The sequence below is a fragment of the Streptomyces sp. P9(2023) genome (assembly GCF_032436795.1).
GTDB lineage: Bacteria > Actinomycetota > Actinomycetes > Streptomycetales > Streptomycetaceae > Streptomyces.
In genome coordinates this window covers 1-57257 of sequence record NZ_JAUPWM010000030.1, presented here as the reverse complement: position 1 = coordinate 57257, position 57257 = coordinate 1, and the positions used below count along the sequence as shown (strand labels likewise).

The 57257-nt window shown below is 71.5% G+C and carries 50 protein-coding genes and 1 tRNA gene (1 of these 51 running past the window's edge); 27 read left to right on the top strand and 24 right to left on the bottom strand.

What is annotated here, in order from left to right:
• The 9 genes from Q5762_RS28255 to Q5762_RS28215 form a co-directional block, all read left to right on the top strand.
• Positions 1–1077, top strand: the 3' portion of a protein-coding gene (locus Q5762_RS28255) for a protein kinase domain-containing protein (RefSeq protein WP_315895077.1). 645 nt of this gene lie to the left of the window's left edge; 1077 of the gene's 1722 nt are visible here — the last part of the coding sequence; its start codon lies off the left edge, out of view; the stop codon is at positions 1075–1077.
• Positions 1078–1171: 94 nt separating this feature from the next.
• Positions 1172–2980 carry an ABC-F family ATP-binding cassette domain-containing protein gene (locus Q5762_RS28250; RefSeq protein ID WP_315895076.1) on the top strand — a complete coding sequence of 603 codons (1809 nt, stop codon included), beginning with the start codon at positions 1172–1174 and terminating at the stop codon, positions 2978–2980.
• A gap of 135 nt (positions 2981–3115) precedes the next feature.
• Entirely contained in the window at positions 3116–4906 is a 1791-nt protein-coding gene (locus Q5762_RS28245) for a PQQ-binding-like beta-propeller repeat protein (RefSeq protein WP_315895075.1), read from the top strand.
• Positions 4907–5062: 156 nt separating this feature from the next.
• Positions 5063–6880: a PQQ-binding-like beta-propeller repeat protein gene (locus tag Q5762_RS28240; protein WP_315895074.1), complete on the top strand. Its 1818-nt coding sequence runs from the start codon at positions 5063–5065 to the stop codon at positions 6878–6880.
• A 185-nt stretch (positions 6881–7065) separates the two neighbouring features.
• The gene (locus Q5762_RS28235; protein ID WP_315895073.1) at positions 7066–7755 is read left to right on the top strand and encodes a LuxR C-terminal-related transcriptional regulator; all 690 of its coding nucleotides are present in this window, start codon (positions 7066–7068) and stop codon (positions 7753–7755) included.
• 138 nt (positions 7756–7893) lie between these two features.
• The gene (galT, locus tag Q5762_RS28230) at positions 7894–8937 is read left to right on the top strand and encodes a galactose-1-phosphate uridylyltransferase (protein ID WP_315895072.1); all 1044 of its coding nucleotides are present in this window, start codon (positions 7894–7896) and stop codon (positions 8935–8937) included.
• On the top strand, positions 8934–9899 hold the full coding sequence (gene galE / locus Q5762_RS28225; RefSeq protein WP_315895071.1) for a UDP-glucose 4-epimerase GalE: 966 nt from the start codon (positions 8934–8936) through the stop codon (positions 9897–9899). Before galT ends, galE begins: the two co-directional genes overlap by 4 nt.
• On the top strand, positions 9896–11047 hold the full coding sequence (gene galK, locus Q5762_RS28220) for a galactokinase (protein WP_315895070.1): 1152 nt from the start codon (positions 9896–9898) through the stop codon (positions 11045–11047). The genes galE and galK overlap by 4 nt, the downstream gene beginning before the upstream one ends.
• Positions 11048–11388: 341 nt before the next feature.
• Positions 11389–12162 carry a response regulator transcription factor gene (locus Q5762_RS28215; protein ID WP_315895069.1) on the top strand — a complete coding sequence of 258 codons (774 nt, stop codon included), beginning with the start codon at positions 11389–11391 and terminating at the stop codon, positions 12160–12162.
• Here Q5762_RS28215 and Q5762_RS28210 read toward each other — a convergent pair.
• Positions 12121–12618, bottom strand: coding sequence for a MarR family transcriptional regulator (locus tag Q5762_RS28210; RefSeq protein WP_315895068.1), 498 nt, complete (start codon positions 12616–12618; stop codon positions 12121–12123). The genes Q5762_RS28215 and Q5762_RS28210 overlap by 42 nt on opposite strands.
• A gap of 131 nt (positions 12619–12749) precedes the next feature.
• Here Q5762_RS28210 and Q5762_RS28205 point away from each other — a divergent pair, with 131 nt between their 5' ends.
• The gene (locus Q5762_RS28205; RefSeq protein WP_315895067.1) at positions 12750–13592 is read left to right on the top strand and encodes a trans-aconitate 2-methyltransferase; all 843 of its coding nucleotides are present in this window, start codon (positions 12750–12752) and stop codon (positions 13590–13592) included.
• Positions 13593–13752: 160 nt separating this feature from the next.
• Here the strand turns inward: Q5762_RS28205 and Q5762_RS28200 are convergent, their stop codons facing one another.
• The 3 genes from Q5762_RS28200 to Q5762_RS28190 form a co-directional block, all read right to left on the bottom strand.
• A complete protein-coding gene (locus Q5762_RS28200) occupies positions 13753–15390 on the bottom strand; it encodes a VCBS repeat-containing protein (protein ID WP_315895066.1) in 1638 nt (545 codons plus the stop codon).
• 321 nt (positions 15391–15711) lie between these two features.
• Positions 15712–16407: a TetR/AcrR family transcriptional regulator gene (locus Q5762_RS28195; RefSeq protein ID WP_315895065.1), complete on the bottom strand. Its 696-nt coding sequence runs from the start codon at positions 16405–16407 to the stop codon at positions 15712–15714.
• On the bottom strand, positions 16404–17381 hold the full coding sequence (locus Q5762_RS28190; RefSeq protein ID WP_315895064.1) for a fatty acid desaturase: 978 nt from the start codon (positions 17379–17381) through the stop codon (positions 16404–16406). The genes Q5762_RS28195 and Q5762_RS28190 overlap by 4 nt, the downstream gene beginning before the upstream one ends.
• Before the next feature lie 225 nt (positions 17382–17606).
• On the opposite strand from Q5762_RS28190, the gene ppc reads away from it, so the two are divergent.
• On the top strand, positions 17607–20336 hold the full coding sequence (gene ppc / locus Q5762_RS28185; RefSeq protein WP_315895063.1) for a phosphoenolpyruvate carboxylase: 2730 nt from the start codon (positions 17607–17609) through the stop codon (positions 20334–20336).
• Positions 20337–20423: 87 nt separating this feature from the next.
• Here ppc and Q5762_RS28180 read toward each other — a convergent pair whose 3' ends face one another.
• The 8 genes from Q5762_RS28180 to Q5762_RS28145 all read right to left on the bottom strand — a co-directional run bounded on the left by Q5762_RS28180 (position 20424) and on the right by Q5762_RS28145 (position 26913).
• Positions 20424–21155 (bottom strand): LPXTG cell wall anchor domain-containing protein, encoded by a 732-nt coding sequence (locus Q5762_RS28180; RefSeq protein WP_315895062.1) that lies wholly within the window; start codon positions 21153–21155, stop codon positions 20424–20426.
• 96 nt (positions 21156–21251) lie between these two features.
• Complete coding sequence (locus Q5762_RS28175; protein ID WP_315895061.1) at positions 21252–21695, bottom strand: hypothetical protein; 444 nt, start codon at positions 21693–21695, stop codon at positions 21252–21254.
• 51 nt (positions 21696–21746) lie between these two features.
• Positions 21747–22343: an aminoacyl-tRNA hydrolase gene (pth, locus tag Q5762_RS28170; protein ID WP_315895060.1), complete on the bottom strand. Its 597-nt coding sequence runs from the start codon at positions 22341–22343 to the stop codon at positions 21747–21749.
• Positions 22344–22469: 126 nt separating this feature from the next.
• Positions 22470–23066 (bottom strand): 50S ribosomal protein L25/general stress protein Ctc, encoded by a 597-nt coding sequence (locus Q5762_RS28165; RefSeq protein WP_315895059.1) that lies wholly within the window; start codon positions 23064–23066, stop codon positions 22470–22472.
• Between the two features lie 241 nt (positions 23067–23307).
• A complete protein-coding gene (locus tag Q5762_RS28160) occupies positions 23308–24282 on the bottom strand; it encodes a ribose-phosphate diphosphokinase (protein WP_315895058.1) in 975 nt (324 codons plus the stop codon).
• Positions 24283–24403: 121 nt separating this feature from the next.
• Positions 24404–25849, bottom strand: a complete 1446-nt coding sequence (gene glmU, locus Q5762_RS28155; RefSeq protein WP_315895057.1) for a bifunctional UDP-N-acetylglucosamine diphosphorylase/glucosamine-1-phosphate N-acetyltransferase GlmU — start codon at positions 25847–25849, stop codon at positions 24404–24406.
• A gap of 109 nt (positions 25850–25958) precedes the next feature.
• Positions 25959–26029 (bottom strand) — tRNA-Gln (locus Q5762_RS28150).
• Positions 26030–26040: 11 nt separating this feature from the next.
• Positions 26041–26913, bottom strand: a complete 873-nt coding sequence (locus tag Q5762_RS28145) for a helix-turn-helix domain-containing protein (protein ID WP_315895056.1) — start codon at positions 26911–26913, stop codon at positions 26041–26043.
• Positions 26914–27067: 154 nt separating this feature from the next.
• Here Q5762_RS28145 and Q5762_RS28140 point away from each other — a divergent pair, with 154 nt between their 5' ends.
• Positions 27068–28402, top strand: a complete 1335-nt coding sequence (locus tag Q5762_RS28140) for a histidine kinase (RefSeq protein WP_315895055.1) — start codon at positions 27068–27070, stop codon at positions 28400–28402.
• Between the two features lie 258 nt (positions 28403–28660).
• Here the strand turns inward: Q5762_RS28140 and Q5762_RS28135 are convergent, their stop codons facing one another.
• Together Q5762_RS28135 and Q5762_RS28130 are read right to left on the bottom strand one after the other, a co-directional pair.
• Positions 28661–29152 carry an SUKH-3 domain-containing protein gene (locus Q5762_RS28135; RefSeq protein ID WP_315895054.1) on the bottom strand — a complete coding sequence of 164 codons (492 nt, stop codon included), beginning with the start codon at positions 29150–29152 and terminating at the stop codon, positions 28661–28663.
• A gap of 10 nt (positions 29153–29162) precedes the next feature.
• The gene (locus Q5762_RS28130; RefSeq protein ID WP_315895053.1) at positions 29163–29675 is read right to left on the bottom strand and encodes a YwqJ-related putative deaminase; all 513 of its coding nucleotides are present in this window, start codon (positions 29673–29675) and stop codon (positions 29163–29165) included.
• 253 nt (positions 29676–29928) lie between these two features.
• Here Q5762_RS28130 and Q5762_RS28125 point away from each other — a divergent pair, with 253 nt between their 5' ends.
• The 3 genes from Q5762_RS28125 to Q5762_RS28115 all read left to right on the top strand — a co-directional run bounded on the left by Q5762_RS28125 (position 29929) and on the right by Q5762_RS28115 (position 34739).
• Entirely contained in the window at positions 29929–30927 is a 999-nt protein-coding gene (locus tag Q5762_RS28125; RefSeq protein ID WP_315895052.1) for an SMI1/KNR4 family protein, read from the top strand.
• Positions 30928–30934: 7 nt separating this feature from the next.
• Complete coding sequence (locus tag Q5762_RS28120) at positions 30935–33565, top strand: SUKH-4 family immunity protein (RefSeq protein ID WP_315895051.1); 2631 nt, start codon at positions 30935–30937, stop codon at positions 33563–33565.
• 106 nt (positions 33566–33671) lie between these two features.
• Positions 33672–34739: a cellulose-binding protein gene (locus tag Q5762_RS28115; RefSeq protein ID WP_315895050.1), complete on the top strand. Its 1068-nt coding sequence runs from the start codon at positions 33672–33674 to the stop codon at positions 34737–34739.
• Here Q5762_RS28115 and Q5762_RS28110 read toward each other — a convergent pair.
• A complete protein-coding gene (locus Q5762_RS28110) occupies positions 34727–36319 on the bottom strand; it encodes an MDR family MFS transporter (RefSeq protein WP_399495279.1) in 1593 nt (530 codons plus the stop codon). The genes Q5762_RS28115 and Q5762_RS28110 overlap by 13 nt on opposite strands.
• Positions 36320–36453: 134 nt before the next feature.
• Between Q5762_RS28110 and Q5762_RS28105 the strand changes: the two genes are divergently transcribed.
• Together Q5762_RS28105 and mfd are read left to right on the top strand one after the other, a co-directional pair.
• Positions 36454–36849 carry a peptidase inhibitor family I36 protein gene (locus Q5762_RS28105; RefSeq protein WP_315895048.1) on the top strand — a complete coding sequence of 132 codons (396 nt, stop codon included), beginning with the start codon at positions 36454–36456 and terminating at the stop codon, positions 36847–36849.
• A 238-nt stretch (positions 36850–37087) separates the two neighbouring features.
• Positions 37088–40621, top strand: a complete 3534-nt coding sequence (mfd, locus tag Q5762_RS28100; protein ID WP_315895047.1) for a transcription-repair coupling factor — start codon at positions 37088–37090, stop codon at positions 40619–40621.
• 51 nt (positions 40622–40672) lie between these two features.
• Here mfd and Q5762_RS28095 read toward each other — a convergent pair whose 3' ends face one another.
• Both Q5762_RS28095 and Q5762_RS28090 read right to left on the bottom strand, forming a co-directional pair.
• The gene (locus tag Q5762_RS28095; RefSeq protein ID WP_315895046.1) at positions 40673–41956 is read right to left on the bottom strand and encodes an SGNH/GDSL hydrolase family protein; all 1284 of its coding nucleotides are present in this window, start codon (positions 41954–41956) and stop codon (positions 40673–40675) included.
• Positions 41957–42010: 54 nt separating this feature from the next.
• Positions 42011–42601 carry a TetR/AcrR family transcriptional regulator gene (locus tag Q5762_RS28090; protein WP_315895045.1) on the bottom strand — a complete coding sequence of 197 codons (591 nt, stop codon included), beginning with the start codon at positions 42599–42601 and terminating at the stop codon, positions 42011–42013.
• A 98-nt stretch (positions 42602–42699) separates the two neighbouring features.
• Here Q5762_RS28090 and Q5762_RS28085 point away from each other — a divergent pair, with 98 nt between their 5' ends.
• Complete coding sequence (locus Q5762_RS28085) at positions 42700–43689, top strand: SCO6745 family protein (protein WP_315895044.1); 990 nt, start codon at positions 42700–42702, stop codon at positions 43687–43689.
• A gap of 93 nt (positions 43690–43782) precedes the next feature.
• On the opposite strand, the gene Q5762_RS28080 is transcribed toward Q5762_RS28085, so the two are convergent.
• The gene (locus Q5762_RS28080) at positions 43783–43986 is read right to left on the bottom strand and encodes an antitoxin (protein ID WP_315895043.1); all 204 of its coding nucleotides are present in this window, start codon (positions 43984–43986) and stop codon (positions 43783–43785) included.
• A 173-nt stretch (positions 43987–44159) separates the two neighbouring features.
• Here Q5762_RS28080 and Q5762_RS28075 point away from each other — a divergent pair, with 173 nt between their 5' ends.
• Entirely contained in the window at positions 44160–44879 is a 720-nt protein-coding gene (locus tag Q5762_RS28075) for an HNH endonuclease family protein (protein WP_315895100.1), read from the top strand.
• Positions 44880–45409: 530 nt separating this feature from the next.
• Here the strand turns inward: Q5762_RS28075 and Q5762_RS28070 are convergent.
• The 3 genes from Q5762_RS28070 to Q5762_RS28060 form a co-directional block, all read right to left on the bottom strand.
• Complete coding sequence (locus Q5762_RS28070; RefSeq protein ID WP_315895042.1) at positions 45410–46522, bottom strand: beta-ketoacyl synthase N-terminal-like domain-containing protein; 1113 nt, start codon at positions 46520–46522, stop codon at positions 45410–45412.
• Entirely contained in the window at positions 46515–47159 is a 645-nt protein-coding gene (locus Q5762_RS28065) for a hypothetical protein (protein ID WP_315895041.1), read from the bottom strand. Before Q5762_RS28065 ends, Q5762_RS28070 begins: the two co-directional genes overlap by 8 nt.
• A gap of 103 nt (positions 47160–47262) precedes the next feature.
• Entirely contained in the window at positions 47263–47466 is a 204-nt protein-coding gene (locus Q5762_RS28060; protein WP_315895040.1) for a DUF5708 family protein, read from the bottom strand.
• A 237-nt stretch (positions 47467–47703) separates the two neighbouring features.
• Between Q5762_RS28060 and fabG the strand changes: the two genes are divergently transcribed.
• The 4 genes from fabG (at position 47704) to Q5762_RS28040 (ending at position 51346) form a co-directional block, all read left to right on the top strand.
• Positions 47704–48408, top strand: coding sequence for a 3-oxoacyl-ACP reductase FabG (gene fabG / locus Q5762_RS28055; protein ID WP_315895039.1), 705 nt, complete (start codon positions 47704–47706; stop codon positions 48406–48408).
• A 142-nt stretch (positions 48409–48550) separates the two neighbouring features.
• The gene (locus Q5762_RS28050) at positions 48551–50386 is read left to right on the top strand and encodes an FAD/NAD(P)-binding protein (RefSeq protein ID WP_315895099.1); all 1836 of its coding nucleotides are present in this window, start codon (positions 48551–48553) and stop codon (positions 50384–50386) included.
• A gap of 247 nt (positions 50387–50633) precedes the next feature.
• Positions 50634–50945: a hypothetical protein gene (locus Q5762_RS28045; protein ID WP_315895038.1), complete on the top strand. Its 312-nt coding sequence runs from the start codon at positions 50634–50636 to the stop codon at positions 50943–50945.
• The gene (locus Q5762_RS28040) at positions 50942–51346 is read left to right on the top strand and encodes a 4'-phosphopantetheinyl transferase superfamily protein (protein ID WP_315895037.1); all 405 of its coding nucleotides are present in this window, start codon (positions 50942–50944) and stop codon (positions 51344–51346) included. The genes Q5762_RS28045 and Q5762_RS28040 overlap by 4 nt, the downstream gene beginning before the upstream one ends.
• Here the strand turns inward: Q5762_RS28040 and Q5762_RS28035 are convergent.
• Positions 51336–52610, bottom strand: coding sequence for a helix-turn-helix domain-containing protein (locus Q5762_RS28035; protein WP_315895036.1), 1275 nt, complete (start codon positions 52608–52610; stop codon positions 51336–51338). The genes Q5762_RS28040 and Q5762_RS28035 overlap by 11 nt on opposite strands.
• Before the next feature lie 175 nt (positions 52611–52785).
• Here Q5762_RS28035 and Q5762_RS28030 point away from each other — a divergent pair, with 175 nt between their 5' ends.
• The 4 genes from Q5762_RS28030 (at position 52786) to Q5762_RS28015 (ending at position 56192) form a co-directional block, all read left to right on the top strand.
• Entirely contained in the window at positions 52786–53412 is a 627-nt protein-coding gene (locus Q5762_RS28030) for an MFS transporter (protein ID WP_315895035.1), read from the top strand.
• Between the two features lie 193 nt (positions 53413–53605).
• The gene (locus tag Q5762_RS28025) at positions 53606–54163 is read left to right on the top strand and encodes a hypothetical protein (protein ID WP_315895034.1); all 558 of its coding nucleotides are present in this window, start codon (positions 53606–53608) and stop codon (positions 54161–54163) included.
• On the top strand, positions 54160–55668 hold the full coding sequence (locus tag Q5762_RS28020; protein WP_315895033.1) for a protein kinase domain-containing protein: 1509 nt from the start codon (positions 54160–54162) through the stop codon (positions 55666–55668). Before Q5762_RS28025 ends, Q5762_RS28020 begins: the two co-directional genes overlap by 4 nt.
• Before the next feature lie 122 nt (positions 55669–55790).
• Entirely contained in the window at positions 55791–56192 is a 402-nt protein-coding gene (locus tag Q5762_RS28015) for a hypothetical protein (protein WP_315895032.1), read from the top strand.
• Positions 56193–56275: 83 nt separating this feature from the next.
• On the opposite strand, the gene leuE is transcribed toward Q5762_RS28015, so the two are convergent.
• Both leuE and Q5762_RS28005 read right to left on the bottom strand, forming a co-directional pair.
• Positions 56276–56926, bottom strand: a complete 651-nt coding sequence (leuE, locus tag Q5762_RS28010) for a leucine efflux protein LeuE (RefSeq protein WP_315895031.1) — start codon at positions 56924–56926, stop codon at positions 56276–56278.
• Between the two features lie 16 nt (positions 56927–56942).
• Positions 56943–57185, bottom strand: coding sequence for a hypothetical protein (locus tag Q5762_RS28005; RefSeq protein ID WP_315895030.1), 243 nt, complete (start codon positions 57183–57185; stop codon positions 56943–56945).
• Positions 57186–57257: the final 72 nt, after the last annotated feature.

Here is a 57257-nt window from a genome sequence, read left to right as displayed (position 1 = left end):
TCGCTCGGCATGACGCTGTACGCGGCCGTGGAGGGCACGGCGCCCTTCCGCCGTACGTCGGCGTGGTCCACGCTGGCGGCGATCGTCACCGAGGCGCTGCCCGAGGCCCAGCGTTCGGGACCGCTCGCCCCGGTGCTGCGGGCGCTCATGGCCAAGGACCCGCGTCAGCGCCCGGACGCCGCCCAGGCCCGCGCGATGCTGGAGGCGGTCGCCGCGGGCACGTCCCCGACCCCGACGCCGCCGCCCGTGCAGGCTCCGGCCCCCGCCCCCGTACCGGCCCCCGGTCCCGTCACCCCGCCCCTCGGTGCCTTCGGTCCTGCTGTGGCGCCGCCCCAGCAGCCCGTCCCGCAGCCGGGCATTCAGCCCGTCCCGCAGCCGGGCATGCAGCCGGGCATACCCGCCGGTCGCGGGAGTCGCTCCGAGACCCGTACCGCGATCGTCCGCGCGCGTCGGCGCCGGAGCCGTACCGTCGTCGCGGCGGCGGTCGCCACCGTCCTGGTCGGCGGCGGTGTCGCCTACGCGCTGATGAACAAGGACGGCGAGCCGGGCGGCACCCCGCAGGCCGCGCCCCCCACGACGAGCGCCCCGGCCGACGGAGACATGTCCGGCGCGGGCGGGCTCACCGACGACCCGACCGCCCCGGGGGACCTGACGTCCATGGCTCCCGACGGGACGCCGACCGGCACCCCCACGAAGCCGAGCACCAAGACCCCCACCACGTCACCCGCCGACGACAAGCCGACCACCACCCCCTCGGCCCCGCCCAGGACCGCCACACCCAGCACCACGGTCAAGGAGCCCACCCCCCTCTCCACGGCGTGCACCGGCTGGGCCCACTCGAACCGCAGCGACGGCTACGGGAACCTGTCCCAGAACTCGCACCTGTACACCGGGCCGTACTCGGATTGCGGCTGGGTGACCCCGGTCAAGGACGGCGTGAAGGTCTACTACCACTGCTACGTCACCAACGCCCACGGCAACAAGTGGATCTACGCCCGTATCGAGGGGACGGAGACCGAGGGCTGGGTGTTCGCCGACAAGACCACCGGGGGGAGCGGCTCACTCGCCCGCTGCTAGGGGCTGGGCGCGGGCCGGGATCGCCGCCCGCCGCCCCACCGGCCCGGCCCCCGTACCCTTGGACCTCGATCCATCCCCCGGTACAGGAGTCAAAGTGGCCGTCAACCTGGTCAATGTCGAGGCTGTCAGCAAGGTGTACGGCACACGTGCACTGCTCGACGGTGTCTCGCTCGGCGTCTCCGAGGGCGACCGGATCGGCGTCGTGGGCCGCAACGGCGACGGCAAGACCACCCTCATCCGCATGCTCGCCAAGCTGGAGGACGCCGACACCGGTCGCGTCACGCACAGCGGCGGGCTGCGGCTCGGGGTACTCACCCAGCACGACTCGCTCGACCCGGCCGCCACCATCCGGCACGAGGTCATCGGCGTCATGGCCGACCACGAGTGGGCCGGCAGCGCCAAGATCCGCGATGTGCTCACCGGGCTCTTCGGCGGGCTCGGCCTGCCCGGCTTCGAGCAGGGCCTCGACACCGTCATCGGCCCGCTCTCCGGTGGCGAGCGCCGGCGGATCGCGCTCGCCAAGCTCCTCATCGAGGACCAGGACCTGCTCGTCCTCGACGAGCCCACCAACCACCTCGACGTCGAGGGCATCGCCTGGCTCGCCAAGCACCTCCAGGAGCGCCGCTCCGCGCTCGTCTGCGTCACCCACGACCGCTGGTTCCTCGACCAGGTCTGCACCCGCATGTGGGACGTGCAGCGCGGTGACGTCCACGAGTACGAGGGCGGCTACTCGGACTACGTCTTCGCCCGCGCCGAGCGCGAGCGGATCGCGGCGACCGAGGAGACCAAGCGGCAGAACCTGATGCGCAAGGAGCTGGCCTGGCTGCGGCGCGGCGCCCCCGCCCGTACCTCCAAGCCCCGCTACCGCATCGAGGCCGCCAACGAGCTGATCGCCGACGTGCCGCCGCCGCGCGACACCTCCGAGCTGATGAAGTTCGCCAACGCGCGGCTCGGCAAGACGGTCTTCGACCTGGAGAACGTCACCGTCACCGCGGGCCCCAAGACGCTGCTCAAGCACCTCACCTGGCAGCTCGGCCCCGGCGACCGGATCGGCCTGGTCGGCGTCAACGGCGCGGGCAAGACCTCCCTCCTGCGGGCGCTCGCCGACGCGGCCGTGACCCAGGGCGAGCAGCAGCCCGCCGACGGGAAGGTCGTCGTCGGCAAGACCGTACGGCTCGCCTACCTCTCCCAGGACGTCACGGAGCTCCCCGCCACCCTGCGGGTCCTGGAGGCCGTCCAGCAGATCCGTGACCGGGTCGACCTCGGCAAGGGCCGGGAGATGACCGCCGGCCAGCTGTGCGAGCAGTTCGGCTTCTCGAAGGAGAAGCAGTGGACGCCGGTCGGCGACCTCTCCGGTGGCGAGCGCCGCCGCCTCCAGCTGCTGCGCCTGCTGATGGACGAGCCGAACGTCCTCTTCCTCGACGAGCCCACCAACGACCTGGACATCGAGACCCTGACCCAGCTGGAGGACCTCCTCGACGGCTGGCCGGGCTCCATGGTCGTCATCTCCCACGACCGGTTCTTCATCGAGCGCACCACCGACCGCACCCTCGCGCTGCTCGGCGACCAGACCCTGCGGATGCTGCCGCGCGGCATCGACGAGTACCTGGAGCGGCGGCAGAAGATGATCGAGGCGTCGGTCCCGGCCGCCCCGGCCGCCGCCACCGCGCAGGCCAAGCCGGGCGTTTCGGCGGCCGACGCGCGGGCCGCGAAGAAGGAGCTGCAGAAGGTCGAGCGGCAGCTCTCCAAGCTTTCCGACCGCGAGACCAAGCTGCACGCTCAAATCGCCGAAAACGCCACGGACTTCGAGAAGGTGGCGAAGCTGGACGCTGAGCTGCGGGAACTGGTCGGCGAGCGGGACGAGTTGGAGATGCGCTGGCTCGAGCTCGCCGAGGACGCGTAGAGAAGCCGTAGAGAAGCGGTAACGGGGGCATCACGGGCCGGTCCTCCCTTGGGAACAAGGGGTGGACCGGTCGCTTTTGCGCCATCCCTTGAGTGGTAGAAAGAAAACCCGCTCACACCAAGGGGGAACGCGCTGATGACCCAGCCGCCCAGCAACCAGCCGCCGGGCTTCGGCGCACCGAACCCGGACCCGAACCAGAACCCGGGTCAGAACCCGGCCCAGGGCCCGCCGCCGATGCCTCCGCAGGCTCCGCCGATGCCGCCTCAGGCCCCGCCGGCCCCGCCCGCCCCGCCGCAGGCTCCTCAGGGGGCCCCGCAGCCCGGTTACGGCTACCCGCAGCAGCAGCCCCCGCAGCCGGGCTACGGATATCCCCAGCAGCCCGGCCCGTACGGCCAGCAGCCCGGCCCGTACGGCCAACAGCAGAACCCGTACGGCGGCGGCTACCCGACGCAGCCCCCCGCGCCCGCGCCGGGCGGCAACAACCCCTTCAAGGGCAAGCCGGGCGTCATCATCGGCGCGGCCGTGGCCGCCGCGCTCGTCATCGGCGGCGGCACCTGGTTCGCCCTCAGCGGTGACGAGGAGGAGAAGCCGATCGCCAAGCCGACGGCGACCAGCGGCACCCCGAAGCCGTCCGAGTCCGTCGACCAGGGCGACGGCACCGGGGACGGCGACGGCCGCAACGCCGATGACGACCTCAACGCCGGTCGCCAGGCCGGCGAGGCGAAGATCGACTGGCTGCTCAAGAACAACGTCGACCTGCCCCGCAACGGCGCCGACGTCTTCGGCCCGTGGGTCAGCGGCGACGTCGTCGCCAAGGCGATGTACAAGGGCATCAGCGGCTTCGGCCTCACCGACGGCGCCTCCAAGTGGACCCTGGACCTGCCCTTCGAGGTCTGCGCCGCCGCCCCCGAGCCCGCCGCCGACGGCACCATCGTCATCGCCATCAACGACAAGGCGGGCGACCGCGCCGACTGCAACGTCCTGCAGCAGATCAACCTGAAGACGGGCAAGGCGGGCTGGAAGAAGTCGCTCGACAAGGGCACCGGCTTCAACTCGCTCTCCGACATCACCCTCGCCATCAGCGGCGCCACGGTGACGGCGGCCGGCTCCAACAACTCCTGGGGCTTCCAGCTCTCCGACGGCAAGCAGCTCTTCACCAAGCCGGCCTCCGGCAGCTGCCAGCCGTACGCCTTCGCGGGCGGCACCAAGCTGATCTCCGCCGCCAGCTGCCGCACCGGCGACGTCAACAAGCCGCAGGAGCAGGTCAGCGAGGTCGACCCGAAGACCGGCAAGCCGAAGTGGACCTTCAAGCTCAAGCCCAGCTGGGAGGTCGACAAGGTCTACTCGGTGGACCCGCTGGTCATCTCCGCCCAGCAGCGCGACGAGAAGAAGTGGACCGTCTTCGCCCTCACCGCCGACGGCAAGCTCCGCTCGCAGATCCAGGGCGGCACCGACAAGTACGCGCCCGACTGCGGCGGCGGCGCGTTCGTCGTCTTCGGCCGTAACCTCCAGGGCTGCAACGGCGTGACCGCCGACGCCAACACCTTCTACATGGCGACGGACTCCGAGTACCGCCAGGCCAACGCCGTCGTCGCCTTCGACCTCAACACCGGCAAGCAGAAGTGGCGCGCCGCCGCCCCCGCCGAGCGCTCGATCACCCCGCTGCGCATGGAGGGTTCGGAGGTCGTGGTCTACATGAAGGCGACGTACGACATGGGCGGCGCCGTCGCGACCATCGCCCCGACCGGCGGCTCGCCGAAGATCGTGCAGCAGCACCCGGTGTCGACCGCCGAGATCGAGGACGACTACTACAGCCCCGCGTACGTCTACTCCGGCGGCCACTTCGTCGTCGCGGCGGGCCGCGTCAGCGCCCAGAACGACGCGGAGGAGAAGGAGACCAAGACGATGATGTCCTTCAGCAAGTGACACCCGTCCTCCGCCACCCCCGCGACCTCCGCCACCGATGAACCCACCGCAGCAGCCGGGTGAGCGCCCCACGACCGCCGTGCAGACGGCGGTCGTGGCGGCGCTCCTCGCCGTCGGCACGACCGACGCCCGAATGACTTCCGAGGTATCCACACGATGACGCAGCCGCCCCCGCCCCCGCCGAACCAGCCCCCGGGCCCGCCGCCGAACCAGCCGCCGCAGGGCGGCTTCGGCGCCCCGCAGGACCCTCCGCCCGGCGGCTTCGGCGCGCCCACCCCGCCGCCGAACCAGCCCCCGTACGGCTACCCCCAGCAGCCGCCCGCGCAGCCGCCGACGGCCCCGCCGGCGCAGCCGCAGTACGGGTACCCCCAGCAGCCGCAGGGGCAGCCGCAGTACGGGTACCCCCAACAGCCGCCGCAGCAGCAGCCGTACGGGTACCCGACCCAGCCGCAGCACTACGGCTACCCGCAGCAGGCCACGGTGGCGGCTCCCGGGGGCCCCGGCGGCGGCAAGAAGCTGTCTTCGCAGATGCAGATCATCATCGCCGCCGTGGTCGCCGTCGTCCTGATCGTCGGCGGCGGCATCTGGTACGCCAACTCCGGCGGCGGCGAGGAGAACAACACCGCGGGCGGTACCTCCGAGGGTACGACCGGCGGCCAGAACAAGGGCGGCGGCAACGGCCTCGGCGGGAACGGCAAGGAGAAGGTGCCCGCCAACACCAAGTCCTCGCTCAAGTTCCAGCTGCCGCAGCCCAAGGTCGAGGACACCACGGACGTCTCCGGGTCCTGGGTCACCGAGAAGGCGTACGTGAAGACGGACGTCAACTCGATCGTCGGCCACGACCTCGACAAGGGCACCCCGCTCTGGACCGTGGCCCTGCCCGGCCAGGTCTGCGGCACCACGAAGCACGTCACCGCCGACAACAAGACCGCCATCCTCTTCGAGGCGACCAAGCGGGTCGCGCCGAAGTTCTACCAGCCGTGCACCGAGGTCGGCGTCGTCGACCTGACCGCGGGCAAGCTGGTGTGGTCCGCCTCCGTCACCGGCGGCAACGCGGGTGACGACAAGGCCAAGTTCTCCGAGGTCACCCTCAGCGGTACGACCGTCGCGGCCGGCGGCACGGACGGCGGCGCCGCCTTCGACCTGGCCAACGGCAACGTGCGCTGGAAGCCCAAGGCCAACACGAACAGCTGCTACGACATGGGCTACGGCGGCGGCGAGGGCCTGGTCGCCGCCCGCAAGTGCGGTTCGTACGGCAGCCAGTACGTCATCATCCAGAACCTGAACCCGACGACCGGCGCGCCGATCTCCGAGTACAAGATGCCCACGGGCGTCGAGTACGCGGCGATCGTCTCCACCAAGCCGCTCGTGGTCGCGGCCGACGTCGGCGACACCGCCGGTGACGGCAGCGGCATCTCGGACTTCTTCTCGATCGACGAGAAGACCGGCAAGCTGAAGGTCAAGATCGCGGCGGACGCGGACCGGTTCGCGGCCAAGTGCCGGTCCACCGAGGTCGAGGCGTGCAACAAGGTCGTCGTCGGCAACGGCCGGCTCTACCTGCCGACCGAGGAGCGCGAGGGCAGCACCGGCGAGTACGGCGACGAGACCAACGAGATCCTCGCGTTCGACCTGACCACCGGGAAGCAGGCCGTCGAGAAGGCGGACGCGGGCGACCGGTGGACGCTGATCCCGCTGCGCATGGACGGCGGCAACATCCTCGCGTACAAGGTCCCGCCGTACGACAAGGGCGGGCAGATCGTCTCCATCGACGGTGGCACGATGAAACCGACCACGCTGCTGGAGAACCCGTCGGACAAGTCGGTACGGGACGCGGAGGACAGCTTCTCCCAGGACTACGCCGAGATCCTCTACGTCAACGGCCGGATGTACATCTCGGACGTGATGGTCAGCAAGCCGAGCTCGTCGTCGACGACGCTCAAGGAGTACCTGGCACTGGGGTTCGGCACCAGCTGACCCACGGCTCCCCCTGCCCCCGCGCGGCCCGGCGCGTCGAATCCCTCGACGCGCCGGGCCGTTTGCATGGGGCCCCGACGGGCGAAGTATTCGGAGTCCGGGGGGACGAGCGTGTAGTTTGCCGGGTCATCGGAGTGGCTGGGGCCGGGGGACGGCCTCAGGGGGGAACCAAGAGGGGTAGCTCGATGGGCGTGCGGCTCATGGTGGTCGACGACCACAGACTGCTCGCCGAGGCGCTCGCCTCGGCACTGAAACTACGTGGGCACCGGGTGCTCGCGGCGGCCGCCCCGGTGGCGGGCGCGGCGGAGCTGGTGGTGAGCCGGGCGCCCGAGGTGTGCCTGCTCGGCACGGCCGCGCCGGCCGAGCCGGGGGCCTTCGACCCGATCGTACGGATCAAGCGCGAGCGGCCGCAGGTGGCCGTCGTCGTGCTCGGCCCGGTGCCGTCGCCGCGCGGGATCGCGGCGGCCTTCGCGGCCGGCGCCTCGGGGTACGTACGGCACGACGAGCGCATCGAGGGCGTGGAGCGGGCGCTGATCAAGGCGCGGGCGGGGGAGTCGGCGGTGGCCCCGCAGCTCCTCCAGGGCGCCTTCACGGAGCTGCTCAACCCGGCGGCGCAGCCCGACGACGAGGGGCAGCGGCTGCTGCGGATGCTGACACCGCGCGAGGTGGAGGTCCTTGTCCGGGTCGCGGAGGGCGAGGACACGCGGCTGATCGCGGCGGGGATGGGGATCGCGCCCAGTACGGCGCGGACGCATGTGCAGCGGGTGCTGATGAAGCTGGGGGTGGGGTCGCGTCTCGAAGCGGCTGCGCTCGCTGCGCGCACCGGCCTTCTGGATCGGGCTCATGTGCCCGGGGCCCGGGGGGAACGGCCCTAGAAGCGGCGCCGGTCTCCGGGGGTTGTGCCCACCGGTTCCGCCCTGCGGAACGATTGCCCACAACCGGCGTTGACTCCTGTTGTTGGATTGTGGTTCCTTGTGCGTGGTTCTGTTTGGTTCCCCGTTGAGGATGCCGCCGTGAAGAAGACCGTCACCACCCTCGCCGACGGCCGCGAGCTCATCTACTACGACGCACGGGACGACGCGGTCCGGGACGCCGTCGACACCCGGCCGCTCGACCCCGTCTCCTCCGCCTCCGAGATCCGCTACGACGCCCTGCTCGGCGACTCCGTCGCCGTCGCCTCGCACCGTCAGCAGCGGACCTACCACCCGCCCGCCGACGCCTGCCCGCTCTGTCCGTCCCGTGACGGGCGGCCCAGCGAGATCCCGGCCGCGGAGTACGAGGTCGCCGTCTTCGAGAACCGTTTTCCCTCCCTCTCCGGGGAGACCGGCCGCTGCGAGGTCGTCTGCTTCACCTCCGACCACGACGCCTCCTTCGCCGACCTCAGCCCCGAGCGGGCCGCGCTCGTCCTCGACGCCTGGACCGACCGGACCGCCGAACTCGCCGAGCGGCCCGGCGTCGAGCAGGTCTACTGCTTCGAGAACCGCGGCGCCGAGATCGGCGTCACCCTCGCCCACCCGCACGGCCAGGTCTACGCGTTCCCGTACGTCACCCCCCGGACGGCCCTGATGCGCACCCGGGCCGCCGAGCACCGGGCCGCCACCGGGCGCAATCTCTTCGACGACGTCGTCGCCCGTGAGCGCGCCGACCGGGTCCGCGTGGTCCTGGAGAACGAGCACTGGATCGCCTTCGTCCCGTATGCCGCGCACTGGCCGTACGAGGTGCATCTGCACCCCACCCGTCGGGTGCCCGACCTGCGGGAACTCGACGAGCCGACCCGCACAGCCTTCCCGCAGACCTATCTGGAACTCTTGAGGCGCTTCGACCGGGTCTTCGGACCCGGCGAGCCGCCCACGCCGTACATCGCCGCCTGGCACCAGGCGCCGTTCAGCGGCGCGGACCGTGTCGAGTTCGGGCTGCACCTGGAGCTTTTCACCGTCCGGCGGGCACCCGGCAGACTGAAGTACCTCGCGGGCACCGAGTCCGGCATGGGCGCGTTCATGAACGACGTACCGCCGGAGGCCGCGGCCCAACGACTCCGAGAGGTGGCAACGACATGAAGTACCTGGTGACAGGTGGCGCCGGCTATGTGGGCAGCACGGTCGCCCGGCATCTGGTCGAGGCGGGGCACGAGGTCACCGTCCTCGACGACCTGTCCACCGGCTTCGCCGAAGGCGTCCCGGCCGGCGTCGAGTTCATCGAGGGCCGGATCCAGGACGCCGCGAAGTGGCTCGACGCCACGTACGACGGAGTCCTGCACTTCGCCGCCTTCTCCCAGGTCGGCGAGTCGGTCGCCAAGCCCGAGAAGTACTGGGAGAACAACGTCGGCGGCACGATGGCGCTGCTCGCCGCGATGCGAGCCGCGGGCGTCCGCAAGCTCGTCTTCTCCTCCACCGCCGCCACCTACGGCGAGCCCGAGTCGGTCCCGATCACCGAGTCCGCGCCGACCGCGCCGACCAGCCCCTACGGGGCGTCCAAGCTGGCCGTCGACCACATGATCGGCGGCGAGTGCGCCGCCCACGGCCTCGCCGCGGTCTCGCTGCGGTACTTCAACGTGGCGGGCGCGTACGGCGGTTGCGGCGAGCGGCACGACCCCGAGTCGCACCTCATCCCGCTGGTGCTCGATGTCGCCCTGGGCCGGCGCGAGGCGATCAGCGTGTACGGCGACGACTACCCGACCCCCGACGGCACCTGCGTGCGCGACTACATCCACGTCGCCGACCTCGCCGAGGCGCACCTCCTCGCCCTGGACGCCATGACCGCGGGCGAGCACCTGATCTGCAACCTCGGCAACGGCAACGGCTTCTCCGTGCGCGAGGTCGTCGAGACCGTGCGCAAGGTGACCGGGCACCCGGTTCCCGAGGTCATGGCCGCCCGCCGGCCCGGCGACCCGGCGGTGCTCGTCGCCTCGGCCGAGGCCGCGCGGGAGCGGCTCGGCTGGAATCCGTCCCGCCCGGAGCTGGCGGACATCGTGCGGGACGCCTGGGCGTTCGCGAGAGAGCGGGAGCAGGGACGCGGATGAGCGTGGCGGCGGAGTTCGAGCGGCTGTACGGGGCGGCGCCGGAGGGTGTCTGGGCCGCCCCGGGGCGGGTCAACCTGATCGGCGAGTACACCGACTTCAACGACGGCTTCGTGCTGCCGCTTGCCCTGCCGCACACGGCGGTCGCCGCCGTCTCGCGGCGCGACGACGGGCTGCTGCGGGTGCACTCCGCCGACGTCGAGGGCGGCGTCGTATGGCTCGACGTGGCCACCCTCGAACCCCTCGCCCCACTCCCGGACGGCACCGGCTGGGCCGCGTACCCCGCCGGCGTCGTCTGGGCCCTGCGGGAGGCCGGGCACGCGGTCACCGGGGCGGACATCCACCTCGCCTCCACCGTGCCGACCGGCGCGGGCCTGTCGTCCTCCGCCGCCCTTGAGGTCGTCACCGCGCTCGCCCTGAACGACCTGTTCGGGCTCGGGCTCTCCCGGCCCGGACTCGCCGTCCTGGCCCAGCGCGCGGAGAACGCCTTCGTCGGCGTCCCGTGCGGGGTGATGGACCAGATGGCGTCCGCGTGCGCGGTCGAGGGCCACGCGCTCTTCCTGGACACCCGTGACCTCTCGTACCGCCAGGTGCCCTTCGACCTGGCGGCGCGCGGGCTGCGGCTCCTCGTCGTGGACACCAGGGTGAAGCACGCGCTCGGGGACGGCGCGTACGCGGAGCGGCGCGCCGGGTGCGAGGCCGGTGCGCGGGCGCTCGGCGTGCGCGCGCTGCGTGAAGTCCCGTACGTGCAACTGCCCGATGCCCTCGCGCGTTTGAGCGAGGAATCGGTTCGTCGCTACGTCCGGCACGTCGTCTCCGACAACTACCGGGTCGAGCGGACGATCGCCCTCCTCGACTCCGGGGACCCGACGGCCGTCGGCCCGCTCCTCACCGAGGGGCACGCCTCGCTCCGGGACGATCTGCGGGTCTCCTGCCCCGAGTTGGACCTCGTGGTCGAGACGGCGAACGCGGCCGGCGCGCTGGGCGCGCGGATGACGGGCGGCGGATTCGGCGGCTCTGCGGTCGTCCTCGTGGCCGAGGAGCGGGTGGACGCCGTGGTCACGGCGGTCGAAGAGGCCTTCGCCAAGGCCGGGTTCGCGGCGCCGGGGATCTTCCCGGCCGTGCCGTCGGCGGGCGCCCGCCGGGAGTGAGCACCGAATCCGCAGACGAGTCCGCAGGAGCCCCGCCTGGTGCACGCCTGCGTGACTGCCTTCGGAGTTGTCGACTTCTGTCCCGTCCGTGTGCGGGTGACACGGCAGTACCCACCGTGTTCGGTCAGTTCTCCCAATCGCCTTCCCCGACGGCGCCCCACCCGTACTCTGATGCACAGCGCCGGTGGGGGCCGGCGCGCATCAGGGGGCGAGGCCAGTCGGGTACGGCGCCCGGGACGGGGTAGCAGTCACTGCACGGCGGCGGCCGTGCCATCGACGGACCCCTCGTCCCCGGCGCCGTACCCGCGCCGGTTCCCGTTCCTCGACACTTGGGGGTGTCCGTGGCTCGTATCCGGGTCCTCGTGGTGGACGATCACCGCATCTTCGCCGAGTCGCTGGCCGCCGCCCTCGCGGCGGAGCCCGACGTCGACGTCTCCGCCGCGGGCAGCGGCCCGGCCGCGCTGCGCTGCCTGGACCGGTCCGTCGCCGAGGCGCGGCGGTACGACGTGATGCTGGTCGACGCCGACCTGGGCACGGTCGCCGGCTCGCCCGGCGGGCTCACGGTCGCCCAGGCCGTCACGGACCACGGGGAGCCCGTCGTCGACGGCATCTCCCTGGTCGCCGGTGTCCGTTCGGCGCAGCCCGCCGTCCGTACGGTCGTCCTCGGCGAGAAGGACGACCCGCACCGGGCCGCGCTCGCGCTGCAGGCCGGGGCCTCGGGCTGGGTGGCCAAGGACTGCTCGCTGCAACGGCTCCTGGCGGTGATCCGGGGCGTCCTGCGCGACGAGACGCATCTGCCGCCCGCGCTGCTCACTGGTGTCCTGCGGGAGTTGACGGCGGCCCGCAAGCACCGCACCGAGAGCGAGCAGCTGGTGGAGTCGCTGACCCCGCGCGAGCGCGAGGTGCTGCGCTGCATGGTGGCGGGCCTGGGCCGCAAGGCGGTCGCCGAGCGGCTGTTCCTCTCCCCGCACACCGTCCGTACGCACATGCAGAACGTGCTGGGGAAGCTGGGCGTGCACTCCACGCTCGCCGCGGTCGCGCTGGCGCGCAGGGCCGGGGTCGGACCCGCCGACCTAGCCGGGGATGTTGTCGAACGGGGCGGTCAGCTGGCGTAGCAGCGCCGCCAGTTCGCCGCGATCGGTGCGGGAGAGCTGGGCCAGGATGGCCCGCTCCTGGGCGAGCAGTCCGGCGAGCGCCTGGTCGGCCCGGTCGCGGCCCTCGGGGGTCAGCCGGACCAGCACCCCGCGCCGGTCGCTGGGGTCGGGCAGCCGCTCGACCAGGCCCTTCTTGGTGAGCCGGTCGATCCGGTTGGTCATGGTGCCCGAGGTGACCAGCGTCTGGGTGAGGAGCTGGCCGGGGGAGAGCTGGTACGGGGCGCCGGCGCGGCGCAGCGACGTGAGGACGTCGAACTCCCAGGGCTCCAGCTGGTGCTCGGCGAAGGCGAGCCGACGGGCGCGGTCGAGGTGGCGGGCGAGCCGTGAGACGCGGCTCAGCACCTCGAGCGGTTCCACGTCGAGGTCCGGGCGCTCGCGGCGCCATGCAGCGACCAACCGGTCGACCTCGTCCTCCATGACGATCAGTGTAGAGGGTCTGTTGACATAAAGTCTCTTGACGTCAAGATATATTCGGATGGACTATGGGGAAGGACCGGGCCGGGACTTAGTTCCGCTTCGGCAGCTCGTTCCAGCAAGGGGGCTCGAACATGTATTCCGCACCATCCTCAGCGTCCACAGCACCTACCTGGGATCCCCAGCAGTACCTGCGGCATTCCGGCCACCGCACACGTCCGTTTCTCGACCTGCTCTCCCGAATACCGCTTCTTCCCTCCGCGGGCACTCCCGCCCGGATCGCGGATCTCGGCTGCGGCCCCGGCAATGTGACCGTCCTGCTCGCCGACCGCTGGCCCGATGCCCACATCACCGGCTTCGATCTCTCTCCCGACATGCTGGAACGGGCCGAGAAGGACTGGGCCGGCACCACCTCCGGCGGCGGCTGGCTCGACTTCCGGCCCGCCGACGCCGCCCACTGGACCCCCGAAGAGCCCTACGACCTGATCGTCTCCAACGCCGCCCTGCAGTGGGTCCCCAACCACCCCGAGTCCTTCGGTCCGTGGGTCGACGCCCTCAAGCCCGGCGGCACGTTCGCCTTCCAGGTCCCCGGCAACTTCACCGCGCCCAGCCACGCCCTGCTCGGCGAACTCTGCGACATGCCCCAGTGGCGCGACCGGCTCGACGGCGAGGGCCGCCGTTTCGTCCACATCCTCGAACCCTCCGACTACCTCCTGCGCCTCACCGAACTCGGCTGCGCGACCGAGGTCTGGGAGACCACCTACTCCCAGCTCCTCACCGGCGAGGACCCGGTCCTCGACTGGGTCAAGGGCACCGCGCTGCGCCCCGTCCTGACCGCCCTGGAGGGCGACCAGGCGGCGACGGACGCCTTCCTCACCCAGTACCGCGACCTGCTGCGCGCCGCCTACCCGCCGGGCCCGCACGGCACGGTCTTCCCGTTCCGCCGCATCTTCGCGATGGCGACGAAGCCGGCGTGACGGGGGCAGCGTTACGCCCCGCGTTACGCACTGCGGCACGCCCCGCGTTACGCACCGCGCCACGCACTGCGTCACGCACACGAAGACGCCCCGCACCGGTCCTCCGGTGCGGGGCGCCTCACGTGTACGTCACGCGCGCGTACGTCACGCGCGTGTGCGGTTACGACATCGCGTTGTAGATATTGAAGCCGTAGCCGATCTTGGTCCGCGCGGTGAACTTGTTCGGGGAGGTGTTCAGGTAGCGGTACAGGTCGCCCGCCGAGTCCACGCCCAGCAGGTCGCCCTTGCCGTCGGCGTTCAGGTCGCCCGGCGCGACCAGCTGGCGGTACGTGTTCCAGCCGCTGCCGATCTTCACCCGCGCCTTGAACGGCGTCGCAGCGACACCCGTGCCCGGGTGCAGGTACAGGTCGCCGCCCGAGGTGCGGGCCACGACGTCGGCGCGGCCGTCGCCCGTGTAGTCGCCGGCGCCGAGGATCTTGTTGTACGAGCCCCAGCCGCCGCCGACCTTCACCTTGGACGCGAACCCGGTGCCGTACCCGTTGCCCCGGTACAGGTACAGGTTGCCGGAGCCGTCCCGGGCCAGCAGGTCGCCCTTGCCGTCGCCGCTCAGGTCGCCGGGGCCGACGAGCGTGTTGTACACGCCCCAGCCGCCGCCGAGGTAGGCGTCCCCGATGTAGAGGCCGCCCTGGTAGACCACCGCGACGTCGGACGCGCCGTCCGGGTCCAGGGAGGACAGGTGTGTGAAGTTGATGCCCGCGAAGACACCCTCGTCGCTGGACTGGTTGCGTGCGCCGAGCAGGCCCGTGGTCCGGCTGCCGTACCAGAACAGTGTGCCGGCCGAGTTCCGCGCCTGGACGCCTTCCTTGTTGCCGGTGACCGGGATGTTGCCCGCCCCGCCGAACTGCGGGACTCCGGCCCAGCCGCCCGCGTCGCTGATCTGCTGACGGGCGCTCAGGGTGCCGTCACCCCTGCCGGTGTAGTACCAGAGCGTGCCGGCCGTGTCGCGGGCGATCAGCTCGCCGTTCCCGTCGCCGTTGTCGTCGCCGACGGACAGGATCTGGTTGTAGATGTTCCAGCCGGTGCCGATCTTCACCTTCGCGGCGAACGGCCCGGTCTTGTCGCCCTGGCCGGCGTAGAACCAGAGGTTGCCGGCGGTGTCGCGGGCGATCAGGTCGGCCCAGCCGTCGCCGTTGTTGTCTCCGATACCGAGGAGCTGGTCGAACATGTTCCAGCCGCCGCCGAGAGGCATCCGCGCGGCGAACGGCGCGCTGCGGTCGCCGGTGGCGAAGTACAGGTACAGGTTGCCGCTGTGGTCACGGGCGACGAGGTCGGCCCGGCCGTCGTCGTTCACGTCGCCCGGCGCGACGATCTTGTTGTAGATCTGCCAGCCGCGACCCGTCCAGGCCTCGCCCGCGCCGGTGGGCGTGGCGTCCGTGTACAGGGTGAGCGCACCCTGCTCCGAGAGCATCAGGACCTCGGGGCCGCCGGCCTCAGCGTCCTGGTTGCCGATCGGGATGATGTCCTTCGCGGGCTCCGAGCGGTAGACGGAGAACGGCTCCGTGCCCGCGGTGGTGTAGAACTCGCCGCCCCAGGTGCGGTAGATCAGGTCGCCGTTGCCGTCGCCGTCGAAGTCCGAGAGCTGCGGGGACGCGCCGACCTCGGCCGCCGCGGCACCCGCGCGGGCGCCGTCCGTCGTCGGCCGCGTCAGCGTCGGCGGGGTGAAGGCGGGCGCCGGCTTCTTGACGGCCGGAAGCGGCGCCGGCGGCTCGTCGGCCGAGGCCGGGGTCGCGAGCAACATGCCCGCGGAGAGTACGAGAGCGGTGCAGGCCGCGATGCGGCGCGCGCGCGTGGAGTGCACAGAACGCAAAAAGATCCCCCCCAGGGATCAGAGAACAACGGGCCGGGCGCAGGGGTCCGCGGCGCCTCCGTACGGTAGAAAGCGCGTACGCAGGGCGAACACTCCCCCCGGATGTGGAGGGGAGCATACCTCTGTTCGACGACACGGGATCAACGGATATGCCCGGCAACCACGGAACGCCCGGACTGCCGGGGCGCGGCACTCGCGGCGCCCCGGCGGTCCGGGCGTTCTGGGAATTCGGGCGTTCCGGCGGTAGGCCCGTCAGTTCTTGCGGTGCCCTATCAGCCGTGGCTTCTGCTCCAGGCCGTCCAGGCCGTGCCACGCCAGGTTCACCAGATGCGCCGCGACCTCCGCCTTCTTCGGCTTACGGACGTCCAGCCACCACTGACCCGTCAGCGCCACGCTCCCCACCAGCGCCTGCGCGTACAGCGGCGCCAGCTTCGGGTCGAAGCCCCGCGCCTTGAACTCCAGGCCCAGGATGTCCTCCACCTGCGTCGCGATATCGCTGATCAGCGACGCGAAGGTGCCCGTCGACTGCGCCACCGGCGAGTCCCGGACCAGGATCCGGAAACCGTCCGTGTACCGCTCGATGTAGTCGAGCAGCGCGAACGCCGCCTGCTCCAGGAGCTCCCGCGGATGCCCGGCCGTCAGGGCCCCGTTCACCATCTCCAGGAGCTGCCGCATCTCCCGGTCGACCACGACCGCGTACAGCCCCTCCTTGCCGCCGAAGTGTTCGTACACCACCGGCTTCGAGACCCCGGCCTTCGCCGCGATCTCCTCCACCGACGTGCCCTCGAAGCCCTTCTCGGCGAAGAGCGTCCGGCCGATGTCCAGCAGCTGCTCCCGGCGCTCCGCGCCCGTCATCCGCACCCGGCGGCCGCGCCGGGGCTTGTTCTCGCTGCTTCCGGTACCCCCGGTACCGCTGGTACTGCCGTCGATCGCCACGTTCTCCATCATGCCGCGTCGACGGGCTCGCCCCGGCGCCGGGCTTCGATCCGGGCGGCGTTCGGCCAGCGCACGTCGTACGCCCAGCCGAGCATCTCGAACCAGCGGATCAGCCGGGCGCTGGAGTCGACCTGGCCGCGCAGCACCCCGTGCCGCGCCGACGTCGGGTCCGCGTGGTGCAGGTTGTGCCAGGACTCGCCGCACGACAGCACCGCCAGCCACCACACGTTGCCCGAACGGTCCCGGGACTTGAACGGCCGCTTGCCGACCGCGTGACAGATCGAGTTGATCGACCACGTCACGTGGTGCAGCAGCGCGACCCGGACCAGCGAGCCCCAGAAGAACGCCGTGAAAGCGCCCCACCACGACATCGTCACCAGACCGCCGACCAGCGGCGGGATCGCGAGCGACAGCATCGTCCAGTAGATGAAGTCGCGGGAGATCCGGCGGATCGCCGGGTCCTTGATCAGATCCGGCGCGTACTTGGCCTGCGGCGTGCGCTCCTCGTCGAACATCCAGCCGATGTGCGCCCACCACAGGCCCTTCATCAGCGCCGGCACCGTCTCGCCGAACCGCCACGGCGAGTGCGGGTCGCCCTCCGCGTCGGAGAACTTGTGGTGCTTGCGGTGGTCCGCCACCCACCGCACCAACGGGCCCTCCACCGCGAGCGACCCCATGATCGCCAGGGCGATCCGCAGCGGCCGCTTCGCCTTGAACGAGCCGTGCGTGAAGTACCGGTGGAACCCGATCGTGATGCCGTGGCAGCCGACGTAGTACATGACCACGAGCAGCGCCAGGTCGAGCCAGCTCACCCCCCAGCCCCAGACCAGCGGCACGGCCGCCAGGAGCGCCAGGAAGGGCACCGTGATGAACAGCAGCAGCGCGATCTGCTCGATCGATCGTTTGCTGTCCCCGCCGAGCGTGGCGGGGGGCAGATCGGAGAGGTCCGGGTCGGTGGGTTCGAGCACCTCGGGGCTGGAGGTCATGGGTGTCCCCTGGGGGGTGAGGGTGAGGGTGAAGGAGCCGTGGCTACGGGACCGTAACCTACGGCGACGTAAGTATGGCAGCGCCGGGCCGCGCGGCAAGAGGGCACACGAGGGGCTGCGAGGTGTCCAAGGGATGGACACCTATCCTGTGTGCGTCGGACAGCGCGGTCCGCAAGCCTCCAGTACCCCTCCAGATGTGCCCGAACACTGCAAGGAGCCGCACCTGTGAGCAGTGCCGACCAGACCCCCACCGCCAGTGCCGAGCTGCGTTCCGACATCCGCCGACTGGGCGATCTGCTGGGCGAGACGCTCGTCCGCCAGGAGGGACACGAGCTTCTCGACCTCGTCGAGAAGGTCCGCCGGCTCACCCGCGAGGACGGCGAGGCCGCCGCCGAGCTGCTCGGCGAGACCGACCTGGAGACCGCCACCAAGCTGGTGCGCGCCTTCTCCACCTACTTCCACCTGGCCAACGTCACCGAGCAGGTGCACCGCGGCCGCGAGATGCGCGAGAAGCGCGCCGCCGAGGGCGGCCTGCTCGCCCGTACGGCCGACATGCTCAAGGACGGCGACCCGCAGCACGTCCGCGACACGGTACGGAACCTCAACGTACGGCCGGTCTTCACCGCGCACCCCACCGAGGCCGCCCGCCGCTCGGTCCTCAACAAGCTCCGCCGGATCGCCGCGCTCCTGGAGACCCCGGTCATCGAGGCCGACCGGCGCCGCGTCGACCTGCGGCTCGCCGAGAACATCGACCTCATCTGGCAGACCGACGAGCTCCGGGTCGTCCGCCCCGAGCCCGCCGACGAGGCCCGCAACGCCATCTACTACCTCGACGAGCTGCACGCCGGCGCCGTCGGCGACGTCCTGGAGGACCTCGCCGCCGAGCTGGAGCGCGTCGGCATCGAGCTGCCCGCCGGCACCCGCCCGCTGACCTTCGGCACCTGGATCGGCGGCGACCGCGACGGCAACCCGAACGTCACCCCGCAGGTCACCTGGGACGTGCTGATCCTCCAGCACGAGCACGGCATCACCGACGCCCTCGAACTCGTCGACTTCCTGCGCGGCCTGCTCTCCAACTCCATCCGCTACACCGGCGCCACGGAGGAACTCCTCACCTCCCTCCAGCGCGACCTGGAGCGCCTCCCGGAGATCAGCCCCCGCTACAAGCGGCTCAACGCCGAGGAGCCGTACCGCCTCAAGGCGACCTGCATCCGGCAGAAGCTCGTCAACACCCGCGAGCGCCTCGCCCAGGGCACCCCGCACCAGGAAGGCCGCGACTACCTCGGCACCGCCGAGCTGATCCACGACCTCACCCTGATCCAGACCTCGCTGCGCGAGCACCGCGGCGGCCTCTTCGCCGACGGCCGGATGGACCGCACCATCCGCACCCTGTCCGCGTTCGGCCTCCAGCTCGCCACCATGGACGTCCGCGAGCACGCCGACGCCCACCACCACGCGCTCGGCCAGCTCTTCGACCGGCTCGGCGAGGAGTCCTGGCGGTACGCGGACATGCCCCGCGACTACCGGCAGAAGCTGCTCGCCAAGGAGCTGCGGTCCCGTCGCCCGCTCGGCCCCACCCCGGCCCCGCTGGACGCCGCCGGACAGAAGACCCTCGGCGTGTTCGGCACCGTCAAGGAGGCCTTCGAGCGGTTCGGCCCCGAGGTCATCGAGTCGTACATCATCTCGATGTGCCAGGGCGCCGACGACGTCTTCGCCGCCACCGTCCTCGCCCGCGAGGCCGGCCTCATCGACCTGCACGCCGGCTGGGCCAAGATCGGCATCGTGCCGCTCCTGGAGACCACCGACGAGCTCAAGGCCGCCGACGTCATCCTCAACGACATGCTGGCCGACCCCTCGTACCGCCGCCTCGTCTCGCTGCGCGGCGACGTCCAGGAGGTCATGCTCGGCTACTCCGACTCCTCCAAGTTCGGCGGCATCACCACCAGCCAGTGGGAGATCCACCGCGCCCAGCGCCGGCTGCGCGACGTCGCCCACCGTTACGGCGTACGCCTCCGGCTCTTCCACGGCCGCGGCGGCACCGTCGGCCGAGGCGGCGGCCCCTCGCACGACGCGATCCTCGCCCAGCCCTGGGGCACCCTGGAGGGCGAGATCAAGGTGACCGAGCAGGGCGAGGTCATCTCCGACAAGTACCTGATCCCGTCCCTGGCCCGGGAGAACCTCGAACTGACCGTCGCCGCCACCCTGCAGGCCTCCGCCCTGCACACCGCGCCGCGCCAGTCCGACGAGGCCCTCGCCCGCTGGGACGCGGCCATGGACACCGTCTCGGACGCCGCCCACACGGCGTACCGGCGTCTGGTCGAGGACCCGGACCTGCCGTCGTACTTCTTCGCGGCGACCCCGGTCGACCAGCTCGCCGACCTGCACCTGGGCTCACGCCCCTCGCGCCGCCCGGACTCCGGCGCGGGCCTGGACGGCCTGCGCGCCATCCCGTGGGTGTTCGGCTGGACCCAGTCCCGGCAGATCGTCCCCGGCTGGTACGGCGTGGGATCGGGTCTCAAGGCCCTGCGCGAGGCAGGCCTCGACGCCGTCCTCGGCGAGATGTACGAGCGCTGGCACTTCTTCCGCAACTTCCTCGCCAACGTCGAGATGACGCTCGCCAAGACCGACCTGCGGATCGCCCGCCACTACGTCGACACGCTGGTGCCGGACGAGCTCAAGCACGTCTTCGCCACCATCGAGGAGGAGCACGCGCTCACCGTCGCCGAGGTCCTGAAGGTGACGGGCGGCCAGACGCTCCTGGAAGCCAACCCGGTGCTCCAGCAGACCTTCGGCATCCGCGACGCCTACCTGGACCCGATCTCGTACCTCCAGGTCGCCCTGCTGGCCCGCCAGCGGGCCGCCGCCGAGCGCGGCGAGGACCCGGACCCGCTGCTCGCCCGGGCCCTGCTGCTCACGGTGAACGGCGTGGCGGCCGGCCTGCGCAACACCGGCTGAACGCCTGGCCCGTACGTGACGGTGCCCCTGCCCGAATCCATGGATTCGGGCAGGGGCACCGTCGTTGGTACGTGGTTCCTACGGGGTTCAGCCCTGGGCCTTGCGGCGGCGCAGGACCAGGACGGAACCGGCGCCCGCGAGGGCGAGGGCCGCGGCGGCGATGATGCCGACGGGCGCGGAGGAACCGGTCTCGGCGAGGTCACCGGTGGCCGAGTCGGTACCGGTGGAGGCGGACGGGGCCGCGCCGGGCGTCTCGGTGCTGCCCGGCGTGCCGGGAGTCGCCGACTCGCTCGGGGTGCCGGAGGGGTTCTCCGTACCCGGGGTCTCCGTGCCGGGAGTCTCGGTACCGGGGGACTCGGTCCCGGGGGTCTCCGTGCCCGGCGTCTCGCCGGGAGTGGGCTCGCCGGGCGGGCAGTCGGTCTTGAAGACCTTGTGCTTGGCCCGGCCGTTCTCGCCCTCCCAGTTCCAGAACAGCTTGTACTGGCCGTTCGGGAGCGTCATGTCCTCGGTGCGCTCTTGGCCGTCCGCGTCGAGCGTGATGAGGCCCGACTTGACCGTCGTGCCCTTGTCCTGGTCGTTGTTGGCCCAGGCCTCGATGCGCCAGTTGACCTTCTGGCCGGCGTCGAAGCCGAAGGCGTCGAGGTAGAACGCGCAGACCTTGGGCTCGTTCTTACGGAGCTCCTCGCCGGTCTTGGCGTCGTGGATCTTCACGGTGCCGTTGTCGCCTTGCTTGCCCGTGGCCGAAGCGGCCGGGGCCAGCACGAGAGAGCCCGCCATGGCCGCGATGAGCGCGCCGGCGGGAATGAGGGATCGTCGCATGTGCAGTCGTCCATCTGGGATGAGGGATGCCGTGGGGGGCGGCGGCCGAAGCCTATCCGCCTCTTTAAGTCACGTTTAACCCACGGGTCATAACAATCAGAGAGCGAAGAACGTCCCCACCAGCAACAGGGCACCCACACCCGCCATCGACCACGCCGTCCGCGTCAGCCGCAACCCGCCCCCGATCAACGGCGCCGCCAACAGCAGCGCCCCGCCCAGCGGGAGCCAGGCGTGCAGACCGCCGCCCCACCCCGTACGCACCGCCTCGCTCGTCCCCGGCTTCACGACCACCGGCAGCGTCTGCCCCTTGGCGGCCGCCACCGAACGGTCGATGGTCAGCGTCGTGTGCACCGACGGAGGACCGGACGGCACATAACGGCCGCTGCACGTCTCCTCGTTGCAGCCGGTCACCGCCAACGTGCCGTGCTCACGGCCCTTGGACAGCAGGACATGCTGCGCCGTCCCCCACGACGACCAGGCTCCCGCGACGAGGAGCAGCAGGGCGACCAGGGCCATGGCGGCGTTACGGGCGTGCGTCATGACCCGCGATCGTACAGTCGTACCGCGAACCGTCGGTGGCCAGGAGAAATGTCAGGAGTTGTACGCCGACTGCGCGCGCTCCAGACCCTCCGCCACCAGGCACTCGACGGAGTCCGCCGCCCGGTCCACGAAGTAGTCGAGCTCCTTGCGCTCCGTCGAGGAGAAGTCCTTCAGGACGAAGTCCGCGACCTGCATCCGGCCCGGCGGACGACCGATGCCGAACCGCACCCGGTGGTACTCCGCGCCCATCGCCTTCGTCATCGACTTCAGGCCGTTGTGACCGTTGTCGCCACCGCCGATCTTCACCCGCAGCACCCCGTAGTCGATGTCCAGCTCGTCATGGATCGCCACGATGTGCGCCGTCGGCACCTTGTAGAAGTCCCGCAGTGCCGTCACCGGACCGCCCGACAGGTTCATGTACGACATCGGCTTCGCCAGGATCACCCGGCGGTTGGCCGGCCCGACCGGACCCATCCGGCCCTCGACGACCTGCGCCTGCGCCTTCTGCGCCCGCTTGAACTTGCCGCCGATCCGGTCGGCGAGCAGGTCCACCACCATGAAACCCACGTTGTGGCGGTTGGCCGCGTAATCGGGCCCCGGGTTGCCGAGGCCGACGATCAGCCAGGGGGCGTTCGCGTCGTCCGTCATGTGCGTCTGGTCTCCTCGTGTGCGTACACGGATGCGTACACGGATGCGTACACGTATGCGTGCAGAAGAAACGGGGTGACGGGCCGCACGGCCCATCACCCCGTCACGTCAGGCAGAGCCTACGGCTCAGGCCTCGGCGCCCTCGGTGGCCTCGCCCTCGGCACCCTCGGCGGCCGGCTCCTCGGCCTGCGCGGCCAGGATCTGGATGGCGACGGCGTCGGCGTCGGTCACCAGCGTGGTGCCCTTCGGCAGCGCGATGTCCTTGGCGAGGATGGAGGCACCGGCCTCCAGGCCCTGGATGGAGACCGTGACGGACTCGGGGATGTGGGTGGCCTCGGTCTCGACGGAGAGCGTGTTCAGCACGTTCTCGACGAGGAAGGTACCCGGGGCGAGCTCACCCTCGGTCTCGATGACGACCTCGACGGTGACCTTCTCGCCGCGCTTCACGAGGATCAGGTCGACGTGGACCAGGGAACCCTTGATCGCGTCACGCTGGACGGCCTTCGGGATCGCCAGCTCGTTCTTGCCCTCGATGTCCAGGGAGAGCAGGACGTTCGGGGTACGCAGGGCGAGCAGCAGCTCGTGGCCCGGCAGGGTGACGTGGACCGGCTCGGTGCCGTGACCGTAGAGAACGCCGGGAACCTTGTTCTCGCGGCGGACGCGGCGCGCGGCGCCCTTGCCGAAGTCGGTGCGGGTCTCGGTGGCGAGCTTGATCTCGGACATGTGCACTCCTCGTAGATGGTGACGAACGTGGCTGTCACCCGGCCACGACTGGCGGTGGCCTGCTACGAAGAGCGCGTCGATAACGGACCGCCGTACCTCACCGGGTACGGCCTCCCTCGCCGAGCAACTACGGCAGTCTACCGGCCACCCGCGCCACCACCCAATTGGATCACCCGGAGCACGAGAAAGGCCCGCTTCCCGAGGGAAGCGGACCTTCGTCGAAAGACTGTCGGTGAGACTGTCAGTGCTCCTCGAAGAGGCTCGTCACCGAACCGTCCTCGAACACCTCACGCACCGCACGCGCGATCGTCGGCGCGATCGACAGGACCGTGATCTTGTCCAGGTCCAGCGAACCCGGCACCGGCAGCGTGTCCGTGAAGATGAACTCGCTCACCTTGGAGTTCTTCAGACGGTCCGCGGCCGGCCCCGACAGGATGCCGTGCGTGGCCGTCACGATGACGTCCTCGGCACCGTGCGCGAAGAGCGCGTCGGCGGCGGCGCAGATCGTGCCACCCGTGTCCACCATGTCGTCCACCAGGACACAGACACGGCCACGGACGTCACCGACGACCTCGTGGACCGTCACCTGGTTGGCGACGTCCTTGTCACGACGCTTGTGCACGATCGCCAGCGGCGCGTCCAGACGGTCGCACCAGCGGTCCGCCACCCGCACACGGCCGGCGTCCGGGGAGACGATCGTCAGCTTCGAACGGTCGACCTTGCCGCCCACGTAGTCCGCGAGGACCGGCAGCGCCGACAGGTGGTCCACCGGGCCGTCGAAGAAGCCCTGGATCTGGTCCGTGTGCAGGTCCACCGTGAGGATGCGGTCCGCACCCGCGGTCTTCAGCATGTCCGCCACCAGACGGGCCGAGATCGGCTCACGGCCACGGTGCTTCTTGTCCTGACGGGCGTAGCCGTACGACGGGATGATCACGGTGATGCTCCGCGCGGAGGCCCGCTTCAGAGCATCGAGCATGATCAACTGCTCCATGATCCACTTGTTGATCGGAGCCGTGTGGCTCTGGATCAGGAAGCAGTCCGCGCCACGAGCCGACTCCTGGAAACGAACGTAGATCTCGCCGTTCGCGAAGTCGAAAGCCTTGGTCGGCACGAGGCCGACACCCAGCTGGTGTGCGACCTCCTCGGCCAGCTCGGGGTGGGCGCGGCCGGAGAAGAGCATCAGCTTCTTCTCGCCGGTCGTCTTGATCCCGGTCACAGCACTGTCTCCTCAGACGTGTCCCCTGGCCGCGAATCCCGCGCTCCCGTGCGCGTGTGCGAGCCAGCCGAATTTATGTGCACGTATCACGGTACGCCGAGTTCGACGCACCTGTTTCCGGTCAGCTTTCGCCGGCCGGCTCCTCAGCGGCGGCCTGAGCTGCCTGCGCGGCAGCACTGCCCGGACGCTTCCGCGCCACCCAACCCTCGATATTCCGCTGCTGGCCACGGGCGACAGCGAGCGAACCGGCCGGCACGTCCTTCGTGATGACGGAGCCGGCAGCGGTGTACGCGCCGTCCCCGATCGTGATGGGTGCCACAAACATGTTGTCCGACCCGGTCCGGCAGTGGGACCCGATCGTGGTGTGGTGCTTCGCCTCACCGTCGTAGTTCACGAAGACGCTCGCCGCGCCGATGTTCGTGTACTCGCCGATGGTCGCGTCGCCCACGTAGGAGAGGTGCGGAACCTTCGTCCCCTCGCCGATCGTGGCGTTCTTCATCTCCACATACGTCCCGGCCTTGGCCTTCAGGCCGAGATTCGTCCCCGGACGGAGATAGGCGAACGGCCCCACGGAGGCGCTCTCACCGATGACGGCGGAGTCGGCGACCGTGTTGTCCACCCGGGCACCCTTGCCGACCCGCGTGTCCTTCAGCCGCGTGTTCGGCCCGACCTCGGCGTCCTCGCCGATGTGCGTCGCGCCGAGCAGCTGCGTACCCGGGTGGATGACGGCGTCCCGCTCGAACGTCACGGTGACGTCGACGAAGACGGAGGCGGGGTCGACGACCGTGACACCGGCGGTCATGGCCCGCTCAAGGAGCCGCTGATTGAGCAGCGCGCGCGCCTCGGCAAGCTGCACCCGGTTGTTGATCCCGAGGATCTCGCGGTGATCGCCGGCGACGGAGGCGCCGACCCGGTGACCGGCCTCGCGGAGGATCGACAGCACATCGGTGAGGTACTCCTCGCCCTGGCTGTTGTCCGTCCGCACCTTGCCGAGCGCGTCGGCGAGCAGCCGCCCGTCGAACGCGAACACGCCGGAGTTGATCTCCATGATGGCGCGCTGCTCGTCGGAGGCGTCCTTGTGCTCCACGATCGCGGTCACGGCACCCGAGGCGTCCCGGACGATGCGCCCGTAGCCGGTGGAGTCCGGCACCTCGGCGGTCAGCACGGTGACGGCGTTGCCGTCGGCGGCGTGGGTACCGGCGAGGGCCTTCAGGGTCTCCCCGGAAAGCAGCGGCGTGTCGCCGCACACGACGACGACGGTTCCGTCGGGCGCCTGACCCAGCTCCTCGAGACCCATACGGACGGCGTGACCGGTGCCGTTCTGCTCGTACTGGACGGCGGTACGGGTACCGGCGTAGTGCGCGTCGAGATGCGCGGTGACCTGCTCACGGGCGTGCCCGACGACCACGACGAGGTGCTCGGGCGCCAGCTCACGCGCGGCGGACACGACGTGCCCGACAAGGGAACGTCCGGCGATTTCGTGCAGGACCTTGGGGGTCTTCGACTTCATGCGGGTGCCCTCACCCGCTGCGAGGACGACGACGGCGGCCGGGCGGTTGGCGCTCACGGGAATGCCCTTCGGCTTCGGGTGGTGGACACCCGCAGGATACCGGGGGGTTTTGGGGCGGACATGAGTGCGGGTCCTGACGGTGAGGTCAGGACCCGAACCTAGCGAGCTCCCGGAGAAGGACTCGAACCCTCATTCAATGGACCAAAACCATTTGTCCTACCTTTAGACGATCCGGGATGGTTCGCCCTCTATGTCCGATTTCCCGAGGGGGATGCCGGAGCAGCCCCTACTATGCCGTACCACCAGCCTTCGACGCGACGGTAGAGCTCTGCACTCTGGCGGACTTGGATCACCAGGCAGCCTCGGTACTCCGCGTCGGTGTTCTTGCGGTTGGTCTTCGGGTTGTGCTTCTTGAGCGAGGTCTTGTTGAAGGAGGCGGCGCCCATGCCGACCAGCTCGGCCCAGAAGCGCTCCGCTGCCCCGACATCGGCCGTCTCGTGGATGTGCACGTAGAAGCGCAACCGCTCGTCCTCGACGCCGATGAGTCGAAGCCAGTCGAGGAAGAGCTTGATCATGTTCGGGTCGCTGTTGACGAAGGTGATTCGTTCCTGGCGGCGGTGAGGTTTGGACTTCGTTCCCTCGGCCCAGTACAGCGCGACGCCCAGCAGGAACAGCTCGCGGTCGGTCACCGCGCCGATCTCGCCGGCGGCCATCTGCTTGGTCCGGCAGCGCTCCTCCTCGCGTCGCCGCAGCGTGACCTCCCATCCCCGCCGGGCGATCGCCGACGCCTCCTCGCGCGTACGCTTCCGCTCCGGTTTCGGGAGGTCGCGGACCCACAGGGAGATCGAGCTCTTCGAGCAGCCCAGTTCGACCTGGATCTGGTCGTACGTCATGCCCTGGGCCCGTAGCTCACGGGCGCGGGCCCGGAGGTCGTCCTTCGCGTTCGGGCGCTTGGTCCAGTCCGGGGGCGGTTCTCCCTTCACGAGGCGGTTCAGGATGTCGTTGTTGTGGATGCCGCGGCGGTCGCGGATCTGGCGCAGGCTGAGGCCCTCGCGGCGTAACGCGATCGCCTGCTCGCGCAGGCTCTCGAAGTCCGCGTACCTGCTCGTGGTGGATGTCATATGAACACCGTCGTCCGGAATGCGGACGTCCGGGTCGAAAGCCTGGGCGATTCAGTAGTTCGAGGGACTGGTGTGTGTACGCGGTTGACGTGCGGCGGTTCGGCGTCGCGCACTCTTCGGAAAATGACTGGCCGCCGCCCGTACGCTGGTGGGCATGACCGCAACGGGGGCACACCAGGACGCGACGGGCATGACGCCCAGCGGCCGGTGGTGGTGGGGAAGACGGCGTAGCGCGGTGCTCGACATAGGCCTGGCGGCCGTGTCGTCGCTGGAGTGCGGGATCGAGGGGGTCGCCTTCGCCGACAAGGCGGGGTTGCCGGTGCCCCTGGGGGTGCTGTTCGGGCTGATCATCGGTTCCGTGCTGCTCGTGCGGCGCCGGTGGCCGATGGTCGTGGTCCTTGTCTCGATCGCGGTGACGCCCGCCGAGATGGGCTATCTGATGGGGATCGTCGGGCTGTACACGCTCGCCGCTTCCGAGGTGCCCCGCCGGATCACGGCCGCGCTGGCCGGTATGTCGACGGTCGCCGTCTTTCTGGTGACGGTGCTGCGGGTGCGGCAGGACGTGGCGCAGGCCGATGCCGGGCAGCCGGATTTCGATCCCAGTGACTGGTACATCCCGGTCGTCTCGATCTTCCTGACCCTGGGGCTGAACGCGCCTCCGGTTCTGTTCGGCCTGTACATAGGGGCGCGGCGCCGGCTCATGGAGAGTCTGCGGGAGCGTGCGGACAGTCTGGAGCAGGAGTTGTCGCTGCTGGCGGACCGGGCGGAGCAGCGGGCGCAGTGGGCGCGGCAGGAGGAGCGGACGCGGATCGCGCGGGAGATGCACGACGTGGTGGCGCACCGGGTGTCGTTGATGGTGGTGCATGCGGCGGCGTTGCAGGCGGTGGCGTTGAAGGATCCGCAGAAGGCGGTGAAGAACGCGGCGCTGGTCGGTGACATGGGGCGGCAGGCGTTGACGGAGTTGCGGGAGATGTTGGGGGTGCTGCGGGAGGGTGCGGCGCAGTCTCCCGCGGTGGCGGCGTCGCCGGTTCCGTTGGCTGCGGTCGGGCGGGCGGCTGCGGCCGCTGCCGAGGCGGCGTCGGAGGAGGGGCCGTGTCTGGACGCGCTGGAGGAGTTGGTCGAGCAGTCGCGGCAGGCGGGTGCGGTCGTGGAGCTGACGGTGCTGGGTGAGGCGCGGGTGTACGCGGCGGAGGTGGAGCGCACGGCGTACCGGGTGGTCCAGGAGGCGCTGACGAACGTGCACAAGCACGCGGCGGGCGCCAAGGTCGTGGTCCGGCTCGCGCATCGGGAGGCGGAGGTCGCGATGCAGGTCGAGAACGGCCCGTCGGACGCGGAGGCCGCGGACGCGCATCTGCCGAGTGGCGGTAACGGCCTGGTCGGCATGCGGGAGCGGGTGACGCGGCTGGGCGGGGTGTTCGTGTCGGGACCGACGGACGGGGGCGGGTTCCGGGTGTCGGCGGTGCTGCCGGTGGGGGAGCCGGCGGCGTAGCTCGGATATCGGATCCGATATATGGGATCCAGGACATTGGATCCACGGCGTGGGGTCCGAGGCGTTGGTCAGGGGTATTGGATCCAGGATTTTGGATCCAAGGTATTGGTGCCCGGAATTGGATCCGATGGCGTCGTCTTCTGTTCGGGGTGGATCCCGGATATTGGATCCGATGTGGGCGGCCGTCCGCGGCATTGGATCTTGGATATCGGATCCAATCTCCTGGATCCGGGATATCGGATCCCCCGCCCGCCGTTTCTAGCCCGTCACCAACCTCGTCGGCTGTGTTCCCGTGACCAGTGTCGACAGGGCCGCGTCGATGTCGCGGCCGAGGAACCAGTCGCCGGTGTGGTCGAGGCCGTATACCCGGCCCTCCATGTCGATCGCGAGGACGGCCTGGTGTTCGCCCTCCTCGCCCAGGGGGGCGATCTCCGTGTCCAGGGCGCGGCCGAGGTCGGACAGGGTGCGGGCCAGGTGGAGGCCGGCCAGGGGGTCGAAGTGGAGGGTGGCCGGGGCGATCTGGCGGCCCGTGCCGGGGGCCGTGACGTGGAGTCCGCCGAATTCGGCCCATGCCTCGACGGCCGCCGGGAAGACGCTGTGCCGGTGGCCGCCGGGGGAGACGTGGGCGCGGAGCGCGTCGGCCCACTGTTCGGCGAGCTTGATGTCCCAGCGGCCGGGCTGCCAGCCCGCTTCGCGGAGGGCGGCGTCGACGTTGACCGGGAAGCGGGTGGTGCTCAGGTGGTCGGGCATGAAGGTGCGGTCAGCCGTTCTCGACAGTCGAGGTGGGGTCGACGGTGCGGACACCGAAGTGCGCGAGCATCGCCGTACAGGAGCGGCAGGGCGCGGCGTAGCTGCCGTGCAGCGGGTCGCCGTCCTCGCGGATGCGGCGCGCCGTGAGTTTGGCGTGCTTGAGCGAGCGCCGTGCCTCGCCTTGGGTGAGGGGCTTGCGCTGCGCGCGCTTGGAGCGGCCCGTCTCCGTGGCGGTGAGGTGCCGCGAGAGCAGGATCGCCTCGGGGCAGCGTCCGGTGAAGCGTTCGCGCTGGCCGCTGGTGAGGGTGTCCAGGAAGTCCTGGACGAGCGCGTGCAGGGTGGGCGGCTGGTCGCCGCGGCCGGCGGTGCAGGTGAGGGTGGTCTCGCCCCGTACGGACAGTGCGGCGCCGACGGTGGGGAGGATGCCGTCGCGGCGGAAGCGCAGTAACGGGGCGCGGCTGGGCTCGGTGCTGCTCCAGTTGAGGCGTGGGTCACCCTGCGTGGGCGTCGGTGCTGCGTACATGGTGCGTTTCTTCCCCTCCTGCAATCCCCCGAGTTGCTGGAACAGAGTGCCAAATGGGACGCCTCATGTGGAAGCGGGGTACTCGATCGGGTCGTCGGTGTGTCGTAACTATCGCCGGGGTGTCATCCCGTCGTGACACTTGGTCACCGGTTGTGGCCGTGGGGTGGGCGGGGGGATCGGGCCGGGTCGGGGGGTTGTGGCACCGCATAGGCTGTGCGGAATCAGCCAGCAGCCAGCGCAGGGGGCAACCGCCATGACGACAGGTCGGCTCGGGCATCACGCCGCGCCACCGAACGCGGCTTACGCCGGGCAGGTCGTGCACTTCCCGGACCCGGTCCGGGCTTCCCGGCACCCCAGAGGGGTGCGGGTGGACGAACACGGCTATCCGGACTTCTCGCCGTACGCCAGGGCGGCGGCGGAGATCGCCGATCCGCCGGAGGGTTTCGGCGTCGACGAGCTGCGGCTGACGGACTACGTGTCGGCGAACGCGGCGCTCGCCGCGACCGGGCACGAGCTGTGGGACACGATTCCGCCGGTGGCGACCCCGCACGGCTGGACCTGGCACCACGTGGCGGGCGGCCGGCGGATGGAGCTGGTCCCGGTCGAGGTGAAGGCGTTGCTGCGGCACCACGGCGGGATCGCGACGGCCGCCGTCGAGCATGGCAAGCGCGGCACGCGCCCGCTCCAGGAGACCCGCCCCGCCCACTTCGGGCTGCCGAAGGGTCTGGTGTCGGTGACCGAACAGCAACTGCTCGGTGTGGAGGAGGACTTGGGGTACCGCCTGCCGGGCGCGTACCGCTCCTTCCTGAAGGCCGCGGGCGGTTGCGCGCCGGTCGGCGCCGCGCTGGACGCGGAGCTGGGGCTGCTGCTCGACCAGCCGTTCTTCACGGTGCGCGATGAGGCGGGGGTCAATGACCTCGTCTACGTCAACAAGTGTCTGCGCGACCACCTGACGAAGGACTATCTGGGCGTCGGTTTCGTCCAGGGCGGCATCCTGGCGGTGAAGGTCAAGGGTGACCGGGTCGGGACGGTGTGGTTCTGCGCCTACGACGACGCCCGGGACGCCGGTGAGGCGGCCGGGCGGTGGAGTGTGGGCGAGCGCGTGGAGCGGCTGCTGCTGCCGTGCGGCGAGGACTTCGACGCGTTCCTGCAGCGGCTCGCGGGCAATCCGCCGGAGCTGGAGACGGTGGCGAACCTGATGGTGGACGGCGGCTTCGCGCGCGCCGTGCCCGTGGTCCCGGTGGGGGAGTGAACTGGCTGTGGTGACGTTCGCGCAGGCGCAGGAGCGCGCCGAGGAATGGATCAACGGTGATGTGCCGTCGTACCAGCACCGGGAGGTGCGGGTGCGGGAGTTCGGGCTCGGGTTCGTGGTCTGGGCGGAGGACCGTGAGGGCGGTCCGGTCTCGGACGGCGGCCGGCAGCGGCTGGTCATCGCCCGGGACAGCGGCGAGGCGACGCTGTGGCCGGGGCTGCCGGTGGGTGAGGTGATCCGGCGGTACGAGGAGGAGTACGGCGCTGTCGAGGACGAGCCGGGTGCGGGCGCGCCGCCCGCGCCGCCGGAACGGGTCGATCTGAACGCGACGTCGTTCCTGCTGACCCCGCCGGAGTGGTTGCAGGACGCGGCGGACAAGCTGGGCCTGGAGCCGAAGGGCCCGAACGCGTCGCAGGCGGGCGGGAGTTCGTCGACGCCGGACGCCACGGCCGACGCTTCGCCGTCCCCGGAGGCGGAGGCGAGGGCGGCGGTGGAGACGGAGGCCGAGGCGGGCGCCGACCCCGTTGCCCCTGTTGCCCCCGTGGCCCCGGTTCCCCCCGTTGCCGCCGGGGCGTCGGAGCGGCGGTCGGTCGATTACGAGCCGACGGCGAAGTCGCCGGTGGGCAGCAGCCCGTGGGCGGACGCCAACGCGAGTTCGGGCGGTGCGGACGGGTCCGTACCGCTGCCGGCGACGGTCTTCGCGCCGGCCCTGTCGGGCGCGGACGACGACGACACGCCGCTTCCCGTGGTGGGCGCGGACGCGCCGACGGCCCTGATGTCGGGCGGCAGCGCGCTGCCGCCGACGGCGATCGCCCAGGCCCTCGACCCGAACGCCCCGCCGCCGCCCGGCGCCGACGCGCCTCCGTACGCGCAGCCGTACGCGCCGGGTCCTCCCGCCGCTCCTCCGGCGCCCGGTGCGCCCGGGGACACGCCCGCCCCCGGCGCGCCCACGCCGCCGCCCGCGCCCGGGGTTCCCGGGTCCGGGCCCATGGCAGGGTCCGGCTCCATGGCCGGGTCCGGGGACATCGCCGATGCGGCGACGAGCAAGGCCGTGCTGCCGCCGCGTGGGGCGCGGGGCAGCGGGGGGAATCCCCCTCCGCCGCCGCAGGCGCCGGGGGTTCCCGGTACGCCCCCGGGTGGGTACGTACGGACGCAGTTGGTGTCCCAGCTCGGACCCGACGGCCCCCAGCCTCCCGGCCCGCCCGGCCCGCCCGGCCAGCCCGGCCCGCCCGGTCCCCCCAGCCCTCCCGGCGCTCCCGCTCCGCCCACGCCTCCGCAGCCGGTGCACCAGGCCGCGACCATGCTCGCGCACCCGAGTCAGGGTGGGCCGGGTACGCCGCCGCCCCCGCCCGCGCCGCCGGGCATGCCCGGCGCGCCCGGAGTGCCGGGCGGGTCCGACGGTGCCGGTGGCGGTGTCGCGTACGCGGCGACGATGCTCGCGCAGCCCGGGCCCGGCGCGCCCGTCCCGCCTGGACCGCCCGGTGCGCCTGGCGCACCCGGCACGCCCGGGACCCCGCCCGGTGGGGTGCACCACGCGGCGACGATGCTGGCGCAGCCGGGCCCGGGTGGCCCGGGTGGGCCGCCGGCTCCGCCCGGACCGCCGCCGTCCCTGCAGGGTGCGCCGCAGGCGCCGCCCGCGTACGGCTATCCGCAGCAGCCGACCGGTCAGCCGACCGTCGGTCCCGGCTACCAGGCCGTGCTGCGGTACCGCGCGCCGGACGGTTCCGAGGCGCAGATCATCCGCCGGTCCGCTCCCGGTACTCCGCACCCCGAGTGGCAGATCCTGCACGAGCTGCGCGCGATGAACGTGCCGCCGCAGCAAGTGCTCGAACTGCACACGGAGTTGGAGTCCTGCGAGCTGCCCGGTGGTTACTGTGCCCGGATGATCCGGGAGACCTGGCCGCAGGCGCGGATCACCAACATCGCGCCGTACGGCCGGGATCACGCGGGCCGTCAGCAGGGTATGCGGCAACTCCTCACCCACCAGGGCGAGTTGCATCAGGTCGCGGACGGTCCGGCCCGGCCCGCGCCGGTACGGGCTCCGCTGCCGCAGATGCAGCCCGCGCCGCCGATCCCCCCGGAGGGGATCGCGCAGGAGATGGCCGGTGCCTTCGGGCCCGGTGTCTGCCGGTTCGACCAGCGGGGCGTGTCCCGGCAGGGCGTGCCCGAGATCGTCGCGCTGACGCTCGTATGGGCGGGTCTGCCGGCCGACTTCGGTCCGTTCTTCTGGGCGCAGCCGGCCCAGCCGGTGGTGCCGACGCTCGCGGAGCTGGCGGCGCAGCGGCAGGTCCAGCCGGCGTCGGACGCGGGTTCGTACCTGGTGATCGGCTCGGACTTCGGGCGGGCGCTCTGCGTCCAGTACGGGACCGCGCACATCGTGGCCGTACCGGTCGAGGCCGGTCCGGGGGGTGCGCCGGTGCCGCCGCAGTTCGTGAACAGCGGGCTGCCGGAGTTCGCCCGTTCGATGGCGCTGCTCGGCCGGATGTGGCGGCTGCGGTTCGGGCTCAACCCCGAGCAGGCGGGCCGCTGGACGGTCGACTTCCAGGCGCAGTTGGCGATGCTGGACCCGGCGGCACTGGCGTCTCCGGAGAACTGGTGGTCGGTGCTCCTGGAGCAGATGTGGGACGGCCTGCTGTAGGCCGAATGAGATCAAAGGCGCCCGATGTGGACGACACGTCGGGCGCCTTTTGTCGTGCCTGATGACGCATCCTGGCTTTTGAGCCATTACGGAAGGGGCGTCAGGGATGGGTTTCGCCGCCGGACGGGGGCGCGGTTACCGCCCCGAACAGGTCGACCGTCGTCTCGCCGCGCTCTCCGACGAACGGGACGCCGCGTGGGAGCGGGCGGCCCGGCTGACGGTTCTCGCGAAGGAGATGGCGGCGGCGGCGGTCCGGTTGCGGGCGCAGGTCGAGGCGCTGGCGCCGCAGCGGTACGAGTCGCTCGGCGAGCGGGCGCGGAGAATCCTCGAACTCGCGGAGGCGGAGGGCGAGAGCCTCGTACGCGCCGCGGAGGCGCGGGCGCAGGCCCACGTGGCGGAGGTGGAGGAGGCGGCCCGGTCGGCGGCCGAGGCGGTGCGGGCGTACGCGGACGAGGTGCGGGCGCGGGCGGAGTCCGCCGCCACCGAGTCCCTCGACGCGATCCTCGACGCGGCCGAGGTGACACGGACGGCGGCCCGTCGCGCGGCGGAGGAGCAGCGGGCGGGCGCACGGGAGGACTACGAGGAAACGGCGCGCAGGGCGGCGGTGCTGCTTGAGGCCCAGCGCGCCGAGCAGACGGCGGTACGGGAGGAGGCCGAGCGGGCGGCGACGGCCCGCGCCGCCGAACTGGGCGCCCGCCACGCGGAACTCGTCGGCGCCGCGCGGTCCCATGTGGCGGAGGCCGAACGCGCCCTCGCCAGGACGGACGAGCAGGCCCGCCACGGCCAGGAGGACGCGGAGGCCCGGGCGGCGGAGCTCCTCGTGGAGGCACGGTCGCAGCGCGAACGGATCGAGCGGGAGACGGAGCGCGTGCTGCGGGAGCACGCGGAAGCGCGCGAGGAGATCCGCGCGCGTATGGAGCACATCCGTACCGCGTTGGCGACCTTGACGGGCCGTGGGGCCGCCCCCGAAGGCGGCACGGAGACGCCGGATCTGAAGACCCCGGATCCGAAGACCCCGGATCTGAAGACCCCGGATCTGAAGACCCCGGATCTGAAGACCCCGGATCTGAAGACCCCGGATCTGAAGACGCAGGATCCGAAGACGCAGGATCCGGAAACGCCGGATCCGAAGACCCCGGAGTCGGAGGACGGTGACGGACGTCAGGCCGACTGACCCCGCTCCTCAAGTTCCTTGGGTTCCTGAGTTTCTTGCTGTTCCTTGTGTTCCTTCAGGACCGGGAACCGGCGCGGTGCCAGCGTCAGCAGCACCAGGAGGGCGAGGGCCGCCGCCCCCGCCGCGCCCAGGTAGACGTAGTCGACGGCCGCGTCGACCGCGCGGCGGAGGGCGTCGTCGGCGTGGTCGAGGGCGTAGGCGAGGCTGTCGAGGTCGGCGTCGGCGCCCAGGCGGGAGGCGAGGACGCCGTTGGCGATCGCGCCGAAGAGGGCCGCGCCGACGCTCTGGCCGACCTGGCGGCAGAAGAGGACGGACGCGGTCGTCGTGCCGCGCTCCTCGTAGGGGACGGTCGACTGGACCCCGACGATCAGCGGGAGCTGGAAGAGGCCGAGCGCGCCGCCGAGCAGGAACATCAGCAGGGTCGGCTGCCAGGGTTCCCCGGGGAAGGGGAGGAAGGGGAAGGCGAGGAGGACGAGCAGGGCGGCGGAGATGCCGGTGACGGCGGTGAGGCGGAAGCCGATGCGGTTGTAGACCCGGTTGGAGAAGGCCGCCGAGATGGGCCAGCTGAGGGTCATCGCGGAGAGGACGAAGCCGGCGGCTATCGGGCCGAGGCCGAGGACGGCCTGGGCGTAGGTGGGCAGGAAGACCGTCGGGGCGACCATCAGCAGGCCGAGTGCGGCCATGGCCAGGTTGACGGCGGAGATCGTGCGGCGGCGCCAGATCCAGCCGGGGATGATCGGTTCGGCGGCGCGGCGCTCGATGAGGACGGTCACCCCGGCGAGGGCGAGCGTGGCGGCGAACAGGCCCAGGGAGGGTGCGGAGAGCCAGGGCCAGGCGACTCCGCCCTGGACGAGGGCGGTGAGCAGGAGGGTGCCGGTCGCGAAGATGGCGACCGCGCCCGCCCAGTCGACGGACACCTTCCGGGAGCCCGCCCCAGGACCGGATTCCGGCCGCCCCGGTTCCACCAGGTACCGGACGATCAGCCACAGGGCCACCAGGCCCACCGGCAGGTTGATCAGGAAGATCCAGCGCCAGTCCGCGTAGCCGGCGAGGAGGCCGCCGGCCGCCGGGCCGGCGACCGAGGCGGTCGCCCAGACCGAGGACAGCTTCGCCTGGATCTTCGGGCGTTCCTTCAGCGGGTACAGGTCCGCCGCGATCGTCTGGATGGTGCCCTGGAGCGCGCCGCCGCCCAGGCCCTGGACGACGCGGAACGCGATCAGGGAGCCCATGTTCCAGGCCGCCGCGCAGAGCAGGGAGCCGATGAGGAAGAGGATCGTTCCGGCGATCAGGACCGGCTTGCGGCCGAAGGTGTCGCAGAGCTTCCCGTACACCGGCAGGGTGACGGTGACGGCGAGCAGGTAGCCGGAGAAGAGCCAGGAGAAGATCGACAGGCCGCCGAGGTCGCCGACGATCTGGGGGACGGCGGTCGAGACGACCGTGCCGTCGAGCGCGGCCAGTGCCATCCCCAGCATCAGCGCCGCGACGACCGGTCCGCGTCCGCGCGGAGTCGTCGGCTGTGCTGCGGCCTGCCGCGTGGTCGTGCCCGACACCCCGGCCCCCTCGTCCGATGCTTCGTACATCTAAATCTGTCGGCACAGCCTCCCACTCGAACCCCCGGGGGGAGAACCCCTAGTGCCTCGGAGGCCTGAGGGTCACATGGCGCGTTCCTGTCATTACGCCCGGAGGCGTCACAGTCGGTCACGAGGGGGTCCTGGTGAAGCGGGACATTCTGCGTCGAATCGCCGTCGGTGCGAGCGCGCTCGGACTCTCGGTCACGGGGCTCGTGATGGCGCCGTCGGCGTCCGCGGCGGTCTCCGACTGCCCCCGCGAGTACGTGTGCGTCTGGAGCAACACGTCGTTCTCCGGCCCGCCCAAGTGGAAGTCGAAGGGCAACCTCTCCAACCTCTACTCGGCGAACGGCATGTCCATCGCCAACAGGGGCGTGGCCGACCCCGGCGCCGACCACGTCCGGTGGGGGGCCACCTGGACGCACGGACAGACCTCGAACGGCTGTCTGCACCACCCGGAGGGCGGCAGCACGACGGGTACCACCTTCATCCTGCGCGGCAGCGTGACCCTGAACCACGTGCGGTGGGGCGGCGAGTGCTGACACGTCTCCACTGATCCGGGGGACGGAAGGAGGGCCGGGGCATCCCGGCCCTCCTTCCGGCTCTACGGAGGAGGCTTCCGCGACGCCGATGCCCCGACCACGTCGTAGGCTGGGGGAGCCCCGGCTCGTACGTAGGCTGGGGAACCCCCGGCCGTCGCGCCGGGACCACCCGGCCCGTGCGACGTGTCGGGCTGTTCGCGTTGCCCGCTGCCGTAAACCCACCGGGATGGAAAGCTCCATGAGCCTGCACGGTCTGCTCGATGTCGTCGTCAAGGACGGCGCGCTCGCCGAAGCGGTCAAGGCCGCGTCCGACGGCAACCGCACGCACGTGGACCTGGTCGGGCCGCCCGCCGCGCGGCCCTTCGCCGTCGCCGCGCTCGCGCGCGACGCGGGGCGGACGGTGCTCGCCGTCACCGCGACCGGGCGGGAGGCCGAGGATTTGGCCGCCGCGCTGCGCAGCCTCCTCGACCCCGACACGGTCGTGGACTACCCCTCCTGGGAGACGCTCCCGCACGAGCGGCTCTCGCCCCGCTCCGACACCGTCGGCCGCCGCCTCGCCGTGCTGCGCCGCCTCGCGCACCCGACCCCCGACGACCCGTCCGCAGGACCCGTCTCCGTCGTCGTCGCACCCGTACGTTCCGTGCTCCAGCCGCAGGTCAAGGGCCTCGGCGACCTGGAGCCGGTGGCCCTGCGGACCGGCCAGAGCGCCGACCTGAACGAGATCGTGGAGGGGCTCGCGGCCGCCGCGTACTCCCGGGTCGAGCTGGTCGAGAAGCGCGGCGAGTTCGCCGTGCGCGGCGGAATCCTGGACGTCTTCCCGCCGACCGAGGAGCACCCGCTCCGGATCGAGTTCTGGGGCGACGACGTCGAGGAGATCCGTTACTTCAAGGTCGCCGACCAGCGCTCCCTCGAAGTCGCCGAGCACGGCCTGTGGGCCCCGCCCTGCCGCGAGCTGCTCCTCACCGACGAGGTGAAGCGCCGCGCCGCAGCGCTCGCCGAAGAGCACCCCGAGCTGGGCGAACTGCTCGGCAAGATCGCCGAGGGGATCGCCGTCGAGGGCATGGAGTCCCTCGCCCCGGTCCTCGTGGACGACATGGAGCTGCTGCTCGACGTGCTGCCCAAGGGCTCCATGGCCGTGGTCTGCGACCCCGAGCGGGTCCGTACCCGCGCCGCCGACCTGGTGGCGACGTCGCAGGAGTTCCTGCAGGCCTCCTGGGCGGCCACGGCCGGCGGCGGCGAGGCCCCCATCGACGTCGACGCGGCCTCCCTCTGGGGGATCGCGGACGTACGGGACCGGGCCCGCGAGCTCGACATGATGTGGTGGTCGGTCTCCCCGTTCGCCGCCTCCGACGAGGAGCACGACGACGACACGATCAAGCTCGGCATGCACGCCCCGGAGACGTACCGAGGCGACACCGCCCGCGCGCTCGCCGACACCAAGGGCTGGCTGGCCGACGGCTGGCGCACGGTCTACGTCACCGAGGCGCACGGCCCGGCGACCCGCACCGTCGAGGTCCTCGGCGGCGAGGGCATCGCCGCCCGCCTCGACGCCGACCTCGCCGAGATCGCCCCGTCCGTCGTGCACGTGGCGACCGGCTCCATCGACTACGGCTTCATCGACCAGGCCCTCAAACTCGCGGTCCTCACCGAGACCGACCTGTCCGGCCAGAAGGCGGCCGGCAAGGACGGCCAGCGGATGCCGGCCAAGCGCCGCAAGACGATCGACCCGCTGACCCTGGAGGTCGGCGACTACATCGTGCACGAGCAGCACGGCGTAGGCCGGTACATCGAGATGGTCCAGCGGACCGTCCAGGCCGCCACCCGCGAGTACCTCCTCGTGGAGTACGCCCCCGCCAAGCGCGGCCAGCCCGGCGACCGGCTCTACATCCCGACCGACCAGCTGGAGCAGGTCACGAAGTACGTCGGCGGCGAGGCGCCGACCCTGCACCGGCTCGGCGGCGCGGACTGGACGAAGACCAAGGCGCGCGCGAAGAAGGCCGTCAAGGAGATCGCCGCCGACCTGATCAAGCTGTACTCGGCCCGGATGGCGGCCCCCGGTCACGCCTTCGGCCCCGACACCCCCTGGCAGCGCGAGCTGGAGGACGCCTTCCCGTACGTGGAGACGCCCGACCAGCTGTCCACCATCGCCGAGGTGAAGGAGGACATGGAGAAGACGGTCCCGATGGACCGGCTGATCTGCGGCGACGTCGGCTACGGCAAGACCGAGATCGCGGTCCGCGCGGCCTTCAAGGCCGTCCAGGACGGCAAGCAGGTCGCCGTCCTCGTCCCGACGACCCTGCTGGTGCAGCAGCACTTCGGCACGTTCTCGGAGCGGTACTCGCAGTTCCCGGTGAAGGTGCGGGCGCTGAGCCGCTTCCAGACGGACACCGAGTCGAAGGCGACGCTGGAGGGGCTGCGGGACGGCTCGGTCGACATCGTCATCGGCACCCACCGGCTGTTCTCCGCCGAGACGAAGTTCAAGGACCTGGGTCTGGTCATCGTCGACGAGGAGCAGCGGTTCGGCGTCGAGCACAAGGAGCAGCTGAAGAAGCTCCGCGCCAACGTCGACGTCCTGACGATGTCCGCCACCCCCATCCCCCGTACGCTCGAAATGGCCGTGACCGGCATCCGTGAGATGTCGACGATCACCACCCCGCCGGAGGAGCGGCACCCGGTGCTCACCTTCGTCGGCCCGTACGAGGAGAAGCAGCTCGGCGCCGCGATCCGCCGTGAACTGCTGCGCGAGGGCCAGGTCTTCTACATCCACAACCGGGTCGAGTCCATCGACCGGGCGGCGGCCCGCCTGAGGGACATCGTCCCGGAGGCCCGGATCGCCACGGCTCACGGCCAGATGCCCGAGTCGGCGCTCGAACAGGTCGTCGTCGACTTCTGGGAGAAGAAGTTCGACGTCCTCGTCTCCACGACGATCGTGGAGTCCGGTATCGACATCTCCAACGCGAACACGCTGATCGTCGAGCGCGGCGACAACTTCGGTCTGTCGCAGCTGCACCAGCTGCGCGGCCGCGTCGGCCGAGGACGCGAGCGGGGTTACGCGTACTTCCTCTACCCGCCGGAGAAGCCGCTGACCGAGACCGCGCACGAGCGGCTCGCGACGATCGCCCAGCACACCGAGATGGGCGCGGGCATGTACGTGGCGATGAAGGACCTGGAGATCCGAGGCGCGGGCAACCTGCTCGGCGGCGAGCAGTCCGGCCACATCGCGGGTGTCGGCTTCGACCTGTACATCCGCATGGTCGGCGAGGCGGTCGCCGACTACCGCGCCGCGGTCGACGGCGGGGTCGAGGAGGAGGCGCCGCTGGAGGTCAAGATCGAGCTGCCGGTCGACGCGCACGTCCCGCACGACTACGCGCCGGGCGAGCGGCTGCGCCTCCAGGCGTACCGCGCGATCGCCTCCGCCAACACGGAGGAGGACGTGAAGGCGGTACGGGAGGAACTCACCGACCGCTACGGCAAGTTGCCCGAGCCGGTGGAGAACCTGCTCCTGGTCGCCGGGCTGCGGATGCTGGCCCGCGCGTGCGGGGTCGGCGAGATCGTCCTGCAGGGCCCGAACATCCGCTTCGCGCCGGTGGAGTTGCGCGAGTCGCAGGAGCTGCGGCTGAAGCGCCTGTACCCGCGTACGGTCATCAAGTCGGCCGTCCACCAGATCCTGGTGCCGCGTCCGACGAGCGGGAAGATCGGCGGGAAGCCGGTGGTAGGACGCGAACTGCTGGCGTGGACGGGCGAGTTCCTGGCGACGATCCTGGGGTCGTAGCAGGGTTACGGGGTTGACGGGGCGGGTGGCCGACACCCGCCCCGTACCGCCTCACAGCTCGTCGAGGTCCAGCGCCTCCGCCATCGCCCGGTACCCGGCGTCGCTCGGGTGCAGGTGGTCGCCCGAGTCGTACGCGGGGAGCATCACGCCCTCGCCCTTCGGGTCCAGGGCGCGGTCGAAGTCGACGACCTCGTCGTACTCACCGGACGTGCGGATCCACTCGTTGACCGCGAGGCGCTTCGCCTCGTTGGTCTCGGACTCGTAGAACGAGCCCTTGATCGGGGTCAGCGTCGCACCGACGACCTTGATGCCCTTGGCGTGTGCCTGGCGGATCAGCTCGCGGTGGCCCTCGATGAGCCGCTCGGCCGAGACCTCGGCGGTGGGGCCGCCGGGGAAGGCCGGGCCGCTGCCGCCGATGTCGTTGATGCCTTCGAGGACGATGACCGTGCGCACGCCCGGCTCGGTCAGGACGTCCTTCTTGAAGCGCTCGATGCCCTTCTCGCCCGCCCAGGTCGTGTCGTTGACGACCTGGTTGCCGCCGATGCCGTGGTTGAGGACGCTGCGCGGCTTGCCGGCCGCGGCGAGGCGTTCGGCCAGCTCGTCGGGGTAGCGGTTGTTCGCGTTCAGGCCCGAGCCGACGCCGTCGGTGATCGAGTCGCCGAACGTCACGATGCCGTCCCGGCGGGCCGCCGCGCCGCCGCTCACCTCGACGCCGGAGAGGTAGTACCAGGAGTCGCTGGTCTCCGTGAAGGCCGTGCCGTCCCGGTCGGAGCGGTGGTCGCCGGCCGCGCGGTAGCTGGTCGCGCTGGAGAAGGTGTGGAAGGTGGCGGGGCCGGTGGGCGCGGCCAGGTAGAGGGTGACGGTCACCGACTCCAGGGCCTTCACGGCGAACGGTACGCCGTCGCTGTACGTCGTTCCGCCGGCCGGGATCGTCACCGAGCGGCCCTTGCCGAAGGACAGCTGACGGACCGAACCGGCCTTCACCGAGGCGCCCTTGTCCGTGCGGGCCACGGTCGCGCCGGTGATCCGCAGCGGGGTGGTGCCGTAGCGGTTGGAGAGCTCGATCCGGGCCTTGGTGCCGCTGGTGGTGACCCGGACGACCTGGCGGACCGTGTGGTTCGAGAAGCCCTGCTCCGACCAGTTGGGCCCGAAGGGCGCGGTCGGGGACTGCGGCGAGGTGGCCCAGGCGCCGCGCCACGGGCCGCTCTCGTGCCGCTGTTCCGACGCCACGGCGCCGCCGAGCTGGAGCGCGGTGAGGACGGCGGCGGTCGCGAGGGCAACGGTCGTGCGTCGTACGGTCGTTGTTGAGGCGGTCCTGGTCGTCTTGGTCGTCATGTACGTGATCAATCGGAGGAGGGCTCCGGCTATTCCCCGGGTGGTGACGACAGGTCAGTCGTCAGTCGCGAACAGCAGTCCCGCCAGCGTACGGAAGACCTCCTCCGGATCCCGGTCGCCGACCGGGCCCACGAGGTTGTGGCTGAGCAGCAGCGTCGCGAAACCGTGGGCGAGCGACCAGGCGGCGACCCCGGCGAGGCGGCTGTCCGCCGTGCCGCCCGAGGAGCCCGAGGAGCCCGCGACGCCCGCGACGCCCGCGACGCCTTCGCGGAGCCGGTCACCGGCCCGCTCCTTGGCGGCGAGCAGTTCCGGGTCGTCGGGCCGGTGCAGGTCCGGCCGGAACATCACCTGGAAGTGCGCCGGGTGCTCGGTGGCGAAGCGTACGTACCGCACCCCCGCGTCCCTCAGGTCCGCCGCCTCGCCCAGTGCCTCCGCGAGCAGCCCGAAGCCCTCGGCCGCGACGGCCGTGAGCAGTCCCGCGCGGTCCTTGAAGTGGTGGGCCGGGGCCGCGTGCGAGACGCCCGCGCGGCGCGCGAGGTCGCGCAGGCTCAGCGCGGACGGGCCGTCGGTGGCGATGACGTCCAGAGCGGCGCCGAGCACCGCCTGCCGCAGGTCGCCGTGGTGATAGGTGCGCCGAGTGGTCATGGGCAGCACCCTACGCCGTATCTAGGCATTGACAAGTTCGCGCGGGCGGGCGCAATCTAGTCGGCGTCAAGATGATGACGGTCGAGGAGGAGCTGGACATGAGCGTGGACACTCTCGATGCCGTGGAGCCCGGTCGCGTGCGGCAGATGTGGCACCTGATCGAACCCCTGCACGCGCTCGTCTACTACGCCCCCGAGGCCTTCGACGAGGCTCGCGCCCTCGGGTACGACGTCTCGGAGCGCTGGCCCGCGTACTTCGCCTGGCGCGCCGCGCCCCTCGGCCCGGCCGGGGCCGAACGGGTCGGCTCGGCCTTCTGCAGCTTCAGCCCGGAGATGGTGGCCCGGTACGTGCCCGGGATCTGGCGGACGGCCGCCCCCGCCGACGTCCTCGCCGCCCGGCTCCGCGCCGTCGACCGGACCTATCGCTCTGTGTTCGGCGAGGGGAGCTACGGGGGGAGTGGCGGGAGCGGCGCGGGCGAGCGGGCCGACGGGGGCTCGGGCGGCGGTGTTGCCGGTTCGGGTCCTGCCGGGGTGGCGGGGGGCGTCGGGGGGCCCGTGATCGCCGAGGCGGCCGCGCTCGCGCGCCGCGCGGCCGAGGCCGCCGTGACGGCCGGGCGCCCGCTCGCCGCCGCCAACGCCGAGCTGCCCTGGCCCGATGCCCCGCACCTGGTCCTCTGGCAGGCCGCGACGATCCTGCGCGAGCACCGCGGCGAGGGTCATCTGGCCGCGCTCCTCGCCGCCGGGCTCGACCCGGTCGAGTCCCTGGTCTCCTTCGCGGCCGTAGGCGCGGCCTCCGAGGCGACCTTCGCCAGTCGTGGCTGGAGCGAGCCCGACTGGGCCGCCGCCAGCGCCCGCCTGACCGCCCGTGGCCTGCTCGCCGCCGACGGTGGCGGCGAGGTCACTGACGCCGGCCGCGCCCTGCGCGCGGAGGTGGAACTCCGTACCGACGAACTGGCCGCGGCACCCTGGGCGGCCCTCGGTCCTGAGTCCACGGCCCGCCTCGCCGAACTCCTCGGCGAACCCTGGCTCGCCGCCCTCGGCTCCGGGCTGCTCCCGGCCGAGAACACCCTGGGGATCGGCAAGATCTGACGTACTGCTCCCCCCGGATCTCCCCGGACGCGCCGCGGCCGCGGGGTGCGCGTCACGCGCGCACCCTGCGGCCGGAAGTGTGAGGCGGGGCCGTCAGCTCGGGGGCGGGCTCGGGGGCTGGTCCTGCCCGCGCTGCTTGTCGATGTACTCCTGAGCCTTCTGCTGGGCCTGGTCGACCTTGGCGGCGTGCTTGCCGCCGGTCCGCTGGTCGACCGTGTCCCCGGCACGTTCCACGCCCTGCTGGGCCTTGTCCGGGTGCTGGCCCATCATGCCTTTGAGCTTGTCCATGATCCCCATGGGTGCAACTCCTTCGTAAGGGGACGAACGGCTCATTCGACGCTACGCGCCACCTCCCGATTCCGCGCGTCGAGCGGCGCAATGGTCTGGACCACGAAGGGTCTGGCTAGGATCCCCGCGTGCTCAGTCATCCGAAGGCCCTCCCCCTCGCCGCACTTGCCGCCGCCGTCCTCATAGCCTCCGTAACCTCCGGCTGTACGGCGACCCCTGACGCCGAAAACGGCTCCGCGCCGGGGTCAGGGCCGACTGCGACGGACGGACGGGCGGGCAGTCCGCTGAAGAATCCAGACGGTACGAAGCCGGGACTTGCGCCCGTGACGACGGACGCGGACAAGGCTGTGGCGCGAAAGCTCATCGAGGGACTGTCCACGAAGGGGCGGGGGCCCAGGACGGGCTACGCCCGGGACGAGTTCGGCCACGCCTGGATGGACACGGCTGATGGTGTGCCGCTGGCGAGGAACGGTTGCGACACTCGAAATGATCTTATTCGTCGTGATGGTCAGAACCTGCGTTTCCGAGCCGGTTCCGACTGCGTGGTCGTCGCCATGACGCTGCACGATCCGTACACCGGGACGACCATCGAGTGGCGCAGGCAGCAGGCCTCCGAGGTGCAGATAGATCATGTGGTGCCGCTGTCCTACAGCTGGCAGATGGGTTCGTCGCGCTGGCCGGAGAGCAAGCGCCGGCAGTTCGCGAACGACGTGCTCAACCTGATCCCTGTCGAGGGGCGAGCCAACTCGGCCAAGGGCGACTCCGGCCCTGCGTCCTGGCTGCCGCCGAACAAGCCGATCCGGTGTGCGTACGCGGTCCGTTTCGCCCAGGTCGCCGTCAAGTACGAGATGCCGGTGACGGCCGCGGACAAGCAGATGATGTCGCGGCAGTGCGGCGGCTGAGAGGGCAGCTGACCTGGGGCGGCGGGTACGGCGACCGTCGTGGCACGCCACTGTTCAGCTGCCGACGAGGGCGTCGTGGATGGCCCACCCCATGTCGCCGGCGCACCAGCTGATGTTGCCGAGGGCGGCGACGTCCAGGCCCTCTGCGGGTGCTGGTGGAGGCGGGCACTGACCACGTCCTCCTCGCCCGTGCGGCCCCAGCGGACGATGGTTCCCTCGTCGTCGAGGATGTGGGTGAGGCCGAAGCCGTACATCCACCGGTAGCCGCGGACCTTCTCCTCACGCTCGTCGACCTGCGGGGCCGGCGCCAGGCGCGTGGTCTGCTCGTTCAGCAGCCGCCCTTGGCGCAGTGCGTGGACGAAGGCCGTCAGATCGGCGGCGGTGCAGGTGGCCCCTCCGTCGGCGGCGGCCCCGGGGGTGGTCGCGTGGTGATTGGTCCGGTACGGCGTGGGGCTGCCGGCGGTGGTGAGGTATCCCCGCGGCGATGTCCGGTTCCCTCGTCACGAACGCCCCGTCGACGTCAGCACTCGTCAGCGGCGGCGAAGGACCACCGTCGCGTTGTTGCCGCCGAAGCCGAAGCTGTTGACGGCGGCGAACGTGGCGCCGGGGATGACCAGGGGCGTCTTCGGCAGCCTGAGGCGCCGCGCCTCCTCGGGGGTGCGCAGGCCGGCCGTGGGCGGCCCGACCCCGGTCCGCAGGGCCATGGCCGCCGCGGAGACGCCCGGAGCGCCGGAGATGTGCAGCATGTGGCCGATCGCGCCCTTGTGAGAGCTGACGGGAACACCGTCCCAGGCACGTTCCCCGACCACGGCCTCCAGAGCGTGGAGTTCGGCGGTGTCGCCCTGGGCGGTGCCGGTGGCGTGCGCGTGGACGTAGTCGAGCCGATCGGCGCGGGCGGCGTCCAGCGCCTCGCGCAGGCATTCCGCGATGGATGTCTCGTCCGAGGCGACGGACTTGCCCGCCGCGACGCGGCATCCGGTGCCCGCGACGATGATGTCGGGCTCCAGGCCGCGGGCACGGGCGCGGTCGGCGGTCTCCAGGACGAGAGCCCCGCCGCCCTCGCCGAGGGAGATGCCTCCGCGGCCCGTGTCGAACGGCCGGCAGGCGGCGCGGTCGACGGCTCGTACCACGTCCATGCTGGCGTACTCGTAGTGGTTGAGGGCGGTGGCTCCGGCGATGACCACGGCCGGGGCGCTCCCCGCCCGCAGCGCCTCGTGGGCGAAGGCGATGGCGAACAGCGTCGAGGCGCAGGCGTGCGTCAGGTGCAGGCTGTCTCCGCCCGCGAGGATCCCGTCGGCGCCGGGGCCGAGGAACTCCCGATTCTCCGCGCCGAGCGGGGAGCCGTCGGCCGGTGGCGGGGCCTGGCCCACGAGAATCACCAGTGCGCCGTCCGGGACCCTCGGCAGCCGGGCCGCGAGCAGGGCGTCCTCGGCGGCTGCCGAGGCGAAGACCTGCTTGCGGGGGGCGTCCCCGAGCTCGAACTCCGTCACCTCGCCCACCGGTTCGCCCCGGTAGACGGGGGAGGTGAAGCGGCGGGCGGGCGCCAGGGCGGTTCGGCCACCGGTGAGCGCGCGCCAGTAGGTGCCGACGCCGCGGCCGAAGGGGGTCAGCAGACCCATTCCGCTGATGACGACGTCAGACACGGATGGAACGCCCTTCCTGGAGCAGAGTGGTGAGCAGGCCTGGCAGGGTCGTCGGTGGTGTCGCGCGCCCTGTCGGCGGTGATAGGGCAGCGGGTCCCTCGGCGCCCCACACGGCCGCGACGGCGAGCAGACCGGGGGCGTACGGGTCCTCACCGGGGACGAGGACGAACTCGCAGACCACGGTGGCGGGCCGACTGCCGAGGGTCGCAAGGCGCAGCGCGGTGTGGGCCGGTGTCCCCGCGAGGAGGTAGCAGCGTCCGGGGCGGCCGGACTCCGTCAGATAAGGGCGCACCAGCTCGGAGGTCTCCGCCGCCACGGAGTCCGAGGGGCGCAGCCGGCGCCCGGGGTCGGTGCAGCGCGCCGCGAGGCGCCGGGCGGCCATCATGCTGTAGTCGTCGCACAGGGCGTACAGCGGGGCGGTGGCGCGCAGCGGCTGCGGCAGGGCGGAGAACGCGGTGTCGAGGGCGGCGCTCACGGCGGCCACAGGCTTGGTGTGCACGGACGGTTCGCCGAGGACGGCCAGCGGGCCGGCCTGGGCCGCGACGGCGGCTGACGCGGCCTGGTTTGTGGCGGCGAGGGCGAGGCGGGGGAGGAGGTGGGAGGGCTTTCCCTCTGCGCCGGCGCTGCGTCCCACCATGTTCCTCACCCCGTCCAAGTCATGATCCTCTTGGGGTATCTTGACCTGACAGTCATGCAAAGTCAATAAAGCATCAACTGCATGACAAGTGTGGCAGGCTCTGTCAGGAGCTGGCCTTGTCGCTCCGGCTGCTCACCGTCCGGTACACGCCGTAGAGGATCTCTATGCCACCGATGACCATCAGAACGACACCCACCTTCGTGAGTGTGAAGACAGGGATGTCCACGTCCTCGGTGAACAGGCGGAGGGCGAGCCCGATGCCGAACATCACGGCGCCTTCGGCGAAGTTCTTTGTGGGGGATGCCACGGCGGTCGGTCTCCTTGAGTCTCGGGACAGGTCGGATAACCCGGTTCGGGAAGTACTTGTCAGGCTAGGTCAGGGCGGGACGGCCGGCCTCCGCCCACAGGATGAGTTGGTACCACATAGATCGATGGACCCGGGAGCACGGCGCCTCCTCCTTGGCGAGCAGGAGATGTTCGCAAGTGCGCAGCATGTGGCGGGAATTCGACGCCCGCTCGGGAACCGGACGGAAAGGGGGGAGCGGTGACGCGCTCCGCACTGGTCATCGGAGGAAACCGCGGTATCGGACTGGCGGTCGCCCGGCGACTCGCCTCCGGTGGATACCGTGTCGCCGTCACCTACCGCCAGGCGCCACCGCCTGACGGTGTCTTCGGCGTGGCATGTGATGTCACAGAGCTTGACAGTGTGCATGAGGCATTCGACCGGGTGGAGGAGGAGCTCGGACCGGTGGAGGTGCTGGTGGTCAACGCCGGAATCACCCGGGACCGGCTGCTGTTCTCCATGTCCGAGGAGGATTTCACCGCACCGGTCCACACCAACCTCACCGGCGCCTACCGAGTCACCAAGCGCGCCGTGCGCGGCATGCTGCGGGCCCGGTGGGGCCGCATCGTTCTGCTGTCCTCCCAGGTCGCCTTCTCGGGGGAAGCCGGGCAGGCCAACTACGCTGCGTCCAAGGCCGCCCTCATCGGGTTCGCCCGCTCACTCGCCCGGGAGCTGGGCGGCCGTGGCATCACCGTGAACGTCGTCGCGCCCGGATTGACCGATACCGACATGGCCGCCGTGCTTCCCGAGGCCCGCCGCGAGGCGATCCTGGCGGGTGTCCCGGTGGGTCGAATGGTTCGGCCGGAGGAGGTCGCCGCAGCGGTCGCCTTCCTCGCCGGTCCGGAGGCGGGTGCCGTCACCGGCGCCGTCATCCCGGTGGACGGCGGTGCGGGCATGGGTCACTGACGGTCCGTCACTCTGCCGTCCGCGACCCCACGGCGCGAACAGCACCAGGAAGCACGCACGGGAAAGACGAACAACGGGGGAGACGTGAACACCGCCGGAGCTCCGGCCCACGACGGGCCCGCACACCGTCCGCTCCACTACCCTGCGGCATCAGGCGCATCAGGCGCATCAGGCGCACCAGGCGCAACCACGGACGCCGCAGCCGCACCGCATCCGCCGGATCTGCGTCGTCGGGTGCGGCCCGCGCGGCGCCTCGGTCGTCGAGCGGATACTCGCCAATGCTCCGGACGTCCTGGCCGGGAGCCGCCTCGACCTGCACGTGGTCGACCCGTTTCCGCCGGGCGCCGGACGCACCTGGCGGACCGACCAGCCAAGCCTGCTGTGGATGAACTCCGCGGCCGACCACGTCACCGTGTTCCCGGACGCCTCCGTCACGTGCGCGGGCCCGGCCCGGCCCGGCCCCACCACCGGGGAGTGGCTCGACGGACCGCTCAACGACGGTGCCTACGCCTCCCGCGCCGACCAGGGTCGCTACTTGCGCTGGTTCTTCGACCGGGTGACCGACGAACGTCCCCACGGCGTACGGCTGTTCGTCCACCGGGCCCGTGCCGTGGACGTCGTCCGCACCGGCCCGGACGTGCCCGGTGGCGGGCAACGGGTGGTCCTCGACGGCGAGCTGCCACCCGTCGACGCCGATCATGTCGTCCTCGCCTCCGGCCACCTGGGGACGCTGCCCGCACCCGGGCCCGCCGGCGTCACCCGTATCGGCCCCGGCCCTGCCGACCCGGAGCGGCTGGACGTGATCCCGCCCGGCGCGCGCGTCATCACCCGGGGCCTGGGGCTCGTCTTCATCGACTGCGTGATGCTGCTGACCGAGGGCCGCGGCGGCCGGTTCGTCCGGGAGGGCGGCCGGCTGCGGTACCTGGCGTCCGGTCGGGAACCGCACCTGATCGTCGGCTCCCGGCGCGGCGTGCCCCTGCCGCCCCGGCCCACGGCGGCCTCGGCGGCGCCGGACGGCCCGCCCCGGTTCGCCACCCTCGACGCGTGCCGCGAGGCCCTCGCCCGCCCCGGCAGTTCCTTCCTCCGCGACGTGTGGCCACTCGTGGTGGCCGAGCTGACCTGGCGTCACTACCGGGAGCTCTTCGCGACCTGTCCCGGACGCGTACGGATGGACTGGGAGGAGTTCGACACGGGGTTCCGCTCCTTTCCGGTGGGGGACGAGCGGCAGGAGAAGCTGATCCGGTCCGCCGTGCCCGACCCGGCCGACCGGCTGGACCTCGACCGCCTCGAATCGCCCCTCGACGGCCTGCGGTTCGACGGCCCCGAGGCCCTCCAGCGGCATGTCCACGCCCACGTGGCGGAGGCGCTGCGCCGTCGTCGGGACCCGCTCGGCACCGGGGAGTCCGCAGTGGTGAGCGCCCTGACGGCGACGGGAGCGGTCGTCGAGGAGCTGTGGCGGGGCGGCGAGATGACGCCGAGGGACGTGGCGGAGGCGCTGGAACGGTTCTCCTTCGGGGCGTTCCTCAGCTCCGGCCCGCCGGTGCTGCGCACGGAACAGCTCCTGGCCCTGGCCGAGGCGGGGCTCGTCACCTTCGTCGGTCCTGGCATGGCCGTGGAGACGGGACTCGCGGACGACGGACGGAACGTCGTCCGTGCGCACAGCCCGGCGGTGCCGGTGGTGCACGAGGCGTCGGTGCTGCTGGACGCCCGCCTTGACCGGGCGGAGCCGGAGCGCGCGGACGACCCGCTGATCAGGGTCCTGGTGGCCCGTGGAGAGCTGGCCGAGGAACGAATCGGGGAGACCAGGACCGGCATGTTCCGGCTGTCCGGGCCCGCCCTGCACCCGGTCGGGGCGGACGGCCGCATCCACCGGGACCGGACCGTGGTGGTGCCCGCGCAGTTCCCGCGGCCCGGCACGGACTCCGCGTTCTTCCGCCAGAACGACGCCGTCGCCCGGCATGCCCTTGGGGCCCGCTGACCGCCGACCGAAGGTCCGTCCGGCCGAGCCAAACCCTTTGCTACCGCCGAGTTCGGCAGAGGTTAGCCTGGGATCGACCACGAAAATCCGGCCCCAATCCATCGGATACGAGGGTCGGAAGCCGTCGCTCTGCACGGGGCGAGAGGCGGCCGACACGCGATCGTTCGCGCATGACCTGCGAGCTGAGCGCACCGTTTCGGAGAACAGAAGAAAGCGGCCCTTGACCAGGGCTGCGAAGGGGGAATAGTTGCAGACCGTAGTAGGTGGGCTGGAGCCCTGGGAGCCGGGAACGGTCTGGTCCATGGAGGACGGTGAGCTGTACGTGTTCTCCTTCGAGACCGAGGAGAGCGGGCAGCGGACCTTGCCGGGTGGGAGACCGCTCTGCGACGAGACCGAGGGCCGGCTGCGGTCCCTGCTGGCCGAGGTGCTCGGCTGCCGTGAAACGAGGTTCCGCTCAGCCGTGACGGGTACGGGCGGCTGCGCATCGACGGGCTGCCGATCGGGCTGTGCGTCTGTCGCGACGACGGCCGTCTCGTCGTCGCGCTCGCCCGCGGCATGAAGGTGGCGCTCAGCGCGCACCCTGTGCCGGAGGGGTTCAAGGGAACGGCGTTCCTGCCGTTCACAGAGACCGAACGGCGCGTGGTGGGTCTCTCGCCGGAACACCAGCGGCCCCGGTGCCTGGCCCGGATATGGGCACGGAAGGAGGCGGCCCTCCGGTTGGCGGGCCCCGGCGCGCTGTCCCTGGCGGACCAGGTGAACGCGCTGCCGGGGGGCCGGGGCGGTGAGGTGCTCGTCCCCGAGCCGCTGCCCGGCGGCGGACACCGCCTTCGTGGCGCCTACGTCGTCGACCTGCCGGACTCCGGCGGAGAGTGGGTGGCCTCGGCCGCGACGTCCGCGCCGGTGCGCACCGTCAGCATGTGGCGGAGGGAAACCCCGGTGGCGGAGTGCGTCATGGGGTGACGATCGCAGAGTGGTCGGGCGTGGTGGGGGCACCGTCCGGGACGCTGAGCTCCCGCCACACGGCCGACGCGGATCGGTAGGCCCCGGCCGCCTCGTAGAGCGCGGCGGCGGTCTGGTACTCGGCCTCCGCGTCGGCGGAGCGGCCGGCCGCCCGGTGGGTGCGGGCCACGGCCACGGCGCAGCACGCGCGGTCGATGGGCGGCAGTTCCTCCCGCCCCCGTCCGGCCTCGCGGGCGTGCTCCAGGGCGCGTTCGACGGCGCCGCGGCGCAGAGCGACGAGCGCGCGGAGCGTCGCGACGCGAGCCGCGTCCGCGTGCGTGCCCAGAAGAGCGACCGCCTGGCCGACGCGTTCCGTCAGCTCTTCGGCGGTCTCCTCGCTGTCGGCCGCGAGGTGGAGCAGGGCGGCCGCCCACAGCATCCGTACGCGCACCCGTATGTCGGCTTCGGGGCCGGTGAGCGAGAGGGCGCGGTCCAGCAGGGCGAGAGCCTGCTCCTGCTCGCCCGCGACGTAGCGGTACTCGGCCGCCACCCACAGGGCGGTGGCGTGCAACTGGCCCAGGTGGAGGGCGCCGGCGGACTGGAGCAGCTCGTCGCAGAGGCCGGCCGCGCGCTGCCACTCGCCGCTCTCCAGCCAGCCGGAGAGCAGGCTCACCTGGGCCTGGACGCGCTCCGGGGCGCCGGTCTCGTCGGCCGGGACGGAGCGCAGGGCCTCCTCGGCGAGGCGGACGCTCTCGGAGAGCCGGCCCGAGCGGCGCAGCAGGTCGGCGGTCTCGACGGCGACCCGGGCACGCAGCAGCGGGGAGGACTCGGTGAGGGGGGCGGCCAGCAGTTGCCGGAGGGTCTCCTCGCGGGCGTCGCACTGGCCGAGGCGGCCCAGGGTGAGGGCGAGCTCCCAGTGGGCCTCCCACAGGATCTCGTCCATGCCGGAGTCCGTGGCCTGCCGGATGACGTCGAGGAGTTCGTCGCGCGCGAATCCGAGGTCCCCGGCAATCTGGTGCGACCGGGCGGCGATCAGCCGGCCCACCAGTTCCACGCGGTGCGTGCGCCGCAGCTCCCGGGGGGCGGGGGAGGAGAGCTCGTCGGGCGTGATGCCCAGGCGCTCCGCGATGGCCCGTACCACCTTGGGGCTGGGAGTGCGGTTGCCGCTCTCGACGAGGGAGATGTAGCTGGGGGACATCCCCTTCCCCGCGATGTCCGACTGGGACAGCCCGCGCGCGCTGCGGATCTCCCGCACTCGTCTCCCGAACTCCGGTTGCTCGACCATCAAGACCGCTCGCTGAAGTGAAGTGTGCCGGACAACCCAACACTGACCATGACGTCGTAGTGTACCCGCCGATCACAGAGTGTCATGGCCACGCTTGTCACATTCATGACCCGCCCTGCCTCCCGTCCGAAGGTCCCGGCGGCATCATGTAACGCCTCCTAGTCATACTACAGTCATGCATGGGTCAATTAGTGTGATGGAGAAGGGGGGCGGGCGGGGGCGGAACTGGGGGATGCGGGCGCTCCTCGCGGCCGTGGGTGTCGGCGCGCTGGGGGAGGCCATGATGCTGGTGGCCGTCCCCTGGTTCGTCCTGCGGACCACCGGGAGCGTCGCCCGGACGGGGCTGATCGTCGCGGTGGTCGCCGTCGGCACGGTCACCGTCGGGCTCGTGGCGGGCCCCCTCGTCGACCGCTGGGGTTTCAAGGCCATGGCCGTCGCCTCGTATCTGGTGGGTGGCGCCGCGGCGGCCTGCATCCCCCTGCTGCACTCCCTCGGCATGCTCGGATTCCCCACCCTCGCCGCCCTGGTGCTCGCCGCGAGCCTGCTCGACGTACCCGGCGCGGCGGCCGTCACCGGCCTGGTGTCCGGCCTCGCCGACACCGCGGGGACCCCACTGGAGCGGGCGAACGCTCTGCTGGGAGGTGTGTATCAGGCCGCCCACCTGTGCGGTGCGCCGCTCGGCGGCGCTGCGGCGGCCTTCCTGGGTACGGAGAGTGTCCTGCTCTTCCTGGCGGGCCGGCTCGGCGAGCAACTCGTCCAGGGCCTCTACGACGGCCTCGCGGACGGCACGGTGGCGCCCTGACCGGTGGCGCCCTGAGGAAACCGGTCCGGCAACGGTTCGGTACAACCCCGGGGACCATGTCGGTGTCGGTGTATACGCTCGACTCCGCAACCGATCGAGTGCCACCTCAGTGCCAGGAGCAGGAATGTACGGCCACGGCTATGCGCCACCGCCACCACAGCGCGCCATTCCGACCGGGGTGATCGTGCTCCGCGTGTTCTTCGCGATGCTTCCGCTCTTCAGCATCGGGTTCCTGACCTGGGGGACCATGATCCGGCTCGCGGCCGTGACCCGGCGCGCGCGTGACTGGGTGCTGTGCGGCGTCTCGGCCGCCGTCATGATCATCGGCATGATCCTGCTGCCGGCGAACGTGGAGACGACGCAGGCCGACATGGCGATGGGTCTGATCCTCCTCAACGCGCTGGCGTTCACCGTCTACTTCCTGGTCGCCGACATCAAGCACGACAAGGTCCGCCTCGGTCTCGTCGCGCCCGCGCAGTCCGCTTCGTACAGCCCGTACGGGGCGACGGTGCCGCGCCACCAGGCCGGTTACGTCCCCCCGGCCCAGCCGCAGCCGGCGCCCCAGCACCAGCCCCCGATCGCACAGCAGCCCCAGCCCCAGCCGGCCCCCCAGCCCCAGCCTGCCGCCCCGCAGCCAGTGATCCCGCCGCAGCCGACGGCCCAGCCCGCACCCCCCAACCCGCGGATCGACCAGGTCCGCGCCGAGCTGGACGAGCTCAGCAACCTGCTCCGTAAGGACGAGGGGAAGTGAACGGACGCGTCATCGGCGGCCGGTACGAACTCTCCACGGTCATCGGCCAGGGCGGCATGGGCCAGGTCTGGACGGCGTACGACGGACGGCTCGACCGCCGCGTCGCCGTCAAGCTGCTCCGCCCCGCCATCATGACCGGCCCCGCGACCGCGGCCGAGGAACTGCGGCGCCGCTTCGTGCGCGAGTGCCGGGTCACGGCTCAGGTCGACCACCCCGGCCTGGTCACCGTCCACGACGCCGGCAGCGACGGCGACGACCTGTACCTCGTGATGCAGTACGTCGACGGCGCGGACCTCGCCGACCATCTCGCCGAGCACGACCCGTACCCCTGGGAGTGGGCGGTCTCCGTCGCCGCCCAGCTGTGCGCGGTGCTCGCCGCCGTGCACGCGGTGCCGATCGTCCACCGCGACCTGAAGCCGCGGAACGTGATGGTCCGCTCGGACGGCACCGTCACCGTGCTCGACCTCGGCGTCGCCTCCGTCCTGGACACCGACACCACCCGCCTCACGCACACCGGTTCGCCGATCGGCAGCCCGGCGTACATGGCGCCCGAGCAGGCCATGGGCGGCGCCGTCGGCCCGTTCACCGACCTGTACGCGCTCGGCGTCCTGCTCCACGAACTCCTCAGCGGCAACGTCCCGTTCGCCGGATCCACCGCGCTCGGGGTCCTGCACCGCCACCTGTACGAGCCGCCGCTGCCGGTCCGCCAGCTGCGCCCCGAGGTGCCGGAGGTCCTGGAGGCGCTCGTGCTGCGGCTGCTCTCCAAGGACCCGCAGCACCGCCCCTCCGGGGCGCACGAGGTGTACGAGGCCCTGCGCCCGCTGCTCCCCGCGCGCGGGACCCCGGCCGGGCCGCTCGACCCGACCCGCCCCTTCCTGCGCCCGCACGCCCCCTGGCCCGACCGTGCCTCCGCCCCCGCGCCGCAGGCACCGCCCACCCCCGCCAAGCCCGACGTGGCGGCGGCGGTCGACGAGGTGAAGCGGCTCCTCGGCGAGGGCTCCATCACGCAGGCCGTCGACGTGCTCGGCTCGATCCTCCCGTCGGCGGTGGCCGAACACGGCGAGCACTCGCCGGTCGTCCGCATCCTGCGCAAGCAGTACGCGACGACCCTGATGGACGACGGCCAGTACCGCCGCGCCCTGCCCGAGCTGCGCCGCCTCGCCGAGGACCGCGCGGCGGAGGCGGGCCCGGCCGACCCGCAGACCCTTCAGTTCCGCTACGAGGCGGCGCTCTGCCTGGAGCAGCTGGGGGAGACGGCGGCGGCGCTGACGGAGTACCGGGCCCTGCTCCCGTTCCTCGAACACGGCACCGACCAGACCCGGTTCTTCGACGTCCGCCGCCGGATCGGCAACCTGCTCCTGTCGATGGGCGACCACACGGCGGCCCACCAGCAGCTCCAGGCGCTGCTGTACGACACGGAGCGCGCGTACGGCCCGTACCACGCGCTCCCGACGGACCTGCGGCGCGCACTGGCCCGGCAGCAGCAGATGGGCCGCTTCGCCTGACGGAGCGCCAGGATCACGACTCCACAACTGGTTGGGGAACTGGATCTTCCGCGTCCGATTTGCCCGTTCGGCACGATGTATGGTTCGCGTCTGATCATGCACACGTCCCCAAGGAATCCTTCATGACGACGCAGCCGCCCGCCTCCCCCGAGCAGCCCCTCGCGCCCGAGCCCGCGCCCGTTCCCGCCGAGCCGGCGAAGAAGAAGCGCAGCATAGGCAAGACGATCCTCAGCATCGTCGTGGCCATCGCGGCGCTCCTCTTCTGGAAGCTCGGCCTCCCCTACCTCACCGGCGAGGCGCCCGTGTCCGCCAAGGTCGGCGAGTGCGTGACGGTGACCGGCCCGGAGAACGACCCCGAGGTCACCGGCAAGCCCTGCGGCGAGAAGGTCCCCGACCTCTACAAGGTCGTCAAGGTCATCGACGACACCTTCGACGTCGAGAAGTGCGGCGACGTGAGCGAGGTCGCGCTCGCGCAGCAGCTGGAGTCGTACAAGTTCGTCCTCTGCCTGAACCCCGTCAAGTAACGGACGCGGTACGCGCACGACGCACACGGAGGGGCCGGACCCGGATGGGGTCCGGCCCCTCCGTGCGTGTCAGCCGTTGCGTGTCAGCCGTTGGTCGTCGCGAGCTTGGCGGCGAACCCGAGGAACAGCGCCCCGGCGCCGCTCGTCAGTCCGGCGGACAGCCGCCTGCGGCGGCGGAACTGCGCGGAGAGGTAAGTGCCGGCCAGGATGAGTACGGTCACGTAGGTCACGCTGATCACCTGGTAGATCGCGGCGAGCAGGGTGAAGGACAGCGCCGGATGCGCATAGGCCGGGTCCACGAACTGCACGAAGAAGGAGATGAAGAACAGGATCGCCTTCGGATTGAGCAGTGTGATCACGAGCGAGCGCCGGAAGGGCCGCTCGTCCGCGCCCTCGCCCGTCTCCGCTTCTTCTGCTTGTGTCGACCGGTCCCGGCGCCACATCCTCCAGGCCGCGCGGATCATCCCGAGCGCGATCCAGGCGAGGTAACCGGCCCCTGCGTACTTGATGACCGAGAAGACCATCGCGTTGGTACGCAGCAGCGAGGCGAGCCCGGCCGCCGTACCGACCATCAGCAGGGCTTCTCCGACGAAGACACCGGTGGCGGCGCGGTATCCGGTCCGTACGCCCCGGCGTGCGGCGACGGACAGCGTGTACAGCGAACTGGGGCCCGGGAGAAGAATGATGAGGAGGGTCCCCAGGGCGTAGGTGGAGAGGTTGGTGACTCCCAGCATCGACATCTCCCTTCGGCTATCCGACGTTGTTGCCGGTACGCACGTTGTGCGCGGTGACGAGTTCGTCCACGTCCGCGATCCTACGCAGCGCGTGCTCCTCGGTGATGTGCGTGAAGTTCTCGGCCCAGGCGGCGGCGAGCTCCTCGATGTCGAGGAGGTCCTCCTCGCCGAAGCGGTCGTACAGCTCGGCGCGCCGCTCGGGGGTGATGGTGATGTCCAGGCCCGACAGGTACGCGTCGATGTCGGCGCTGTTCGTCAACTACCCGGCCCTGAAGGGCCAGGCTTGGAGGTAGAGCCCAACTGGCTGCTGGGTGGTCTCCTCCGTCCAGCA

Coding starts and splice junctions, on each gene's coding strand:
- Q5762_RS28085 (WP_315895044.1), top strand. CDS start 42,700: ATGAGCGTGGACACTCTCGATGCCGTGGAGCCCGGTCGCGTGCGGCAG.
- Q5762_RS28145 (WP_315895056.1), bottom strand. CDS start 26,913: ATGACATCCACCACGAGCAGGTACGCGGACTTCGAGAGCCTGCGCGAG.
- Q5762_RS28030 (WP_315895035.1), top strand. CDS start 52,786: ATGCATGGGTCAATTAGTGTGATGGAGAAGGGGGGCGGGCGGGGGCGG.
- Q5762_RS28090 (WP_315895045.1), bottom strand. CDS start 42,601: ATGACCACTCGGCGCACCTATCACCACGGCGACCTGCGGCAGGCGGTG.
- Q5762_RS28110 (WP_399495279.1), bottom strand. CDS start 36,319: ATGTACGAAGCATCGGACGAGGGGGCCGGGGTGTCGGGCACGACCACG.
- Q5762_RS28210 (WP_315895068.1), bottom strand. CDS start 12,618: ATGGAGGACGAGGTCGACCGGTTGGTCGCTGCATGGCGCCGCGAGCGC.
- Q5762_RS28195 (WP_315895065.1), bottom strand. CDS start 16,407: ATGATGGAGAACGTGGCGATCGACGGCAGTACCAGCGGTACCGGGGGT.
- Q5762_RS28190 (WP_315895064.1), bottom strand. CDS start 17,381: ATGACCTCCAGCCCCGAGGTGCTCGAACCCACCGACCCGGACCTCTCC.
- Q5762_RS28200 (WP_315895066.1), bottom strand. CDS start 15,390: ATGTTGCTCGCGACCCCGGCCTCGGCCGACGAGCCGCCGGCGCCGCTT.
- Q5762_RS28125 (WP_315895052.1), top strand. CDS start 29,929: ATGACGACAGGTCGGCTCGGGCATCACGCCGCGCCACCGAACGCGGCT.
- Q5762_RS28115 (WP_315895050.1), top strand. CDS start 33,672: ATGGGTTTCGCCGCCGGACGGGGGCGCGGTTACCGCCCCGAACAGGTC.
- Q5762_RS28180 (WP_315895062.1), bottom strand. CDS start 21,155: ATGCGACGATCCCTCATTCCCGCCGGCGCGCTCATCGCGGCCATGGCG.
- Q5762_RS28035 (WP_315895036.1), bottom strand. CDS start 52,610: ATGGTCGAGCAACCGGAGTTCGGGAGACGAGTGCGGGAGATCCGCAGC.
- Q5762_RS28130 (WP_315895053.1), bottom strand. CDS start 29,675: ATGTACGCAGCACCGACGCCCACGCAGGGTGACCCACGCCTCAACTGG.
- mfd (WP_315895047.1), top strand. CDS start 37,088: ATGAGCCTGCACGGTCTGCTCGATGTCGTCGTCAAGGACGGCGCGCTC.
- Q5762_RS28175 (WP_315895061.1), bottom strand. CDS start 21,695: ATGACGCACGCCCGTAACGCCGCCATGGCCCTGGTCGCCCTGCTGCTC.
- Q5762_RS28165 (WP_315895059.1), bottom strand. CDS start 23,066: ATGTCCGAGATCAAGCTCGCCACCGAGACCCGCACCGACTTCGGCAAG.
- galK (WP_315895070.1), top strand. CDS start 9,896: ATGAGCGTGGCGGCGGAGTTCGAGCGGCTGTACGGGGCGGCGCCGGAG.
- Q5762_RS28015 (WP_315895032.1), top strand. CDS start 55,791: ATGACGACGCAGCCGCCCGCCTCCCCCGAGCAGCCCCTCGCGCCCGAG.
- Q5762_RS28135 (WP_315895054.1), bottom strand. CDS start 29,152: ATGCCCGACCACCTGAGCACCACCCGCTTCCCGGTCAACGTCGACGCC.
- Q5762_RS28240 (WP_315895074.1), top strand. CDS start 5,063: ATGACGCAGCCGCCCCCGCCCCCGCCGAACCAGCCCCCGGGCCCGCCG.
- leuE (WP_315895031.1), bottom strand. CDS start 56,926: ATGCTGGGAGTCACCAACCTCTCCACCTACGCCCTGGGGACCCTCCTC.
- pth (WP_315895060.1), bottom strand. CDS start 22,343: ATGACGGACGACGCGAACGCCCCCTGGCTGATCGTCGGCCTCGGCAAC.
- Q5762_RS28065 (WP_315895041.1), bottom strand. CDS start 47,159: ATGGTGGGACGCAGCGCCGGCGCAGAGGGAAAGCCCTCCCACCTCCTC.
- Q5762_RS28040 (WP_315895037.1), top strand. CDS start 50,942: ATGAAGGTGGCGCTCAGCGCGCACCCTGTGCCGGAGGGGTTCAAGGGA.
- Q5762_RS28140 (WP_315895055.1), top strand. CDS start 27,068: ATGACCGCAACGGGGGCACACCAGGACGCGACGGGCATGACGCCCAGC.
- Q5762_RS28245 (WP_315895075.1), top strand. CDS start 3,116: ATGACCCAGCCGCCCAGCAACCAGCCGCCGGGCTTCGGCGCACCGAAC.
- galE (WP_315895071.1), top strand. CDS start 8,934: ATGAAGTACCTGGTGACAGGTGGCGCCGGCTATGTGGGCAGCACGGTC.
- Q5762_RS28080 (WP_315895043.1), bottom strand. CDS start 43,986: ATGGGGATCATGGACAAGCTCAAAGGCATGATGGGCCAGCACCCGGAC.
- Q5762_RS28205 (WP_315895067.1), top strand. CDS start 12,750: ATGTATTCCGCACCATCCTCAGCGTCCACAGCACCTACCTGGGATCCC.
- Q5762_RS28235 (WP_315895073.1), top strand. CDS start 7,066: ATGGGCGTGCGGCTCATGGTGGTCGACGACCACAGACTGCTCGCCGAG.
- Q5762_RS28095 (WP_315895046.1), bottom strand. CDS start 41,956: ATGACGACCAAGACGACCAGGACCGCCTCAACAACGACCGTACGACGC.